This is a genomic window from Promicromonospora sp. NPDC023987 (genome assembly GCF_040639055.1).
GTDB lineage: Bacteria > Actinomycetota > Actinomycetes > Actinomycetales > Cellulomonadaceae > Promicromonospora.
Window position 1 is genome coordinate 1 of sequence record NZ_JBEZZF010000029.1, and the last position, 55,227, is coordinate 55,227.

57 protein-coding genes (1 of these 57 only partly in view) are annotated in these 55,227 nt (G+C 72.1%); 29 read left to right on the forward strand and 28 right to left on the reverse strand.

Features of this window, described 5'->3' with window-relative positions; all coding sequences use genetic code 11:
• Nucleotides 1–76: 76 nt before the first annotated feature.
• The 8 genes from ndk to AB0F40_RS14430 form a co-directional block, all read right to left on the reverse strand.
• On the reverse strand, nt 77–550 hold the full coding sequence (gene ndk / locus AB0F40_RS14395; protein WP_357468385.1) for a nucleoside-diphosphate kinase: 474 nt from the start codon (nt 548–550) through the stop codon (nt 77–79).
• Nucleotides 551–605: 55 nt separating this feature from the next.
• Nucleotides 606–1,046 (reverse strand): DUF4233 domain-containing protein, encoded by a 441-nt coding sequence (locus AB0F40_RS14400; protein ID WP_357468388.1) that lies wholly within the window; start codon nt 1,044–1,046, stop codon nt 606–608.
• Nucleotides 1,043–2,644, reverse strand: coding sequence for an MDR family MFS transporter (locus tag AB0F40_RS14405; protein WP_357468391.1), 1,602 nt, complete (start codon nt 2,642–2,644; stop codon nt 1,043–1,045). Before AB0F40_RS14405 ends, AB0F40_RS14400 begins: the two co-directional genes overlap by 4 nt.
• Before the next feature lie 60 nt (nt 2,645–2,704).
• On the reverse strand, nt 2,705–3,403 hold the full coding sequence (locus AB0F40_RS14410) for a helix-turn-helix domain-containing protein (protein ID WP_357468394.1): 699 nt from the start codon (nt 3,401–3,403) through the stop codon (nt 2,705–2,707).
• Between the two features lie 58 nt (nt 3,404–3,461).
• Nucleotides 3,462–4,199, reverse strand: coding sequence for an HPr family phosphocarrier protein (locus tag AB0F40_RS14415; RefSeq protein ID WP_357468397.1), 738 nt, complete (start codon nt 4,197–4,199; stop codon nt 3,462–3,464).
• A gap of 8 nt (nt 4,200–4,207) precedes the next feature.
• Nucleotides 4,208–4,891, reverse strand: coding sequence for a dihydroxyacetone kinase subunit DhaL (gene dhaL, locus AB0F40_RS14420; RefSeq protein ID WP_357468399.1), 684 nt, complete (start codon nt 4,889–4,891; stop codon nt 4,208–4,210).
• 19 nt (nt 4,892–4,910) lie between these two features.
• Nucleotides 4,911–5,906: a dihydroxyacetone kinase subunit DhaK gene (gene dhaK, locus AB0F40_RS14425; RefSeq protein ID WP_357468402.1), complete on the reverse strand. Its 996-nt coding sequence runs from the start codon at nt 5,904–5,906 to the stop codon at nt 4,911–4,913.
• Nucleotides 5,907–6,031: 125 nt separating this feature from the next.
• Entirely contained in the window at nt 6,032–7,462 is a 1,431-nt protein-coding gene (locus tag AB0F40_RS14430; protein WP_357468405.1) for a folylpolyglutamate synthase/dihydrofolate synthase family protein, read from the reverse strand.
• 371 nt (nt 7,463–7,833) lie between these two features.
• On the opposite strand from AB0F40_RS14430, the gene AB0F40_RS14435 reads away from it, so the two are divergent.
• On the forward strand, nt 7,834–9,045 hold the full coding sequence (locus AB0F40_RS14435) for a hypothetical protein (RefSeq protein WP_357468408.1): 1,212 nt from the start codon (nt 7,834–7,836) through the stop codon (nt 9,043–9,045).
• Nucleotides 9,046–9,223: 178 nt separating this feature from the next.
• Here the strand turns inward: AB0F40_RS14435 and ileS are convergent, their stop codons facing one another.
• Nucleotides 9,224–12,562: an isoleucine--tRNA ligase gene (gene ileS / locus AB0F40_RS14440; protein ID WP_357468411.1), complete on the reverse strand. Its 3,339-nt coding sequence runs from the start codon at nt 12,560–12,562 to the stop codon at nt 9,224–9,226.
• 341 nt (nt 12,563–12,903) lie between these two features.
• Here ileS and AB0F40_RS14445 point away from each other — a divergent pair, with 341 nt between their 5' ends.
• The 5 genes from AB0F40_RS14445 to AB0F40_RS14465 all read left to right on the forward strand — a co-directional run bounded on the left by AB0F40_RS14445 (nt 12,904) and on the right by AB0F40_RS14465 (nt 16,777).
• Nucleotides 12,904–13,509, forward strand: a complete 606-nt coding sequence (locus AB0F40_RS14445) for a SigE family RNA polymerase sigma factor (RefSeq protein ID WP_357468414.1) — start codon at nt 12,904–12,906, stop codon at nt 13,507–13,509.
• Complete coding sequence (locus tag AB0F40_RS14450) at nt 13,506–14,315, forward strand: hypothetical protein (protein WP_357468417.1); 810 nt, start codon at nt 13,506–13,508, stop codon at nt 14,313–14,315. Before AB0F40_RS14445 ends, AB0F40_RS14450 begins: the two co-directional genes overlap by 4 nt.
• A 110-nt stretch (nt 14,316–14,425) precedes the next feature.
• Nucleotides 14,426–15,409 (forward strand): hypothetical protein, encoded by a 984-nt coding sequence (locus AB0F40_RS14455; RefSeq protein ID WP_357468420.1) that lies wholly within the window; start codon nt 14,426–14,428, stop codon nt 15,407–15,409.
• Between the two features lie 180 nt (nt 15,410–15,589).
• Complete coding sequence (locus tag AB0F40_RS14460) at nt 15,590–16,237, forward strand: NAD(P)H-dependent oxidoreductase (protein WP_357468423.1); 648 nt, start codon at nt 15,590–15,592, stop codon at nt 16,235–16,237.
• Between the two features lie 87 nt (nt 16,238–16,324).
• Entirely contained in the window at nt 16,325–16,777 is a 453-nt protein-coding gene (locus AB0F40_RS14465) for a MarR family winged helix-turn-helix transcriptional regulator (protein ID WP_357468426.1), read from the forward strand.
• Between the two features lie 115 nt (nt 16,778–16,892).
• Here AB0F40_RS14465 and AB0F40_RS14470 read toward each other — a convergent pair whose 3' ends face one another.
• The 3 genes from AB0F40_RS14470 to AB0F40_RS14480 form a co-directional block, all read right to left on the reverse strand.
• Nucleotides 16,893–18,470, reverse strand: a complete 1,578-nt coding sequence (locus tag AB0F40_RS14470) for a molybdopterin-dependent oxidoreductase (RefSeq protein ID WP_357468428.1) — start codon at nt 18,468–18,470, stop codon at nt 16,893–16,895.
• A gap of 251 nt (nt 18,471–18,721) precedes the next feature.
• The gene (locus tag AB0F40_RS14475) at nt 18,722–19,525 is read right to left on the reverse strand and encodes an SDR family oxidoreductase (RefSeq protein WP_357468431.1); all 804 of its coding nucleotides are present in this window, start codon (nt 19,523–19,525) and stop codon (nt 18,722–18,724) included.
• Nucleotides 19,526–19,549: 24 nt separating this feature from the next.
• On the reverse strand, nt 19,550–19,801 hold the full coding sequence (locus AB0F40_RS14480) for a DUF6480 family protein (protein ID WP_357468433.1): 252 nt from the start codon (nt 19,799–19,801) through the stop codon (nt 19,550–19,552).
• Nucleotides 19,802–20,102: 301 nt separating this feature from the next.
• Here AB0F40_RS14480 and AB0F40_RS14485 point away from each other — a divergent pair, with 301 nt between their 5' ends.
• The 8 genes from AB0F40_RS14485 to AB0F40_RS14520 all read left to right on the forward strand — a co-directional run bounded on the left by AB0F40_RS14485 (nt 20,103) and on the right by AB0F40_RS14520 (nt 26,218).
• The gene (locus tag AB0F40_RS14485; protein ID WP_357468436.1) at nt 20,103–21,116 is read left to right on the forward strand and encodes a putative F420-0 ABC transporter substrate-binding protein; all 1,014 of its coding nucleotides are present in this window, start codon (nt 20,103–20,105) and stop codon (nt 21,114–21,116) included.
• Nucleotides 21,117–21,142: 26 nt separating this feature from the next.
• Nucleotides 21,143–22,156 (forward strand): putative F420-0 ABC transporter permease subunit, encoded by a 1,014-nt coding sequence (locus tag AB0F40_RS14490; protein ID WP_357468551.1) that lies wholly within the window; start codon nt 21,143–21,145, stop codon nt 22,154–22,156.
• 65 nt (nt 22,157–22,221) lie between these two features.
• The gene (locus AB0F40_RS14495; RefSeq protein WP_357468439.1) at nt 22,222–23,037 is read left to right on the forward strand and encodes an ATP-binding cassette domain-containing protein; all 816 of its coding nucleotides are present in this window, start codon (nt 22,222–22,224) and stop codon (nt 23,035–23,037) included.
• Between the two features lie 79 nt (nt 23,038–23,116).
• Nucleotides 23,117–23,512 carry a hypothetical protein gene (locus AB0F40_RS14500; RefSeq protein WP_357468442.1) on the forward strand — a complete coding sequence of 132 codons (396 nt, stop codon included), beginning with the start codon at nt 23,117–23,119 and terminating at the stop codon, nt 23,510–23,512.
• A gap of 101 nt (nt 23,513–23,613) precedes the next feature.
• Complete coding sequence (locus AB0F40_RS14505; RefSeq protein WP_357468445.1) at nt 23,614–24,096, forward strand: GNAT family N-acetyltransferase; 483 nt, start codon at nt 23,614–23,616, stop codon at nt 24,094–24,096.
• A 19-nt stretch (nt 24,097–24,115) separates the two neighbouring features.
• Nucleotides 24,116–24,604, forward strand: coding sequence for a GNAT family N-acetyltransferase (locus AB0F40_RS14510; RefSeq protein ID WP_357468448.1), 489 nt, complete (start codon nt 24,116–24,118; stop codon nt 24,602–24,604).
• A gap of 136 nt (nt 24,605–24,740) precedes the next feature.
• A complete protein-coding gene (locus tag AB0F40_RS14515; RefSeq protein ID WP_357468451.1) occupies nt 24,741–25,697 on the forward strand; it encodes a GNAT family N-acetyltransferase in 957 nt (318 codons plus the stop codon).
• On the forward strand, nt 25,697–26,218 hold the full coding sequence (locus AB0F40_RS14520; RefSeq protein ID WP_357468454.1) for an alpha/beta hydrolase: 522 nt from the start codon (nt 25,697–25,699) through the stop codon (nt 26,216–26,218). The genes AB0F40_RS14515 and AB0F40_RS14520 overlap by 1 nt, the downstream gene beginning before the upstream one ends.
• 19 nt (nt 26,219–26,237) lie before the next feature.
• On the opposite strand, the gene AB0F40_RS14525 is transcribed toward AB0F40_RS14520, so the two are convergent.
• Nucleotides 26,238–27,317 (reverse strand): class I SAM-dependent methyltransferase, encoded by a 1,080-nt coding sequence (locus tag AB0F40_RS14525; RefSeq protein WP_357468456.1) that lies wholly within the window; start codon nt 27,315–27,317, stop codon nt 26,238–26,240.
• A gap of 495 nt (nt 27,318–27,812) precedes the next feature.
• Between AB0F40_RS14525 and AB0F40_RS14530 the strand changes: the two genes are divergently transcribed.
• Entirely contained in the window at nt 27,813–28,406 is a 594-nt protein-coding gene (locus tag AB0F40_RS14530) for an HhH-GPD-type base excision DNA repair protein (RefSeq protein WP_357468459.1), read from the forward strand.
• An 88-nt stretch (nt 28,407–28,494) separates the two neighbouring features.
• On the opposite strand, the gene AB0F40_RS14535 is transcribed toward AB0F40_RS14530, so the two are convergent.
• Nucleotides 28,495–28,953, reverse strand: coding sequence for a hypothetical protein (locus AB0F40_RS14535; protein WP_357468462.1), 459 nt, complete (start codon nt 28,951–28,953; stop codon nt 28,495–28,497).
• A 104-nt stretch (nt 28,954–29,057) separates the two neighbouring features.
• Here AB0F40_RS14535 and AB0F40_RS14540 point away from each other — a divergent pair, with 104 nt between their 5' ends.
• The 4 genes from AB0F40_RS14540 (at nt 29,058) to AB0F40_RS14555 (ending at nt 32,249) form a co-directional block, all read left to right on the forward strand.
• On the forward strand, nt 29,058–29,636 hold the full coding sequence (locus AB0F40_RS14540) for an RNA polymerase sigma factor (protein ID WP_357468465.1): 579 nt from the start codon (nt 29,058–29,060) through the stop codon (nt 29,634–29,636).
• Between the two features lies 1 nt (nt 29,637).
• Nucleotides 29,638–30,192: a hypothetical protein gene (locus AB0F40_RS14545; protein ID WP_357468468.1), complete on the forward strand. Its 555-nt coding sequence runs from the start codon at nt 29,638–29,640 to the stop codon at nt 30,190–30,192.
• 101 nt (nt 30,193–30,293) lie between these two features.
• Nucleotides 30,294–30,944, forward strand: coding sequence for a helix-turn-helix domain-containing protein (locus tag AB0F40_RS14550; protein ID WP_357468471.1), 651 nt, complete (start codon nt 30,294–30,296; stop codon nt 30,942–30,944).
• Nucleotides 30,945–30,962: 18 nt separating this feature from the next.
• Entirely contained in the window at nt 30,963–32,249 is a 1,287-nt protein-coding gene (locus AB0F40_RS14555; protein ID WP_357468474.1) for a glycosyltransferase, read from the forward strand.
• Between the two features lie 21 nt (nt 32,250–32,270).
• Here the strand turns inward: AB0F40_RS14555 and AB0F40_RS14560 are convergent, their stop codons facing one another.
• The 3 genes from AB0F40_RS14560 to AB0F40_RS14570 are packed head-to-tail and all read right to left on the reverse strand — an operon-like array spanning nt 32,271 to nt 34,742.
• The gene (locus AB0F40_RS14560; RefSeq protein WP_357468477.1) at nt 32,271–33,152 is read right to left on the reverse strand and encodes a putative RNA methyltransferase; all 882 of its coding nucleotides are present in this window, start codon (nt 33,150–33,152) and stop codon (nt 32,271–32,273) included.
• A gap of 34 nt (nt 33,153–33,186) precedes the next feature.
• Nucleotides 33,187–34,245 carry a diaminopropionate ammonia-lyase gene (locus AB0F40_RS14565; RefSeq protein ID WP_357468479.1) on the reverse strand — a complete coding sequence of 353 codons (1,059 nt, stop codon included), beginning with the start codon at nt 34,243–34,245 and terminating at the stop codon, nt 33,187–33,189.
• 41 nt (nt 34,246–34,286) lie between these two features.
• Entirely contained in the window at nt 34,287–34,742 is a 456-nt protein-coding gene (locus tag AB0F40_RS14570; RefSeq protein WP_357468482.1) for an anthrone oxygenase family protein, read from the reverse strand.
• 201 nt (nt 34,743–34,943) lie between these two features.
• Here AB0F40_RS14570 and AB0F40_RS14575 point away from each other — a divergent pair, with 201 nt between their 5' ends.
• From AB0F40_RS14575 to AB0F40_RS14585, 3 genes are all read left to right on the forward strand, one after another.
• A complete protein-coding gene (locus AB0F40_RS14575; protein WP_357468485.1) occupies nt 34,944–35,573 on the forward strand; it encodes a DUF4126 domain-containing protein in 630 nt (209 codons plus the stop codon).
• Nucleotides 35,557–36,651 (forward strand): winged helix DNA-binding domain-containing protein, encoded by a 1,095-nt coding sequence (locus AB0F40_RS14580; protein ID WP_357468488.1) that lies wholly within the window; start codon nt 35,557–35,559, stop codon nt 36,649–36,651. Before AB0F40_RS14575 ends, AB0F40_RS14580 begins: the two co-directional genes overlap by 17 nt.
• A gap of 146 nt (nt 36,652–36,797) precedes the next feature.
• Nucleotides 36,798–37,481 carry an SIMPL domain-containing protein gene (locus tag AB0F40_RS14585; protein ID WP_357468491.1) on the forward strand — a complete coding sequence of 228 codons (684 nt, stop codon included), beginning with the start codon at nt 36,798–36,800 and terminating at the stop codon, nt 37,479–37,481.
• Here the strand turns inward: AB0F40_RS14585 and AB0F40_RS14590 are convergent.
• Genes AB0F40_RS14590 through AB0F40_RS14600 form a run of 3 tightly spaced genes read right to left on the reverse strand, consistent with a single transcriptional unit; the run spans nt 37,451 to nt 39,330 of the window.
• Complete coding sequence (locus tag AB0F40_RS14590; RefSeq protein ID WP_357468494.1) at nt 37,451–38,605, reverse strand: P1 family peptidase; 1,155 nt, start codon at nt 38,603–38,605, stop codon at nt 37,451–37,453. The two genes, AB0F40_RS14585 and AB0F40_RS14590, sit on opposite strands and share 31 nt — an antisense overlap.
• A 34-nt stretch (nt 38,606–38,639) precedes the next feature.
• Nucleotides 38,640–38,960 carry a helix-turn-helix transcriptional regulator gene (locus AB0F40_RS14595; protein ID WP_357468496.1) on the reverse strand — a complete coding sequence of 107 codons (321 nt, stop codon included), beginning with the start codon at nt 38,958–38,960 and terminating at the stop codon, nt 38,640–38,642.
• The gene (locus AB0F40_RS14600; protein WP_357468499.1) at nt 38,947–39,330 is read right to left on the reverse strand and encodes a type II toxin-antitoxin system RelE/ParE family toxin; all 384 of its coding nucleotides are present in this window, start codon (nt 39,328–39,330) and stop codon (nt 38,947–38,949) included. Before AB0F40_RS14600 ends, AB0F40_RS14595 begins: the two co-directional genes overlap by 14 nt.
• Nucleotides 39,331–39,487: 157 nt before the next feature.
• On the opposite strand from AB0F40_RS14600, the gene AB0F40_RS14605 reads away from it, so the two are divergent.
• The gene (locus AB0F40_RS14605; RefSeq protein ID WP_357468501.1) at nt 39,488–40,021 is read left to right on the forward strand and encodes a TIGR03668 family PPOX class F420-dependent oxidoreductase; all 534 of its coding nucleotides are present in this window, start codon (nt 39,488–39,490) and stop codon (nt 40,019–40,021) included.
• Between the two features lie 148 nt (nt 40,022–40,169).
• Here AB0F40_RS14605 and AB0F40_RS14610 read toward each other — a convergent pair whose 3' ends face one another.
• Nucleotides 40,170–40,547 (reverse strand): VOC family protein, encoded by a 378-nt coding sequence (locus tag AB0F40_RS14610; protein ID WP_357468504.1) that lies wholly within the window; start codon nt 40,545–40,547, stop codon nt 40,170–40,172.
• 95 nt (nt 40,548–40,642) lie between these two features.
• On the opposite strand from AB0F40_RS14610, the gene AB0F40_RS14615 reads away from it, so the two are divergent.
• Both AB0F40_RS14615 and AB0F40_RS14620 read left to right on the forward strand, forming a co-directional pair.
• Nucleotides 40,643–41,428, forward strand: coding sequence for a TetR/AcrR family transcriptional regulator C-terminal domain-containing protein (locus tag AB0F40_RS14615; RefSeq protein ID WP_357468505.1), 786 nt, complete (start codon nt 40,643–40,645; stop codon nt 41,426–41,428).
• Between the two features lie 37 nt (nt 41,429–41,465).
• Nucleotides 41,466–42,053: a redoxin domain-containing protein gene (locus tag AB0F40_RS14620; protein ID WP_357468508.1), complete on the forward strand. Its 588-nt coding sequence runs from the start codon at nt 41,466–41,468 to the stop codon at nt 42,051–42,053.
• Nucleotides 42,054–42,114: 61 nt separating this feature from the next.
• Here the strand turns inward: AB0F40_RS14620 and AB0F40_RS14625 are convergent, their stop codons facing one another.
• From AB0F40_RS14625 to AB0F40_RS14645, 5 genes are all read right to left on the reverse strand, one after another.
• Nucleotides 42,115–42,702 (reverse strand): 1-acyl-sn-glycerol-3-phosphate acyltransferase, encoded by a 588-nt coding sequence (locus AB0F40_RS14625; protein WP_357468511.1) that lies wholly within the window; start codon nt 42,700–42,702, stop codon nt 42,115–42,117.
• Nucleotides 42,703–42,784: 82 nt separating this feature from the next.
• Nucleotides 42,785–44,077: an NAD(P)/FAD-dependent oxidoreductase gene (locus tag AB0F40_RS14630; protein WP_357468514.1), complete on the reverse strand. Its 1,293-nt coding sequence runs from the start codon at nt 44,075–44,077 to the stop codon at nt 42,785–42,787.
• Between the two features lie 51 nt (nt 44,078–44,128).
• Nucleotides 44,129–44,533 (reverse strand): YkvA family protein, encoded by a 405-nt coding sequence (locus tag AB0F40_RS14635; RefSeq protein WP_357468517.1) that lies wholly within the window; start codon nt 44,531–44,533, stop codon nt 44,129–44,131.
• A 124-nt stretch (nt 44,534–44,657) separates the two neighbouring features.
• Nucleotides 44,658–45,341, reverse strand: coding sequence for a YdcF family protein (locus tag AB0F40_RS14640; RefSeq protein ID WP_357468520.1), 684 nt, complete (start codon nt 45,339–45,341; stop codon nt 44,658–44,660).
• Nucleotides 45,342–45,531: 190 nt separating this feature from the next.
• Nucleotides 45,532–45,843 carry a helix-turn-helix transcriptional regulator gene (locus AB0F40_RS14645; RefSeq protein WP_357468523.1) on the reverse strand — a complete coding sequence of 104 codons (312 nt, stop codon included), beginning with the start codon at nt 45,841–45,843 and terminating at the stop codon, nt 45,532–45,534.
• Nucleotides 45,844–46,021: 178 nt separating this feature from the next.
• On the opposite strand from AB0F40_RS14645, the gene AB0F40_RS14650 reads away from it, so the two are divergent.
• The 3 genes from AB0F40_RS14650 to AB0F40_RS14660 are packed head-to-tail and all read left to right on the forward strand — an operon-like array spanning nt 46,022 to nt 52,292.
• The gene (locus tag AB0F40_RS14650) at nt 46,022–47,542 is read left to right on the forward strand and encodes a DUF3375 domain-containing protein (protein WP_357468526.1); all 1,521 of its coding nucleotides are present in this window, start codon (nt 46,022–46,024) and stop codon (nt 47,540–47,542) included.
• On the forward strand, nt 47,539–48,258 hold the full coding sequence (locus AB0F40_RS14655; RefSeq protein ID WP_357468528.1) for a DUF4194 domain-containing protein: 720 nt from the start codon (nt 47,539–47,541) through the stop codon (nt 48,256–48,258). The genes AB0F40_RS14650 and AB0F40_RS14655 overlap by 4 nt, the downstream gene beginning before the upstream one ends.
• Nucleotides 48,255–52,292: an ATP-binding protein gene (locus tag AB0F40_RS14660; RefSeq protein WP_357468531.1), complete on the forward strand. Its 4,038-nt coding sequence runs from the start codon at nt 48,255–48,257 to the stop codon at nt 52,290–52,292. Before AB0F40_RS14655 ends, AB0F40_RS14660 begins: the two co-directional genes overlap by 4 nt.
• A 103-nt stretch (nt 52,293–52,395) precedes the next feature.
• On the opposite strand, the gene cofE is transcribed toward AB0F40_RS14660, so the two are convergent.
• Nucleotides 52,396–53,187, reverse strand: coding sequence for a coenzyme F420-0:L-glutamate ligase (gene cofE / locus AB0F40_RS14665; protein WP_357468534.1), 792 nt, complete (start codon nt 53,185–53,187; stop codon nt 52,396–52,398).
• A gap of 107 nt (nt 53,188–53,294) precedes the next feature.
• On the opposite strand from cofE, the gene AB0F40_RS14670 reads away from it, so the two are divergent.
• Nucleotides 53,295–54,806: a serine/threonine-protein kinase gene (locus tag AB0F40_RS14670; RefSeq protein ID WP_357468537.1), complete on the forward strand. Its 1,512-nt coding sequence runs from the start codon at nt 53,295–53,297 to the stop codon at nt 54,804–54,806.
• 19 nt (nt 54,807–54,825) lie between these two features.
• On the opposite strand, the gene AB0F40_RS14675 is transcribed toward AB0F40_RS14670, so the two are convergent.
• Nucleotides 54,826–55,227, reverse strand: the end of a protein-coding gene (locus AB0F40_RS14675; RefSeq protein WP_357468539.1) for a TIGR03557 family F420-dependent LLM class oxidoreductase. 591 nt of this gene lie beyond the right edge of the window; the window shows 402 of its 993 coding nt (coding positions 592–993); its start codon lies off the right edge, out of view; the stop codon is at nt 54,826–54,828.

Genomic DNA, 55,227 nt, shown 5'->3' on the forward strand with positions numbered 1-55,227 from the left:
CCGCGGTCCCCCCTTCGACGCAGTCGGGAACCCCGGTCGACGCCGTCGCCGTGCCGTTCGGCGCCGGGTCGGTCCGTCAGCCCAACTCGGGGAACCAGAGCGCGATCTCGCGCGCCGCCGACTCCGGCGAGTCCGAGCCGTGCACCAGGTTCTGCTGCACCTTGGTGCCCCAGTCGCGACCCAGGTCGCCCCGGATGGTGCCGGGGGCGGCGTCGGTCGGGTTGGTGGCGCCTGCCAGCGAACGGAAGCCGGGGATGACGCCCTCGCCCTCCGCCACGACGGCCAGGACCGGGCCCGACATCATGAATTCGACGAGGGGCCCGTAGAACGGCTTGCCCTCGTGCTCGGCGTAGTGGGCGGCGAGCTGCTCGGTGGTGGCGTTCTTCAGCTCCACGGCCCGCAGCGTGTAGCCCTTGGCCTCGATGCGGCGCAGGATCTCGCCGGACAGGCCGCGGCGGACGCCGTCCGGCTTGACGAGGACAAGGGTGCGCTCGGCCACGGGCTGCGTCGAGGCCTCCGTGGGCAGGGTCTTCTCTGCGACGTCGGTCATGGAGCAACCCTATCCGTGCCGGCGCACAGACATGACCGGGCGCCTCGGTGGCTGATCAGCCCATGTTCGGGGCGGTCTCCGGATGGGCGGCGTCGTACTCCGCACGTTCCCGGTCCACGCGCGCACCGAGCCGCAGCGCGTAGATCCACAGCACCACGAAGATGCCGCCGACCAGGTACATCATGGGCACCAGCAGGCCCATCGCGAGCACCGGGATCTGCGCCACGGTGCCCGCCGCCCGGCCGGCGGCCGAGCCCTGGGCCCGCGAGAGGATCACGAGCACCAGGGCGAGGACGCCGCCCAGCACCCAGATCACCGCGCTCGACTCGATCTGGAGCGGCCCGCGCCCGAACTCGGAGCCGCGCAGTGCCCACACCACCATCGTCGCGAACAGCACGAGAAACACCTCGAGCAGCAGCGTGGTGGACGTGAACTGCACCAGCGCGGACTTCTTGGGCTTGATGCGGTCGCCGGGGGTGGGTTGGTCCTTGCTCACCGGTCCAGGATATCCGTCTCCTTGTCCTCCACGACCGCCTCGCCGCGCGCCACCATCCCGGCCTCGCCCGAGAGCTTGATCTCCTTGAGGAAGAGCGCGAGCACGAGGCCCACCGCGACCAGGGGCACGAGGTACCAGAACGCCGGCGCGAGGGAGTCCGCGAACGCGTCGACCACGCCGCTGCGCAGCGGCTCCGGGAGCTGTTCCACGATCGCCGGCGTCAGGCCGGAGCTGCCACCAGCGGGCGCCGCACCCTCCGGGAGGCCGCCGAAGACGCCCTCCAGGTTGTCCGAGAGGCGCGAGGTGAACACCGTGGTGAACGCCGCGGTGCCGACGGCGGCGCCGATCTCACGGAAGAAGTTGTTCGACGACGTCGCCGTGCCCAGCTCGTGCGGGTCCACCGAGTTCTGCACCGCGAGCACGATCGTCTGCATGATGAGGCCCATCCCGGCGCCGAGCACGAAGATCATCGCGCCGAACAGCCACAGGGACATGCCGCCCTCGAGTCGGGTCAGCCAGATCATGCCCGCGATCGTGATGACCAGACCCGCGACGGGGTACATCTTGTAGCGGCCGGTCTTCGATATCGCGAAGCCCGAGACGATCGAGGTCAGCATCACGCCGGCCATCATCGGGAGCATCAGCAGGCCGGACTCGGTGACCCCCGCGCCGGCCGACATCTGCAGGAACGTCGGCAGCATCGCCATCGCGGAGAACATGCCCATGCCGAGCACCAGGCCGATGAGCGTGGTGATGGTGAACGTGCGGTTCTTGAACAGCCGCAGCGGGATGAGCGGTTCGGACACCCGGTTCTCGATGAACACGAACAGACCGACCACGACGGCGGTGCCGAGCACCAGGCCGAGGAGCATCGGGTCGGACCAGTCGTAGCCATCGTTGCCGAGCGACTCCCAGCTCGTCAGCAGCACGATGCCGGTGGTGCCCAGCGCCATGGTCAGGATGCCGCCCCAGTCGGTGGGCCTGGTGGTGCGGTGCGAGGGCAGCTTGAGCGCGAAGTAGGCGATGAACCACGCGGCGATGCCGATCGGCACGTTGATCCAGAACGTCCAGCGCCAGCCCGGGCCGTCGGTGAGCCAGCCGCCGAGCAGCGGGCCCGCGACGGCGGAGATGCCGAACAGGGCGCCCATGGGACCCATGTACTTACCGCGGTCGGACGCGGGGATGATATCGGCGATGATCGCCTGCGACAGGATCATCAGGCCGCCGCCGCCGAGGCCCTGCACGGCGCGCCAGGCCACGAGCGACTCGAACGTCTGGGCCATGCCGCCGCCGACGGACGCGACGACGAACAGACCGACCGCCACGAGGAACGGCCAGCGGCGGCCGTACAGGTCACCGAACTTGCCGTACAGCGGCATCGCGATGGCGATCGCCAGGATGTAGGCGGTGATGACCCAGCCCTGGTGCTCCACGCCGTTCAGCTCGCCCACGATGGTGGGCATGGCGGTGCCGACGATGGTCTGGTCCAGGGAGGACAGGAACATCGAGGCCATCAGGGCCCCGAAGATCAGCCAGATCGTGCGCTGGTTGAGGACCACCAGCGGCTTGTCCGGCGCCTCGGTGACGGCGTGACTCATGAGGGGTGTGTGCCTTTCTGGGGAGCAGATCGAGCTGGGCCTGGGGAGGCGGAGCGAGGGTCAGGAGTCGAGGTCGTGCGCGACGACGTCGACGAGCTGCGCGACGGCAGCGGGCAGGTGGTCGGCGGGGCCGCCGGTGTACCCGGTGTGCTCCCAGGCGACGAGCGTGGTGCGGATCAGGAGCAGGACGAGCATCGTGAGCAGCTCGTTGTCGGTGCTGAACGGCTTGACCGCCCGGCGGGCCTCGAAGAGCTCGACGAGCTGGGTCTTGTGCCGGTCCATCCAGACCACGTGGCGCTGCAGCAGACGCGGCTCACGCTGCAGGAGATCCATCGCCCGCACCGTCCGGCCGTGGGTCTCCGCGTGCGGCGTGAGCAGGGAGGAGACCAGGGACTGCAGGTCGGACAGCAGCCGGCCCGTCGGACCGCCGTCGACGAACGTCCGGATGTCGTCCTCCGACAGGCCGACGTCCTCCGCGCCGAGCACCGCGTCGTCCTTGGTCTCGAAGTAGTTGAAGAAGGTGCGGGCCGAGACCCCGGCCTCTGCGCTGATCATCTCGACCGTCACGGCATCGAGGCCGTGCTCCGCGACCAGCGCCTGCGCGGCGTCGATCAGCGCCGCACGCCGGGCGCGCTTCTTGCGCTCGCGCAGCCCCTGCTCGGCCGGTGTCCCCTCGAGCGCCGCGGCGAGCTCACGCAGGTCAGGGCGCGGCTCGGCGTCAGCGGGCGCGGCTGGCTCGCGGGAGGCGGTGGGGACCATGCGCTAATTCTTGCACTGCACGCAAAAATTCATCAACTGCAAAAAGCTGAGACGGCGGTCACACCTCGCCGAAGCCACCGTCGATCATCTCGACGACGGTCGCCACCGCCTCAGCGGCCCGCTCCCCCGTCGCCTCGACGCGCAGCTCGCGCCCCTGCGTGGCCCCGAGGGCCATCAGCTGCAGCACGCTCGAGGCGTCCACGCCGTCGATCGTCACGGTGGCGCCCAGCTCGGCCACCTTGCGCGACACCAGCGCCGCCGGCCGCGCGTGCAGGCCGAGCGGGTTACGGACGGTCACGGTGCGCGAGCTCTCCGACTCCCCGCCCGAGGTCGCCCCGCTCGCCTCGGGCGGCTGCGTCGCCTCGCTCGCGGCGAACATCCGGATCGACGCGGTCGCCGACTCCAGCACCGCACCGAGGTCCGCGCCGCCGTGCGCCGTCACCGCCGCGGCGACGGCCCCCTCGACGAACGGCGCGCGCGCCAGCACCACACGCTCGGTCAGGGACTCGTCCAGCTCCAGCACCGCCTCGACGGTGAGCACCGAGGACCCGAGGTCCCCGAGCACCACGACGCCGCCGCCGTCCGCACCGCCGCCAGCGTCGTCGCCGGCGGTGTCGTCGGCCAGGGCCGTCAGCACCTCCGCGAGGGCCTTCTGGACCGCGTCGAGCGAGGTGCCCAGACCGCCGTCGGGCCCGCCGCCCACGCCGCGGATCAGGACGTCGGGCGCCATCTGCTCCGCGAGCTCCGCCACCCCTCGCGCCAGCTCGACGGAGTGGGAGACGAGGACAAGAGCCACGCGCGCCGTCATGCGGCGCCGCGGGGGTCGGCCGGCGTCGGACCCGACAGGGCCGCGGCGAGCGCCGCGCCCAGGACGAGCGCGGTGGACCGCGCGCCGGGGTCCTCGTGCCCCGCGCTGCGTTCGCCGAGATACGAGGCGCGGCCCTTGGTCGCGATCAGCGGGATGGTGCCCGTCGCCGCCGTGTCGGCGGCCTCCGCGGCCGCCCGCAGGACGTCCACCTCGGAGCCTCCGTCGCCCGCGGCGGCCTCACCGGCCTCGACGGCCGCGTGCCAAGCGTCGACCATCGTCTTCTCCCCCACCGTCGCCTTGCCGCGCGAGGCCACGCCTTCGAGGGCTGCCTCCAGCACCGCGACGACGGCGGGCGGGTCGATCTGCGGGCGACCGGACACCTTGGCCGCCCGGAGGTAGGCCGTGCCGTAGAGCGGCCCGGACGCACCGCCGACCGTCGACATCAGCGTGGTCGCCACGAGCTTCAGGACGTCGCCGACGGTCCGCTCGTCGGCGGGCACCGGCTCGGCCGCCACGTCGTCGAGCCGCGCCACCACCGCCTTGAAGCCCCGGTCCAGGTTCTCGCCGTGGTCGCCGTCGCCGATCTGCCGGTCGAGCTCGGTCAGCTCGCCCTTCGCGTCCGCGATCGCGTTCGCCGTCCGACGCACCCATCGCTCCGCCCAGTCCGCGTCCAACGCCATGTCCGGAACCCTTCCTGTCTCACCACCGGAGTGCTGCAGTGTTCACCGGCGCGTCCCAGAGGGCCTCCAGCTCGTCGTCCAGCCGGAGGACGGTGACCGATGCCCCTTGCATCTCGAGGGACGTCACGTAGTTGCCCACCAGCGAACGGGCAACCGTCAGGCCACGCTCCTCGAGAAGGCGCCGCGCTCGACCATAGACCACGTAGAGCTCGGACAGCGGCGTGCCGCCCATACCGTTGACGAACAGCAACACTCGCTCGCCGCTGCCCAGGTCCAGGTCGTCCGCGACCGGTGCCACCAGCATCTCGGTGACCGCGTCGGCACCGGCAGCGGGCACCCGACGGCGGCCCGGCTCGCCATGGATCCCGATGCCCACCTCGATCTCGTCGTCCCCGAGGTCGAAGCTGGGCCCGCCGACGTGCGGCACGACCGGTGCGGCCAGCGCGACGCCCATGGACCGTACGTTCGCGATGACGCGCTCCGCGACGGCGGCGACCCCGGCGAGGTCGGTGCCCCGGTACGCGGCCGCGCCCGCGATCTTCTCGACGGCGACCGTCCCGGCCACGCCACGGCGGCCGGCGGTGTAGAGCGAGTCCTCGACGGCGACGTCGTCGTTCACGAGCACCGACGCGACGGCGATGTCCTCCTCCACGGCGAGCTCGACGGCGGTCTCGAAGTTCAGCACGTCGCCCGTGTAGTTCTTGACGATCGTGAGTACGCCGGCGCCGCCGTCGGCCGCCTGGATCGCGGGCAGGATCTGGTCCGGCGTCGGGGAGGTGAACACGGCGCCCGGGACGGCGGCGTCGAGCATGCCGTCGCCAACGAAGCCGGCGTGCAACGGCTCGTGCCCCGAACCGCCGCCGCTGACGAGGCCCACCTTGCCCGTCACGGCACCCCCGGCGCGGCAGACGAACACCGGCGTCGAGCTGAGCCGGACCAGGTCGGGGTGGGCGAGCGCGAAGCCGGCCAGGGAATCGGCCACGGCATCGGCGGGATCGTTCAGCAGCTTCTTCACTTCCGGCCTCCTCGCGGGGCTGTTCGACCCGGCGGCGGAGCCAGGCCCGCACACGAGTCCCCTGAGTTCATGTAACACCAGAATGTCGCCGGACGTACAGCACCCAGCCCCTCGGTTGTGGGCGGTCAGCCGCGGCCGACCAGGATGCGGGTGTCCGCGACCGTGACGACAGAACCGGTGACGAGCACGCCGGTGCCGACGCCGCCGCCGTGCTTGTCGTTGGCCTCCACGAGGTCGGCCGCGAGCTGCAGCGCCTCGTCGAGACGTCCGGCTACGTGCACGCGCTCCTCACCGAAGACCTCGCGGGCTACTTCGGCGAGCGTCTCCGGGTCCGCCGACCGCTCCGAGGAGTTCCGGGTCACCACGACCTCCGCGACGGTCGGCTCGAGCACGGACAGGAGCCCCTCGGCGTCCTTGTCCGCCATGACGGCCACGACAGCGACGATGTGCTCCAGGTTGAACGACTCCTCCAGCGCCTCCACCACGGCTTCCGCGCCGGCAGGGTTGTGTGCGACGTCGACCACCACCGTCGGGCTGGTCCGCACCACCTCGAGGCGCCCGGGCGCGTCGACGTCGCCGAACGCCGCCTCCACGATCTCGGCGCCGAGCGCGCGCCCGCCGCTGATCAGGGCCTCGGTGGCCGCGAGCGCCAGCAGCGCGTTGTGCGCCTGGTGAGCCCCGTGCAGGGGCAGGAAGATCTCGGTGTAGACGCCGGCCGGCGTGCGCAGGTCGATGAGCTGACCGCCGACGGCGACCCGGCGGTCCACGACCTCGAGGTCCACGCCCTCGCGGATCAGGTGGGCGCCCGCGCTCTGGGACCGCGCGAGGATGGGTTCGAAGGCGGCGTCCGGCTGCTCCGCGATCACGGCGACGGCGCCGTCCTTGATGATCCCCGACTTCTCCGTCGCGATCTCGTCGAGGGTGGACCCGAGCCAGCGCTCGTGGTCCATGGCGACGGGGGTGATGACGGCGACCTCGCCGTCGACCACGTTGGTGGAGTCCCACGTGCCGCCCATGCCGACCTCGATGACCGCGACGTCGACGGGCGCGTCCGCGAAGGCGGCGAAGGCCATGACGGTGAGCACCTCGAAGAAGCTCAGGGGCGGGCCGCCCCGCTCCTGGGACTCACGGTCCGCGACGCCGATGTAGGGCGCGACGTCCTCGAACACCTCGACGAAGCGTTCCTGGCTGAGCGGCTCGCCGTCGACGGCGATGCGCTCGGTGACGCTCGTCAGGTGCGGCGACGTGAATCGGCCGGTGCGCAGGCCGTGCTCGCGCACGAGTCGCTCGACCATGCGCGCGGTGGAGGACTTGCCGTTGGTCCCGGTGACGTGGACCGTCCGGTAGGCCTTTTGCGGGTCGCCGAGGAGTTCGAGGACGCGCTCGACGCGGGCCATGGTGGGGTCGATGTCGTGCTCGGGTTGCCGGGACAGGATCTCCCGGTAGACGGCGTTGAGCGCCTCCTGGGTCGCGGGATCTGCGTTCTCGGCACCGCGGCTGGTGCCACGGCGGTTCTTGGATCCGTCGCGGAGTGTCTTCTTCAGAGGTTCGGCCACGTACTGAGGATAGGTTTCCTCAGGCCACTGGAGCGAAACGGGTGGATCACACCTGCTGCCCACATCCAAGGACGCGCAGCAGGTTGACCATGTATCTGCTGCCAGAAACCGGCGGATCCTGGCAGCAGATACATGGTCGTCCGCGGGGCGCTCGGCAGGTGGCAGGCAGTCCCATCCCAGAAGCTGTGCTGACGACGCGACACTGGTGACACTTCGGGGCGTCACCGCACATCACACACCGTGTTGCGGGATTTCACCCCCTGAAGAACGATGACTCCGCGGCGTCAGCAGGCGGTGCTTCGGGTTCGTCATGGGGAAGCGGCAGCATGAGGCGAAACAGCAGGGTACAGCGTGCGATTCTCGTCGGGACCATGGCGTTGACCGCGGCACTCACTGTTCCGGCGGCGGCCGGCACCACCGCCGTCGGGCAGCCGGAGACGAACAATGCCGAGCAGAAGTCCGCAGAGATCCGCACAGCCAGGCAGGCTGCCGTCGACCGTGCCGCCGGCGTCGCCACAGCACTCGCAGAGGTCCCTGGCTATGCGGGGGTGGCCGTCGACTACGAGGCCTCGAAGGTGACCGTCTCCTGGAAGGACACGCCGCCGCCCGCGCTCAATGCACTGGCGGAACGGGTTCCCGACGGCGTGGAGGTCGAGGTCAGGCGGACGGCGCTCAGCGGAGCCGACCTGCATGCCGCCAGCGCCCGCCTCCTGGACGCCCAGCGCACGGCACCTGCCCCCGTCACCGTGCTCACTGTCCTGCCGGCGAAGAACTACGCGGGTCTGGTGGTCGAGGTCAGCAGTGGCCCGACCGCCCCGGGCGCGGACGCCCTGGACCGGAAGCTGGAGCGAGTGGCGGGGGTGCCGGTGCGGCTCCAGACGATCCACCACGCCGTCGAGTCCACCGCGGGCGGCCGCCGTAACGACCAGGCACCGTGGAACGCCGGCGGGGCGATCGCGGCCAAGGACGGTACCGACTACTGCACGACGGGGTTCTCGATAGTCACCGGAGCGGACGACCACCGGATCGTCACGGCCGCGCACTGCAACAAGAAGGTGGGCGACCTGGTCCGCGACGGTGCGGGGCAGCGGCTGGGCACGGTCACCCACCGCGCCCCCGAGGTCGACGCCCAGCTCATCGACCCCGTCGGCGAACCCGAGACGGCGGGCGCCGTCCTGGGCGGCCCGTGGAACGCGACCCGCGCCCATGACCGCTACCGGTTTCCGGTCGCCGCCGTGCAACGGCCGGCCGTCGGGCAGCACATCTGCAGCTCCGGTGCTGTCACCGGAGAGCACTGCTCGACGATCCGCGCCACGGACATCGCGTGGACCTGCGGCAAGCAGACCTGCCACGGCTTCCGCGCCAGCCGCGACGACGACGGCGTCGTGGTGGGCGGAGGCGACAGCGGCGGGCCGATGTACACGGTCATCGACGGCAAGGCGTATGCCCGCGGCATGATCGACGGCGGCTCGAATCGCCGCAGCTGCGGCCGGACGTCCGTGTCGACCCAGTGCTTCTCCTACGTCTACGGCATCCCGATGGTCGACATCCTGGACCACTGGGACGCCCGCATCGACAGCTGAGCTCGTCCGGTCCGCCTGGAGCCACCGAGGCCAGTCTGGGTCACCGAGGTCCGGCTCGAGAACGACTTCGGGTACCGATTCCGGTGCGAATCGGTACCCGAACTCATTCTCGAGGCGGACCGGGCCGGACCCGGCCGGACCGGACCGGACCGGACCGGGGCCACAGTCCGGCCCCCGGTCAGGCCTTCGTCACCGACACCTTGCGCTCGGCTCCGGCGGCACCGGCCGTCACCGTGAACGACGCCGCGAGAGTCTCGCGCGTCACCAGCTCGCGATGCTGCTCGACGGCGGCGACCCACTCGGCCGGCACCGTCAGGTCGAGCGTGATCCGGTCGGCGACCTGCAGACCGGCGGCCTTGCGCGCATCCTGCACGTCGCGGACGACGTCGCGGGCGTAGCCCTCGGCGCGCAGCGCTTCGTCGAGCCCGAGGTCGAGCACCACGAAGCCGCCGCCCGACAGCACGGCGGCCGCGACCTCGGCCGACTCCGCCGACTCCGCCGACTCGCCACCCACCACGGTCGTCAGCTCGTACTCCGTCTCCAGCAGCTCCACGTCGCCGGTCTCCGTGGCGACCACCACGGCGCCGGACCCGGAGACCGACCACGCACCGGACTTCGCCGCCTTGATCACAGCCTGCACGCCGCGGCCCAGGCGCGGCCCGGCGGCCCGGGCGTTCACCGCGAGCCGCTCGGTCACACCGAACTCGGCGGCGACCTCGGGCGAGAACTCGACCAGGCGCACCTCCTTGACGTTCAGCTCGGTCTCCATCAGCCCGGTGAACGGCGCGACGCCGTCCGGGTCCGCCACGGCCACGACGAGCGACCGCAGCGGCTGCCGCACGCGCAGCTTGTTCGCCTTGCGCAGCGCCAGCGTCTGCGACACCACCGCCCGCGCGGACTCGACGGCGGCGACGAGGGCGTCGTCGGCCACGAGCGTGTCGCCGACGTAGCCGGGGGTCCCGGCAGACCCGGCCAGCGACGGCCAGTCCGCCAGGTGGACCGAGCGCCCACCGGTCAGCCCGCGCCAGACCTCCTCCGTGAGCAGCGGCGCCAGCGGCGCCATGACCCGGCACAGCACCTCGAGTGCCGCTGACAGCGTGTCGAAGGCGTCGGCGTCCTCCGCCCAGAACCGGTCCCGCTGGGTGCGCACGTACCAGTTGGTCAGGGCGTCGAGGTACTGGCGGACGGACTCGCAGGCACCGGCGATGTCGTACCCGTCGAGCCGCTCGGTCACGTCCGCGACCAGCCCGCGCGTGCGCGCCAGCAGGTAGCGGTCCATGACCGGCAGCCCGGCCACCCGCTCGGCGGTCAGGGGCTGCGCGGAGTAGCCGGCGCCGTCGTCGGCGGCATTGGCATACAGCGTGTAGAAGTAGTACGTGCTCCACAGCGGCAGCAGCACCTGGCGGACGGCGTCGCGGATGCCCTCCTCGGTGACCACGAGGTTGCCGCCCCGCAGGATGGGCGACGCCATGAGGAACCAGCGCATCGCGTCGGAACCGTCGCGGTCGAAGACCTCGTTGACGTCCGGGTAGTTCTTCAGCGACTTCGACATCTTGCGGCCGTCGGAGCCCAGCACGATGCCGTGCGAGAGCGCCGTCTGGAACGACGGCCGGTCGAACAGGGCGGTGGCCAGGACGTGCAGCGTGTAGAACCAGCCGCGCGTCTGCCCGATGTACTCGACGATGAAGTCGCCCGGGTAGTGGTGCTCGAACCAGTCGGCGTTCTCGAACGGGTAGTGCACCTGCGCGTACGGCATCGAGCCCGAGTCGAACCAGACGTCCAGGACGTCCTCGACGCGGCGCATGGTGGACTGCCCCGACGGGTCGTCCGGGTTGGGCCGCGTCAGGTCGTCCACGAACGGGCGGTGCAGGTCCGGGTTGCCGTCCTTGTCCTGCGGCACCCGGCCGAAGTCACGCTCGATCTCCGCGAACGACCCGTACACGTCGATGCGCGGGTAGGCCGGGTTGTCCGACTTCCACACCGGCACGGGCGAGCCCCAGAACCGGTTGCGCGTGATGGACCAGTCGCGCGCGTTCTCCAGCCACTTGCCGAACTGCCCCTGCTTGATGTGGTCGGGCACCCAGGTGATCTGCTCGTTCAGCTCGACCATGCGGTCCTTGAACTTCGACACCTCGACGAACCACGAGGACACGCCCATGTAGATCAGCGGCTGGCGGCAGCGCCAGCAGTGCGGGTAGGAGTGCGCGTACTGCTCGCGGCGCAGCAGCACGGTGCCCGACGACGTCCGCCCCGCCTCGTCGTCCGCCATACCGCGCGTCCGGGCCTTGAGGTGGTCGATGATCGGCGCGTTCGCGTCGAAGACCTGCAGCCCGGCGTACTCCTCGACGGGGAAGGTGAAGCGTCCGTCCGCCCCGACGGGGATGACGGGCTCCACGCCCTCACGGTCGCTGACCTGCTTGTCCTCCTCACCGAAGGCACCGGCGTTGTGGACCAGGCCCGTACCGTCGGTGGTCGTGACGAAGTCGGCCTCGACCACCCGGTGCGCGCCCTCGTGGCCCGCGAAGTAGGAGAACGGCGGGGCGTAGGCGGCGCCAAGGAGGTCGCTGCCCTTGAGTCGCCCGACGACGTTCGGCGCCTCGGCACCCTCGTCCGTCAGCTCGCGTGCGTAGGCGTCCACGCGCGCCTCTGCGAGCACGTACCGCTGCGGGGTACCGGTGAAGGAGGACTCGACGATCGCGTAGTCGACGTCCGGGCCCACCATGACGAGCAGGTTGGAGGGCAACGTCCACGGGGTCGTGGTCCAGATCAGCAGGTGGTCACCGACGCGGAGCGCGTCGTCCCCACTGGTCGAGCTTGTCGAGACCTCGGTCACCGCGAACCCGACGGTCACCGACGGATCCTGCCGCTGCTGGTAGACGTCGTCGTCCATGCGCAGCTCGTGGTTGCTCAGCGGGGTCTGGTCGTTCCAGCAGTAGGGCAGCACGCGGAAGCCCTCGTAGATGAGGCCCTTGTCGAACAGCGACTTGAAGGCCCAGAGCACCGACTCCATGAACGTGGGGTCGAGGGTCTTGTAGTCACCCTCGAAGTCCACCCACCGGGCCTGGCGCGTCACGTACGTGCGCCACTCGTCGGTGTACTTGAGCACGCTGGACCGGCAGGCCTCGTTGAACTTGTCGATGCCGAGCTCGACGATCTCGTCCTTGGTCTTGATCCCGAGCTGGCTCATGGCCTCCAGCTCGGCGGGCAGGCCGTGCGTGTCCCAGCCGAAGCGGCGCTCGACGCGCTGGCCGCGCATCGTCCGGTAGCGCGGCACGACGTCCTTCGCGTACCCGGTCAGCAGGTGACCGTAGTGCGGCAGGCCGTTCGCGAACGGCGGACCGTCGTAGAAGACGAACTCGTTGCTCCCGTTCTCACCGGCCGGTCGGGCCTCGACGGACGCGCGGAACGTGTCGTCCTGCTCCCAGTACGCGAGGATGTCGCGCTCGAGATCGGGCAGGCTGGGCGACGCGGGCACGGTGCCCTCGGCGTCGCTGGGACGGTGCAGCGGATAGGCCATGATTCGGTGGCTCCTGGCGGTTCAGCGTTCGGCAGCAGGTGAACTTCGGTCTTGCTCTGCTGCGAGGACGCCACACCTTCGGTGCGCCGCGGTACCACCCCGCTTGCCGCTCGCTCCCGCGTGCGGCCGCTCGTTGACGGCTGTGACGGGCCTACCCGTCCGGTTCTACTGGGGTTCCCGCTGCCCGACCCTTCGACAGCTCAGGGACGGCGGGCTACCTGTTCTTCCGGAGGCTCACCGGTGATGGCCGGGTCGATGCCTGTCAGGCAATCGTACCGGGCGGCGGCAACCGGAAAAGCCTGGCGTGCAACCTGTTCCCGCCCCGCGTGCGTCCTGTTGTCATGAACGCAATCAGCCAAGCGACCGGTCCGCCGGCCGGCGCAGCGGTCAGTGGGCCCTGGCGGGCCGAGCCCGAGTTCTCGGTGGTCCGCACCGGGACGTCCGCGGAGGAGCAGTTCCGGCTCTTCGCCGTCGACAGCACGGCCGCCCTGCACCGCATCGCCTACCTGCTGTGCGGCGACGACCACCGCGCCCATGACCTCACCCAGATCGCGCTGGAGCGCACCTATCGGCACTGGTCCCGGCTCAAGGACAGCAACCCGTTCGCGTACGCCCGCCGGGTGCTGGCGACCGCACGGATCGACGGCTGGCGGCGCACGCGCCGTGAGGTCCTGCAACCACCGGAGGACGTCGCGGTCACCCAGGAGGCGAGACGCTCCCCCGCCGTCGACAGCGGGGCGCAGGTCGCCGAGCGGGAGCGCCTCGTGCGCGCGCTGCGGCAGCTCGGCCCCGGCCAGCGCCGCGTGGTGGTGCTGCGCCACCTGCTCGACCGGTCGGAGGCCGATGTCGCCGAGGAGCTCGGCGTGAGCATCGGCACCGTGAAGTCACAAGGCGCACGCGGACTCACCCGCCTGCGCGACCTGCTGTCGGAAGGACAGGACGCATGACCACGAACAGCCGCTCAACCCTCGAGCCGGTCGACGAGAGCTGGGTGGCGCACCTGCGCGACCTGAGCGCCGACGTCGTGCCGCCCACCAGCACCAACCCGCACGCCATGTCGAGCGTGGCGATCCGACGCACGCGCACGCGCCGGGCGGTCTTCGCGACCGGCGGCGGCATGCTGACGGTGGCCGCCGTCGCCGGTGCCGCACTTGCCCTCAACGGCCCGACGGCGCCGGGCGAGCTCCTTCCAGGCGGGTCGACGTCGGTGTCGTCAGACGCCTCGATGTCGGTGGAGGAGCGGCGTGCAGAGGACGTGCAGGCGGCGGCACGGGAGGCGCTGGGGTCGGCGGGCACACCCGACGGCTGGAGCGTGCACGAGCTGGAGGGGCTCACCTACGCCTTGCCGCCCGAGATCGTGACCAGCGGCCCGGCCCACGACGAGCCCGGCGAGACGTCCGACATGTGGCACAGCAGCGAGGACCCGGACTCGCCGCCGTTCCTCCGGGTCGCCTACGTCACCCCGGACTACGAGTTCTACGACTCGAAGGCCGGCGGCCTGACCCAGACGCCGGGACCCGAGGCCACGTCGTTCGACCTGCCCGGGTCGAGCCTGGCCTCCGTCGAAGAGGGAACGGCAGACCTCTTCGCGGCGGCGGGCGGGAACCCGGACGCCGATTCGTCGGCCACTCCGGTCCGGATCCTGATCCACCGCGCCGGCGACCCCGGCAGGTACATCGTCACGATGAACCTGCCGGAGAAAAGCTCGGCCCTGGTGGACACCTTCATCGACACCCTGAGCCTGGAAAGTTGACCATGTACCTGCTGCCAAGATCGGCGAATTCTTGGCAGCAGGTACATGGTCAGCTCTGAGGCTGTGGATAACAACAGCCAACAAAGAGCATTATCAGGTGTAATGACGGCATGCCGAGAAGAAAGCGCCTCCCGCAGCCGCTCCTGAATCGCGCGCGGAGGCAGGCCGGCCTCGTGTCGTCCTGGCAGTGCGATGCCGTCGACGTCGGGCCATCGCAGCGCCGCAACCTGGTGGCCGGAGGCTCCTGGCAGCGCGTGACACGCGGAGTCTTCGACACGGGCATCGTCCCGAGCGGCCTGCACCCCCTCGACGTGGACCGGCTCCGGGCAGCCTGGTCCGCACTGCTGACCAACCGGCACACGATCTCGGTCGGGATGTGCGCGCTGGCGCTGCACGGGGTCAAAGGGCTCCCCCGACGGATCACTCCTGAGGTGACCTTTCCGCACGGTGTGGCGCGCAAGTCGCGGCAGGGCATCGCGTTCCGGCAGTACGCGACAGGCCTGGAGACGGTCGAGATCGCCGGCCGCGACGTGGCCACGGTGCGGTGCGCGCTGGTCCAGGCCCTGCCGACACTCTCCCGCGACCAGGCGGTCGCATGCCTGGACAACGCCCTGAACCAGGGCCTGATCCGAACGGACGACATCGCGGTGATCCGGCGCCGGCTCGCCCGCCGCAAGGGCTCGCTGAAAGTGATCCCCTACCTGCCAATGACGGACGGCCGGGCCGAGTCACCGCCGGAGAGCCACGCACGCCTGCGACTGCACGACGCCGGCATCGCGCCCGATGACCTGCAGCGTGACTTCTTCGACGCTCGGGGCCGGTTTCTTGGCCGGGCCGACCTGGTCTGGTATCTGGGCGACGGCCGATGGCTGATCGTCGAGATCGACTCGCAGGAGTACCACGGCGCCGAGCGCCAGGTCCGGCGCGACGCGACCAGGCAGAACGGACTGGTCGGAGAAGGGCAGAACATCATCATGCGGTTCTTCCCGTCGCACGTGACCGGCGACCACCTGGTCGGCGAAGTCGCTCAGGTCCTGACGCGCGAGGCCTGGCGTCCGGGTAGGGAGCTGCCACCGGCACAGCGCAGACGATGACCATGTATCTGCTGCCAGGATCGGCCAATTCTTGGCAGCAGATACATGGTCACCCTGCGGCCGCTCCCCCCGGCCGTGACTCAGATCACATGGCGGTCCGGAAATAGTATGTCGTCCACTAATGATTGACACTGGAGGCCTCATCCGGCCGGCCGGAGATATCACCAGGAGGAAACGACCATGGCATCACTGCTGCACCTCGACGCGAGCATCCAGGGCGAGAGCTCCGTCAGCAGGCAGCTGACCGCGCGTGCCGCCGACGCCTGGCGCGCCGCGCACCCCGACGGGACGGTGACGTACCGCGACCTCGCCGCAGCGCCCGTGCCCCACTTCGACAGCACGGCCAACCTCAGCCGCCAGCTTCCCCAGGACCAGCACACCCCCGCCCAGGCCGAGTCGTGGGCGCGGATCTCGCAGCTCGTCGGCGAGGTCACCGCCGCCGACACGGTGCTGCTGGGGCTGCCGATCTACAACTACGGCGCCCCGAGCAGCGTGAAGGCCTGGGTCGACCATCTGATGGCGCCAGGTCTCTCCATCGACCCCGACTCCGGGAGGGGCCTGCTGGGCGGCCGGGACTTCGTCGTCCTCGTCTCGCGCGGTGGCGGCTACGCCGAGGGTGCCCCGCGCCACGGCTGGGACCACGCGACAGCCTGGCTCCCCCACGGCGTGGCGCTGCTCGGGCTCGAGCCGCGGTTCATCACCGCCGAGCTGACGCTCGCCCACGTCAATCCGGCGATGGCCGAGCTGGTACCCCAGGCAGAGGAGAGCCTGCGTCAGGCCGAGGCTGCCGTCGACGACCTCTGGGCGTCCGCCGCCGCACTCGCCTGAGCACTGCTCGCGGCGTGATCCCGCACGTCACGGCCTCGCGCTCCCGTAGGCTGGGAGCGCGAGGCCGTGCCGACGAAAGGAGCTGCCGTGGACGAGCTGCCGGTCCTGGAGCAGTCGGTGCGTCGTTCGGGCGCGCTCGTCGACTATCTCGCGCGCCACCTCCGCCGACGGTCCGAGTCGGCGCTGGCCCCGCTCGGTCTGCGCACCAGGCATCTCGTCGCCCTCACCGTGCTCCGCGAGCGCCGCGACATCACCCAGCGCGACCTCGCCTCCGCCCTCGTCCTGGACGGCACCAACGTCGTCGGCCTGCTCAACGAGCTGGAGGGCAGGGGCCTGGTCGAGCGGCGCCGGTCGACGGAGGACCGGCGTCGGCACGTCGTCTCCCTGACCGACGACGGCGTCAGCCTGCTCTGCAAGGCGGAGACCGCGTTGACCGCTGTCGAGGACGACGTCTTCGAGGCGCTCACGCCGCAGCAGCGCGCCCAGCTCCACGACCTGCTGGCCGCAGCCACCTCGTCCGCGCCGGAGTCGTACTGCTGACCGTTCTCGGTCGCGGGACGGCACTTCGGGGCGCCGAGGGCGCCCGCGCGGGCTCCTCGGCGACGACGTCACCGAGGAGGGCGCCGGAGGTGGGTGCCGAGGTGGGCGCCGAGGGTCAGCCCACGCTGACGTTCACGGTGTGCCAGCCGGTGGCACCGTTCGGGGCGGGCGGTGCCTCGGCGTCGGTCTGGACCAGCCCGTCGGCGTCCGTGGCGCGGACCGTGAGCGTGTGGTCGCCCGCATCGAGGTCGAGGGACGCCCGCCACTGGCGCCACGTGTCCGAGCCGACGGTCTCGGCGAGCTCGGCGGGGACCCAGTCGCCGTCGTCGGCCCGGACCTCCACCGCGCCGATACCGGTGTGGGGCGCCCACGCGACGCCGGCCACCGTCACCGCGCCGGGTGTCACCGACGCGAACCCGCGCGGCACGTCGATACGCGACTGCACCTTGACCGGGCCGAGGGCCGACCAGCCGCGGGGCGTCCAGTAGCCCTGGTCGGCGTCGAAGGTGGTGACCTCGAGCGAGGTGACCCACTTGGTGGCCGACACGTACCCGTACAGGCCGGGCACCACGAGCCGGGCGGGGAAGCCGTGGTCCACGGGGAGCGGCTCCCCGTTCATGCCGATCGCGAGCAGGTTGGCCCGGTCCGGGTCCTGCAGGACGTCCAGCGGCGTCCCGGCGGTGAAGCCGTCGTCGCTGCGGGACAGCACCATGTCCGCACCCGCCTGCGGCTTGGCCCGCTCCAGCAGGGCCCGGACGGGATAGCCGAGCCACAGGGCGTTGCCGACGAGGTCACCGCCCACGGCGTTGCTCACGCACGAGAGGGTCACGTGGTGCTCCTCGAGCGGCAGCGCGAGCAGCTCGTCCCAGGTGATCGTGAACGGCTCGTCCACCATGCCGTGCACCTCGAGGGACCACTCCGCCGGGTCGAGCTGCGGCACCCGCAGGGCCGTGTCGATGCGGTAGAACTCCTGGTTCGGGGTGATGTAGGGGACCAGGCCGTCGACCTCCAGGTCCGCGCCGGCCGGCACCGCCGGCGCGGCCTTGCGCGGGGCGGGCAGGCGGATCTTCTCGCGCACGACGTTCACAGCCGCCGCACCCGCCGACACGACGCGCGAGCCCACCAGGGCCAGCACGGTCACGCCTGCGGCGATCCCGGTGACGACCAGGAACCCGCGCCGGTCGACTGTGCTTCCCGAGTCGGCGCGCAGGTCGGCGACCGGCCGCAGCCGTGCCATCGCCTGCCGCAGCAGGATCATCGCGCCACCGATCCCGACGATGCTGGGCAGTGCCCACAACGGCGTCGCGCCCGGGCGCAGCATCGCGACGATCGCTCCGACGACACCGACGGCTGCGATCAGCAGCGCGCCCGACGGCGGACGGCGCAGCTCCAGCCGGCCGGCGAGCGCCGCGCCCAGGGCCAGGACGACACCCATCGACCCGAGCAGCACCGCCTTGTCGTTGGTGCCGAACGCCTGCACGGCGAAGTCCTTGAGCCAGGGGGGCACGACGTCGATGACGGCGGCACCGCCGGCGAACAGGGTGCTCGCGCCCGGCGCGATGAGGGCGGCGACGAGCTCCGCGACGGCCAGCCCCGCGGCGCCCGCGAGGACACCGGCCAGCGCGGCCCACCAGGTGTCGTGCGGGGAGCGGTCGGCCCGCGGGTTCGCGGGACTCTCGGTTGCCTGAGTCATACGCCTACCCTGGCACGCGAACGCGAGCTCGGCGGGGTGCGCGAGCGAACCGTCATGAGCCTGTAAGGACCTGTCAGCGCAGGTCCTGGGAGTGACTTCGGTCGGTTGGTCCGGGCCCCGGGTGTGACTTCGGTCGGTTGGGATGAGATCGGTCAGTCAACCGGCCGATCTCATCCCAACCGACCGAAGTCACGACCGCAGCCCACCAACCAAGCGGCCCACCAACGACCGCAGCCCGCCTGCGCGCCGGGTCAGATGCCCGTGCCCCGCACGATCTTCGAGTTGTGCGCCTGCGCACGCGGCCGGATCGTCACCAGGTCGATGTTGACGTGGTCCGGCCGGGACAGGGTCCAGGCGATGGTGTCGGCGACGTCGACGGCGGCCAGGGGCGTGTAGCCCTCGTAGACGGCGGCGGCCTTCTCCGCGTCGCCGCCGAAGCGGACCAGCGCGAACTCCTCGGTGGCCACGGCACCCGGGGCGACCTCGATGACCCGCACGGGCTCGCCGGCGATCTCCCAGCGCAGCGTCTGGGACAGCATGTGCTCGGCGTGCTTGGCGCCCGTGTACCCGGCACCACCCTCGTAGGCTCCCTGGGCGGCGGTCGAGGTCACGTTCACGACGTCGGCGACGCCCTTGCCGGCACCGGCCTCGCGCAGGAGGGGCAGCACGGCCTTGGTGACCCGCAGCGTGCCGAGGACGTTGATCTCGTACATGCGGCGCCAGTCGTCGAGGTCGGCGTCCTCCACACGGTCCAGCCCGAACGCGCCGCCCGCATTGTTCACGACGGCGTCGAGCCCGCCGGTGGCGGTGAGGTGGGCCGCGAGGGCGGCCACGGCGTCGTCGTCGGTGAGGTCGACGACGTAGACCTCACATCCCGTCTCCGCGGCGAGCGCGTCCAGCCGCTCGGCGCGGCGGGCCGCGGCCACGACGTCCCAGCCGTCAGCGCGCAGCCGGCGCACCGTGGCGGCTCCGATGCCCGACGACGCCCCGGTCACCAGGGCGCGGCGGTTCGGCGTGGTCTCGGGACGGGTCTCGGGGGCGGTGCTGTCGCTCATGGCCGCACTGTAGTGCTTCGCCCCTCAGCTCAGCAGGCCGGCCGCGTAGCCGCCGAAGAGTGTGGCGACGAGCCCTGCCACGACCAGGATCGCCACGATCCACACCCACGGCACCCAGCGCGGCGGACCGTGCTCCTCGTGGCCCTGCGGCGCGCTCACCTGGTCGGACTCGGGCGGGGTCTCGCCCGGCTGGAGGTTGCCGCTCAGCGGCATCGTGCGGCCGTCCGGCTCCGGGTCAGGGTTGTGCGCTGCAGGATTCTCCGGGTCGTTCGTCATGGCAGACCTCCCGTGCCGTCGCGGGTCGTCTCCACCGTAGGCACGCCCGATTCCAGTCGCGCGCTGGGTGGGCCCGGCAGGCCCCGACGGGCGGTCCCGCGCCCGACGCCGAGAGCGAAATCGGCAGGGGCCGCCCGAGGGCGCCGGTGTATCGTGACGAACGGGTCGCGGGCCCTGCTTTGGCCCGCTGATGCGGCTCTCACTGTGAGCCGCTTCCCGCCTGGACGCGAGATGGCGCGTCGCTGCTCACCCCATGGCCGTTCCTGGCTGTGGGCTGTTCGTCGACCCCTGGAGCCATCGCGTGCACCCCCACCGCGTCCGTCCCGCTCGCGCGTACGTACTGCCCGCCCTTGCCGCCGTCGCGGCACTCGCCCTCGCCGCCTGCTCGGCCACCGCCTCCGGCGAGGCGAGCGCCGCGGGCACGACGACGCCGTCGGGCGACTTTCCGGTCACCCTGGACAACTGCGGGTTCGAGACGGAGGTCGCGGCGCCGCCGGAGCGCGTGGTGACCATCAAGTCGTCCACCACGGAGATGCTGCTGGCGCTCGGTCTGGGCGAGCGGATCGTCGGCTCGGCCTTCCTCGACGGGCCCGTGCCGGACTCGCTGGAGACCGTGCCCGCCGTCGAGGAACCGTTCGCCGACGAAGCGCCCGGCTCCGAGGCGACGCTCGCGCTCGAGCCCGACCTGGTCTACGCGGGCTGGGAGTCGAACCTGACCGCGGAGACCGCAGGTGACCGCGAGACGCTCGCCCGGCTCGGCGTCGCCACGTACGTCTCCCCGGCGGCCTGCAAGGAGGACGGGTACATGCCGGACCCGCTCACCTTCGAGACCGTGTTCGACGAGATCGAGGAGGTCGGCGCCCTGTTCGACGCCGAGGACGCCGCGGCACGGCTCGTGGCCGAGCAGCGGGCGGGGCTCGACGCCATCGAGCCCGACGACCGTGGCCTGACGGCTCTGTGGTGGTCCTCCGGTGACGACACCCCGTACGTCGGCGCCGGTATCGGCGCGCCGCAGATGATCATGGAGGCGGCCGGGCTGACCAACGTCTCGGCCGACGTCCACGACACCTGGACCTCGCTCGGCTGGGAGAACGTCATCGAGGCCGACCCGGACGTCCTCGTGCTGGTCGACGCCGCGTGGAACCCGGCGGACGCGAAGATCGAGACGCTGGAGTCGAACCCCGCCACCCGTGAGCTGACGGCGGTCAAGGAGGAGCGCTACGTCGTGGTGCCGTTCCCGGCCACCGAGGCCGGCGTGCGGAACGTCGACGCCGTCGCCTCGGTCGTGGACCAGCTGGCGGACCTGGCCCTGTGAGCCCGGCCAGCACCCGCGGGTCGAGCCTGTCGAGACCCTGGCTCGCCCTCCCCACGGCGGCCGTCGTGCTGGTCCTGAGCATCGGCGTCGCCGTGACGATCGGCCCGGCCGACCTGGCGCTGTCCGAGGTCGGCAGGTCGGTGGCAACACACCTCGGGCTCGGCGGAGCGCTGGGGCTGGAGCCGCTGCCGACCCTGCGTGACGGCATGGTCTGGCAGCTGCGGATGCCCCGCATCCTCACCGCCGCCGCCGTCGGCGCGGGCCTGGCGCTGTGCGGCGCGGTCATGCAGTCGCTGACGCGCAACCCGCTCGCCGACCCGTACCTGTTGGGGCTGTCGTCGGGCGCGTCGCTCGGAGCGGTGCTCGTGCTGCTAGCGGGCGTCCCGCTGCTGCTGCCGGTCGCGGCGTTCGTCGGCGCGGTCGGGGCGCTCGCCCTCGCACTCTCGCTCGCCGGTGCGCTCGGCACGATCACGCCCACCCGCACGGTGCTGGCGGGCCTCGCGATCAGCCAGCTCTGCGCGGCCGCCGTGTCGTTCGTGATCTTCTGGTCGGCCAAGGGCGACGCGTTCCGCGAGGTCCTGTCGTGGCTCATGGGTTCGGTGGCGTCGGCGACGTGGACGTCGGTCGCGATCGCCGGGGGCGCCGTCCTGGTGCTGGGGACAATGCTGGCGCTCACCGGGTCCGTGCTGGACGCGTTCACGTTCGGGGACACCGCGGCAGCGGCACTCGGGGTACCCGTGAACCGGGCACGATGGATCCTGCTGATCGGCGTCGCGCTGCTGACGGGAGCGCTCGTGTCGCAGAGCGGGTCCATCGGTTTCGTCGGCCTGATCCTGCCGCACGCCGTGCGGCTGTTCACCGGCGCACGGCACCGCCTGCTTCTGCCCCTGTCGGCACTGGCCGGGGCCTCGTTCCTGGTCTGGGCCGACACCCTGGCCCGCACCGTGTTCGAGCCACGAGAGCTACCGGTCGGCATCGTGACGGCCGCGATCGGCGCCCCGGTCTTCGCCGTCCTCCTCTGGAGAGGAAACCACCGTTGAGTGCTGGATATTTGTCCACCCAGACCCCCTCGACAGCGCGAATACCCAGCACTCAACGAGGGTTGGTGGGTGGACGGATCTCCTGGGAGATCGGTGGGCGGCTCGTGCTGGACGACGTCGGGGTGGTCGCCCCCAGCGGCGCCGTCACCGGGCTGCTGGGGCCGAACGGCTCGGGCAAGTCCACGCTGCTGCGGGTCCTCGCCGGGGTGCAGCAGGCAGGGCGCGCCACGTCGCCGTCCGACGGCAGGGCACCCGCGCCGTCGTCCGCTCCGCACGCGGCGACGACGTTCGACGGCGCCGACCTGGGGTCGCTGCCCCGCCGCGAGCGCGCCCGGGTGCTCGCGCTCGTGGAGCAGGACGCGGGCACGGACCTTCCGCTGTCGGCGCTCGACGCGGTGCTGCTGGGCCGGATACCGCACCGTTCCCTGCTCGCGGGCGACTCGGACGCCGACCGGGCCGCCGCATACTCGGCCCTCACCGCCGCCGGGGCGAGGGAGCTCGCGGACCGTGAGGTCGGCACGCTGTCGGGCGGCGAGCGCCAGCGCGTGCACATGGCCCGTGCGCTGGCCCAGCAGCCTCGCCTGATCCTGCTCGACGAGCCCACCAACCACCTGGACATCGCGGCCCAGCTGCATGCCATGCGGGTGCTGCGCGAGCTCGCGGCGGACGGCGTGACCGTCGTCACCGCCCTGCACGACCTGAACCTCGCGGCGTCGACCTGCGACCACCTGGTCCTCCTGGACGGCGGCCGGGTCGTCGCGGCCGGGCCGGTCGGCGAGGTGCTCGTCCCGGCGGTGCTGGAGCCGGTGTACGGGGTGCGGGTCGATGTGCTGACGCACCCGCGCACGGGACGTCCGGTGCTCTCCTTCGAGCGCGGCTGAGATGGGGGCCGACGGTCGGCCAGCGCTCGTGCCGCCTCCCGGGCTGACGGATCGGCCGACCTGAACCATGATGGGAGCCATGGCCGCTCCAGATCTCGTCGTCAAGGCAGGCAAGGTTCTCAACCCGTGGGTCCTCCGCGTCGCCGGACGCGTCCCGCCATGGGTCGTGCTGCACCACGTGGGACGCAGGTCCGGCAGGACGCACACCACTCCCGTGTTCGCGTTCGCGGCCCGGCCCGAGCAGGAGATCCTGGCCGTGCTGCCGCTGCCGTGGGGTTCGGGTACCGACTGGGCCCGCAACACGATGAGCTCGGGGACGGTCCGGCTGACGCGGGCGGGTTCGGAGTTCGTCGTGAAGGACGTGCGTCTCGTGCCCGCCTACGAGGCCGTCGGGTGGCTGGCGTCGGTGCCGTCGAAGCTCCTGTCGGCGGCCGGCGTCGAGGAGTGCCTGGTCGGGACCCTGCACGCGGCTTGACCCAGCAGGTCGGGCCGGTCGGTCGAGTCGGTCCGTCGAGTCGGTCCGTCGAGTCGGCAGGGTGTCATCGGGAGCTCCCGCGCGGGAGTATGTTTCGCGTCGTGAACCTGCGCAGAGCCACGCTGTCTGATGCCGCCGCGGTCGCCCGAGTGCACCACACGACCTGGGTGACGACGTACGGGGAGGTCCTCCCGCCCGAGTTCTGGGCGACGGCCACGCTCGAGCGCCGCACGTCGACGTGGGAGAGATGGCTCGCGAACGGCGCCGCGCCCCTGGTCGCCGAGGTCGACGGCGAGGTGGTCGGCATAGCGATGTCCGGTGACGCCGTGGAGCAGGAGCACGTGCTGCCGATCCGCGGCCGGCAGCTGTACCTCCTGTACGTCCTGGCGGCGCACCACGGGACCGGCGTCGGGCAGGCACTGCTGGACGCCGTCGTGCCGCCCGGTACCGGCGCACAGCTGTGGGTGGCCGAGGACAACCCGCGCGCCCGCCGCTTCTACGAGCGCAACGGGTTCGTCACGGAGGGCACGCGGATCGTCGACGCGAGCACCGCGGACCTCGCCGAGGTACGCATGGTCAGGTAGTCGGGTTACCGTTCCACCCATGTCTGACTTCCACATCCGCGCCTCGACGCCGGACGACGCCGTGGGTGTCGCCGCAGTGCACTGGACCACCCGGCGCGCGGTCTTCGGCGAGCTCCTGCCGCCCGAGCATTGGGAAACCGAGACGCTCGGCACCCGCACCGAGGGCTGGATGCGCATCCTCGCCGCGGGCAACAAGGCGCTCGTCGCCGAAGTGGGCGACAAGATCGTCGGCTTCGCGATGAAGAACCCGTCCGGCCCGCACCTCGGCCACGGCCCCGTCCGGGCGGTCGAGCTGCACGAGCTGTACGTCGACCCGAACTTCCACGGCACGAACGTGGGCCACGCCCTGCTGGAGAACGCCCTCCCGCCCGGGACGCCGGCTCAGCTCTGGACGTTCGCGTCCAACCCGCGCGCGCGCAAGTTCTTCCAGCGCGCCGGCTTTCTGCCCGACGGCGTCACGGCGACCGACCCGGACACGAACGTGCTGGAGGTCCGGCTGGTCCGCTGACACTGTGGCTGGGTGGGTGGCTGGGTCGGGGGGCGTGGTCGGTAGAACGTCAGATGATCGGCAGCCCGAGGTGCCGATCTTGCGACGTTCTGCCGACCACTCGCTCGGCTCACGAACCGCGTGCCAGGATTTCCGCATGACCAGCGCACACAGCGTCGAGCTCTTCGATGATCCCGCGGCCGTGCTCGCCGTGGCTGGCGATCTGCTGGCCGCGGAACCGGTGGTCTGGAGCGTCGTCGCGTCGGTGACGCATCACGCGGTGCGGTCGTTCCCGCCCGGTGCGCCCCGGCCGGAGCACCCGATGTGGTGGGCCGTGGTGCGCGACCCGGCCGGCGCCGTCGTCGGCGTGTCGATGCGCACGATGCCGCACCGGCCGCACACGGTCTGGGTGCCCGCCCTGCCCGACGACGCCGCGCGACTGCTGGCCCGGACCGCCCTCGACCGGACCACTCGCGCCGGCGACGCACCGCTGACCTCGGCGAACGGCCCCGTCCCCGCCGTAAGAGCGTTCATCGACGAGGTGCTGCGGACGACGGACGGGACCACCCGTGAGGGCATACCGGACAGGTTGTGGGAGGCGACGCGCATCACGCCGCCCGACCCCGCGCCGTCGGGCCGCGCACGCCGTGCCACGCCCGACGACCTGGACCTGGTCACCGCCTGGTTCGAGGTGTTCCACGCGGAGGCCGACGCCCAGGCGGGACGGACACCCGACGCCGAGCCCTTGCGGATCGAGGGAGCCCGGCGCTGGATCGACGAGGGCGGCGTCTGGCTGTGGGACGTCGACGGCGAGGTGGTGCACCTGACCGGGATGCGGCCGCCGTCGTTCGGCGTGGTCCGGATCGGTCCCGTCTACACGCCGGCCGAGCACCGCGGGCACGGGTACGCCCGCGCCCTCGTGGCCGAGGTGGCCCAGCAGGCGCTCGACGTCGGCCACCGGGTCTGCCTGTACACCGACCAGGACAACCCGGTCTCGAACCGGGTGTACGAGTCGATCGGGTTCGAGCCGCTGCTCGACCAGGTCAACCTGGTCGTGGAGCCGGCGGCACCGCTGGCGAGCTCCGGCCCGGGTCCAGCGACGAGGAGAGGCTGATGGGACGCCGGGCGATCATCTTCCACGGGACCCACGCCGAACCCGCCTGGATCTGGTACCCGTGGCTAGCGGACCGCCTGCGCGAGCGCGGGTACGACGTCGAGACTCCGCACCATCCCGGGACCAACGCCGAGCCGATCGCGACGTTTCTGCCGAAGGTGCTCGCCGCGCACACCTTCGACGCGGACACCGTGCTGGTGGGGCACTCCGGCGGGGCGGCGCTGCTGCTGGCGCTTTTGGAGCACCTCGACGTCATCGTGGCTCAGGCCGTGCTCGTGGCCGGGTACTCGACGCAGCCGAACGACGCTGACGAGCCCGTGCTGCAGGACCGCTACGACTGGCCTGCCATCCGGTCCCACGCTCGCGAGCTGGTGTTCGTGAACTCGGTGACCGACGAGTTCGGCTGCGACGCGGAGCAGGGCCGGGCAATGTTCGACCGCCTCGGCGGGACGCTGGTGGTGCGCGACGACGGGCACTTCGTCTCGGAGACGCTGGAGGTCGTGGACCGGCTGATTCCCTGAGGGCGCGCTGAAGACGCTCTCAGCTGAGGCGGTAGAAGCGGAAGAACGAGAAGTCCGCGATCGGCAGGACCTCGAACTCGCCGAAACCGGCGGCCTCGGCGTACTCCCGCAGGCGGGGCGGGCGCATCACCGTCCCAGTGGCTACGCTCGGCCGGCTGGAGAGGCCGTCGGGCAGACAGATGAAGAGGCTGTAGCCATACATCAGGCGCTCGACCTCGTCACCGTCCGGCGCGAACGAATCAGCCACCGCTTCGTCCATCACGATCAACGGAGCGCCGGGCGTCAGCGACTTCCGGACGGCTGTGAGCACGTCGACCGGCCGGGGCATGTCGTGGACGCACTCGAAGGCGAAGGCCACGTCATAGCGATCGGCCGGAAGATCGGCGGCGTCACCGGCGGAGAACTGGAGCCGGTCTGCGACGCCGGCGGCCTGGGCATTGTCCGTAGCCATCGACACCGACGGTGCATCGATGTCGATCCCGTGGACCGTAGCGGTGGGGTACGCCAGGCCCAGCGCGATGCTCGACCAGCCGCCACCGCAGCCAACGTCGAGGATGCGGACGCCGGGGCGCGCAAGCAGCCGATGCAAGTCCTCGACACCGGCGAGCGCGTCGGCCAGCTGGTGCTCGAACCATGGCCGGTTCGCGTCCGACTGGCCCTCGCGTGCGTCATCGCCGAACTCGTCCCAGCTCACCCCGTCACCGGTGCGGTACGCCTCGAGCAACCGCGGGAGCGCGGGACCGACCGCGCCGAACATCCGGCCGATGGGAGCCAGAAAGTTGAGGCTGTGCTGGTTCGTCAGTACCTCCGCGGTGGCCGGTGGGATGCTGAAGACACGTTCGTCGGCAGCCCCGTCCGAGTCAAGGTGCAGCAGACCGGTGACGGCTTGTTGTTCCAGCCATTCGCGGGCGTAGCGGGCGTCCGTGTCGGTGCGTGCGGCCAGCTGGGGTGGCGTCGCGGGACCTTCCTCGGCCAGTGAGCGGTACCAGCCCAGGCGGTCTCCCAAGAACGTCGACATCAGGTCGACGGTGCCGAGGACAGCGCCGAAGAGACGTTGCGCGACTGCATCGGCTGAGGCCGCGTCCGTGCTGGGGTCCATCCCTCCACGGTCCACCTGACGGGTCCTCCGCACCACCCCATGTGTGGGGGATCTTTCGGGAAGAAAGGGCCGAGGTGTCTGCGGATCCGTCGCTGCCGGCCAGGTTGCGAACGTCCAGGTAGGCGCGATCATCTGGGGTGTCGCGGGTTGGCCTGTTCACAGGAGAACCTCCAGTGCCTGCCGGATCCGCGGCTCCGAACGCGGGAACGCCGCTGCCACGCGTAGCAGGGCGGACGGAGTGCTCCCTCGTCGTTGCACCCAGCGACGCAGCGCGGTATGTGCGACATCTTGACCTTCGAGGTGGGCGAGGCGGAAGCAGTCCACGATCGTGCGCTCAGCGGAGTACACCCACATCTGCAATGCCCCCTCCGCCCCGAGTGGCGTCCGCTCAGCGACCTCACCAACAGGAAGCAACGACAAGACAAGTAATTTCGCCTATGCGCAGCTACCTGTCAATCGAGTGTCGATGGATCCGACACGAGGCAAGATAGATCCATGGCTACCGACCTGTGGATCACCGGCGACCCCGACACGGACAAGCTGCTGAGCGACGACCCGTTCGCGCTCCTCGTCGGCATGCTCCTCGACCAGCAGTACCCGATGGAGCACGCGTTCGCGGGCCCGCGCAAGATCCGCGACCGCATGGGCTCGTTCGACGTGCACGCCATCGCCGACACGGACCCGGACGAGTTCGTGACGATGGCGACCACTCCCCCGGCGATCCATCGCTACGGGCGGTCCATGGCGGGCCGCGTCCAGGACCTCGCCCGCATCGTCGTCGACGAGTACGACGGCGACGCCGCCAAGGTCTGGACCGCGCCCGGCTCGGACGGCAGCGCCCCGACCGGCCGTGAGGTGCTGAGGCGGCTCAACGCGTTGCCCGGCTACGGGGAGCGCAAGGCCAAGATCTTCCTCGCGCTGCTCGGCAAGCAGCGCGAGATCCAGCCGGAGGGCTGGCGCGAGGCCGCCGGCGAGTTCGGCGAGGAGGGCTCGCACCGCTCGATCGCCGACGTGACGAGCGCCGAGGCGCTGCTCGAGGTCCGCGCGTTCAAGAAGGCCCAGAAGGCAGCGGCCAAGAACGCCGGCTGACCTCGGGAAACCCCGGCCTCCACGAGCCCCGGCCGCCCCACCGACCCGGTCATGCCCGGCAGGCCAGTGGGGCGGCCGCGATTGGCTACTAGCCGGTGGTGTACAGCTCGTCCGACGGGGCAGAGGACGGTGCCGAGGACGGCTCCTGGGCATCCATCGGCTCCTGCGCCGACTCACCGGCACCAGCAGGCTCCGGAGCGGACTCAGAGGGAACGCTGGGGACCGGCGACGGCTCGGCGGGGGCGGCCGACGGCTCGACCGGCGTGGACTCCTCGGCAGGAGCGGCCGACGGCTCGCCCTTGCCGGGCGCCGCGGCCTGCTCGGCGGGAACGCTGGGCACCGGCGTCGCCTCGGAGACTGCCGACGGCGCGACCGCCGGCTCCCCTGGCTCCGCGGCACTGGCCGTTGTGCAAGCGGTGGCCAGCAGCGCGACGGCGAGAGCGCTGCCCGCAGCGGCGGCACCTCGTACGGTGGCGCCCCAGGGGCTGCGACGGCGGACCGTGCTGCGGGTCGTGGACGGGAGAGAATTCGATCTGTAGTGAGTCACACATCGGTCAGTGTGCGTCGGGACGCATCCCATGACAGCGCGAGGATGTGACGAGGCCGACGCACCCGAGGTGTCATGCGGGGCCCGCTGCCGGACACAGACCGTTGAGCAGGCCCACGCCCATCCCCCGCCATCTGGAGACCGCCCTGTCCGCCCACACCGAGCCACGTGACCTCGAGGCAGGCCCGCTCACACCGGCGCAGACCGAGTCGCTGTTCGCCGAGCACGCCCGTGCGGTGCATCGATACGCGCGAACCCGGCTCGGCACGGCCGAGGCGGAGGACGTCGTGGCGGAGGTGTTCGCCATCGCCTGGCGCAAGGGCGAGGTACCCGACGACCCACGGGCCTGGCTCTTCGCCATCGCCCGCCGGGTGCTGGCCAACCAGGTCCGGGCAGAGCGGCGGCGCACCGCGCTGGCAGAACGGACGCTGCGGCACCCGGCGGCCCCGGGACCGGACGACGCGCGCCTCGTTGACGAGCTCGACGTGCTGCGCCGGGCGCTGGCGCTCCTGCGCCCCGCTGACCGCGAGGTCGTCGAGCTGCTGGCCGCGGCCGAGCTGAGCACCGCGGAGGTAGCCGGTGTGCTCGGCTGCACCACGCCGTCGGCGGCCACCCGCGTCTACCGCGCGCGACGTCGGCTGCGCGCCGCCTACCGCACCGTGACCGAAGGTCAGGAGACCTGACATGAGACGGAAGAACGACGTCCTGACCCGCGCCCGGCAGGCCCTGAGCCAGGTCGATGCCGAGCTGGACCTCGGCCGCGCCCGGTCCGAAGCGCTGGCGCGTGCCCGCTCGGGTCCGGACGCGCATCTGGACACGGACGACGCGGCGGGGTCCGGCGTGGAGATCCTCCGGCACGGACAGCGGCCGGCGCTCCCGCGCCGCCGTACCGCGGTGTGGGCGCTGGTCGCCACGGTGGCGTTGCTCGGGGGCGCTGGGCTAGGGACCGCCCTGCTGTGGCCCGGGCCCAGCGAGACCGTCCCGGGCGCGCCGTCGCCCGTTTCTCCCTCCCCCGGACCGGACCTGTCGACCACCGCCCCCGACACCAGGCCGACCGACGGCCCGCGGGAGTGCGCGTCGACACCACCGTCGCCGGGCTCCGTGCCGACGCCGAGAGGCCAAGGCCAGCCGAGCGGCGCACCGCTGTCGCAGCAGAGCTGCGAAGCCGACCCGTCGCCCGCGCCCTCGGACGACCCGGCCGCCGGCACGGACGCCAGGGCGAACGGCGGCGAGCCGTAGCGATCAGTCTTGACCTTCCACGTCGCTGCCCCTTGACGGCCCGGCACCGGAGCGGAACACTGTGACACATATCGTCACAGTGTCACACGGGGGAGAAGCCAATGGTCGACGGCGAGAGGCGCCGGGACGCCCTGCTCGACGCCGCCGTCGGGCTGCTCATGAGCCGCGGCTACGACAAGCTCACCATGGTCGACGTCGCCGAGGAGGCCGACCTGAGCCGGACGATCGTCTACCGCCACTTCGCCTCGAAGCGCGAGCTCGTCGACGCCGTCGCGGCACGAGCCCTGGGCGTCTACACGGTCCGCTGGCGCAAGGAGCTGGGTGCCGCCCCGTCACCCGGGACGGCGGCGAGCATCTTCAGGGCGGCTTTCCGGGTGGTGTCCGAGGATCCGCTGCTCGCCGCGATCGCCACCCGGGACCGGGACGTGTTCGGGAGGTACCTGCGAGACCCGGACGCGGCCATGCCCGGCCCGGCCGGACTCGGTCTTCTCGGCCAGTTCCTCGGCGCCATGCAGCAGGCGGGAGCCGTTCGGCCGGGTATCGACCTCGCGTCCGTCGCCGTCGTGCTGGACGCGCTGACCGCCGCGGTGCTGCACGCCATCCAGGAACACCATGGCCGGCTGGACGGCCCGTCACCCGAAACCCTGATCGACACCGTCACCGAGATGATCGACCGGATGCTGACGCCGAAGGCCCCGGACACCGACGCCGTCCTGGCCCTCATCGACGAGCGGCTCGGCCGGACGCCGTAGTTCCGAGGAAGGACACCCATGCAGATCACGATCCTCACAGCGGGCTCGCGCGGCGACGTCGAGCCGCTGCTCGGTCTGGCCGGCGCGCTGCGCGAGCTGGGCCACCACCCGACGGTCGTCGGGTCGCCGGACTTCGCCGAGCTCGCCGCGTCGTACGGCACGGAGTTCGAGCCGTTCGGCCCGTCCCTGCCGTCGTACGCGGACAATCCCGAGCTGGTCGACCTGGTCGAGTCGGGGAACATGCTCCGGTTCATGGCCTACGCCGCCAAGTCGCGCAAGCGGATCCTGCCGCAGATCATCGACGACATCTGGCGTGCGACCAAACACAGCGAGGCCGTCCTCTACAAGGGGCCGACGGCGCTGTACGGCTACAACGTGGCCGAGAAGCTCGGTGTGCCGTGCGCGGACCTCCAGTTCTTCCCCGTCACGCCCACCCAGGAGTTCCCGACGTTCCTCCTCGGTGACGGGAGCAGCCGCGGCGCACTGCTGGATCGTGCGGGCTGGTGGAGCACCGACCAGATGATCTGGCGCACGATGCAGCGTCCCGGCGTGAACCGGCAGCGGCGGGAGATCCTCGACCTCCCGCCGCTGCGGACGAACGCGCGGGTGCTCCAGGACCGGCAGGGCATGCCGCTGTACTACGCGTACAGCCCGCTCGTCCTGCCGCGCCCTGCCGACTGGCACCCCCGCATCCAGGTCACCGGCTATCTGCCCACGCGCGCCCCGGTCGGCTGGGAGCCACCGGCGGACCTCGCCCGGTTCCTCGACTCGGGCGAGCCGCCCGTGTCGTTCGGCCTGGGCAGCATCCCGGTAGCGAACCCGGGCCGGCTGGTCGACGCGTACCTGGAGGCGCTCGAACGCACCGGGCGGCGCGGCCTCCTGATCGGCGGCTGGGCCAACCTGGGTCAGGACCGTGACTTCCCGGACCACGTGCTGCAGATCGACTCGGTCCCGTACGACTGGCTGTTCCCCCGGCTCGCGGCGGCGGTCCACCACGGGGGCGCCGGCACGACGGCGGCGAGCCTGCGCGCCGGGATCCCCACGGTCATCACCCCCGTAGCGGCGGACCAGCACGCCTGGGGACGCCGGGTGGCCGACCTCGGCGTCGGACCGGAACCCATCAGGATCAAGAAGGTGGACGCCGACCGGCTCACGGCGGCGATCGCGCAGGCGACCACCGACGAGGCGCTGCGCGAGCGAGCCGCCGACCTGGGTGCCCGGCTGCGGCAGGAGGACGGCATCGGGCGGACGGCCGAGCTGTTCACGAACTACCTGCGCACGGCCGGCGCTCGGACGGCGCGCTGACCGCGCCGAGCACGGCAACGATCACCGCCTCCGGTAGGCCGTCGCCAGCACCGACACCGTCACCTCTGCGGGCAGCGCTCCGTCGTCGGACAGCTCCGCCGCGGTGACGTGGCGCGCGCTCGGCGTCATCAGCACCAGGTCCACGGCCTCCTGCCGGGTCAGCGGCGTCGTGTACTCGACCCGCTCCGTGCGCGCGGTCTCGAAGTACGGGTCCAGGGCCTGGTGCAGGCGTTGCTCCTTGTCCGGGTCGACCGTCACCATCTGCGTCACCTGGCGGCGCAGCTCGGCCAGGTGCCCGCCGAAGGGCCGCACCACGACCAGCACCCCGCCCGGGCGCAGCACCCGGTGGAACTCCGCCGGGTTGCGCGGGGCGAACACGTCGAGCACGACGTCCACCTGCTCGGACTCGATGGGGAAGGGCCGGAACACGTCCCACGTCGCGGCAGCGGCCCGCACGTGCGACTTGGCCGCCGCACGCAGCGCGTGCCCAGAGGTGTCCAGGCCCAGGCCGACGGCGCCGGGCAGCGCGTCGAGCACGCCGGCCAGGTAGTAGCCGGTGCCGCAGCCGACGTCGACCACCGTGGCGGGGCGTCCCGAGCGACCGGGGCGCCCGGGTCCGCCGGGGAGCTCGGCCTCACCGGCGAGATCCGCGACCGCCGCGCGGACGGGTCCGTACCGCCCGGCGGCCAGGAAGTCGCGCCGGGCGCGGGCCATCGGCCCGTCGTCGCCGCTGGTCGCCCGTGCCCCGGTCAGCAGACCGACGTACCCATGGCGGGCGACGTCGAAACTGTGCCGGCGTGGGCAGCGCAGCACACCGTCACCGGGCGACAGCTCCGCGCCGCACGACGGGCAGCGCAGCAGCGGCAGGATCGGGTCGAGGGCGGCGGGAAGAGAGACGGGCACGAGCACACTCCAGGCGACGATGGTTGGGCGGAGGTCAGACCCGGTCCTCCGGGACCGGGTTCGCGGCCCGGCCCTCGGTCGACAGGAGCAGGACGACGGCGTCGGGCCGCAGACCGATCGCCTCCCGCCAGCCGGCCTGTCCCAGCACCAGGCGGGCCGCCGCGAGGGTCGCCGCGCCACAGGGTCCGGAGTCGACGTCGAGCCGCGCCAGGTCCTCGACGGCGCCGGCGGCCTGGTCGTCGGAGACGGTCACCGCGCCGTCCAGCCCGTCCCGCAGCACCGGCCACGCGAGCGCGGAGACCGTGCCGCAGTTGAGCCCCGTCATGATCGTGTCGCCCGTCGGCGCCGTGACCGGCTCGCCCGCGCGCAACGACGCGACGAGGCCGGCGGCACGGTCGGGCTCGACGGCGAGCAGCGTGCCGCCGTCCGCCGCCGCGGCACCGCGGTAGTGGCTCACCACGGCCTGCGCCAACGAGCCCACGCCGACCGGCACGACCACCAGGTCCGGCCCGTCGAGGCCAAGGGCGAACAGCTGCGCGTCGGTCTCGAGGCACAGCGTCGAGTAGCCGTCGACGATCCACTGCGGGATGTCCGTGTACCCGGTCCAGGAGGTGTCCTGCACCAGGATCGACGCCGGGTCCGCGGACGCCTCGGCCGCCGCGCGGGCCACCACGTCGTCGTAGGCGCCTTCGACCTCCACCGCCTGGGCACCCTCGGTGGCTATCGCCTTCTTCGCAGCCTCGGTGATGCCCTGCGGGTAGTAGATCGTCGCGGTAGCACCGATCAGGGAGGCCATGTGGGCGACGGCGCGACCGTGGTTCCCGTCCGTGGCCGCGTACAGCCGGACGCCGCGGCCCCGGACCGCGTCGCGCACCGCGTCCAGGGTGACCTCGGCGAGCCCGAACCGCTCCCCGACCGCGCGCGCCGTCGCGTAGGACGCACCGAGCACCTTGAACGCGGGCAGCCCGAGGCGGCTCGATTCCTCCTTGACCAGCACGCGCCCGACACCGAGCTCCTTCGCGAGCCCGGGCAGGTCGCGCAACGGCGTCCGCTGGTATCCGGGCAGGGTGCGGTGAAAGTCGATGGCGGGCATGTGGTCGATTGTCCCCGACCACGCCGCCGAAGGCCGACCGGTCAGAGCAGGCCGACCGCCGCGAGCACCGTCGCCACGACGCCCGCGAGCGTGCGGACGTGGTTCCACGCGGTCCAGGGCCGCCAGTAGGCACGCCATCCGGCGGCCTTGTCGTGGGCAGCGAGGAGCCGGTTGTTGAGCGGTACGTTCAGGGCAGCGGTCACGCCGAACGTACCGATCAGGTAGACCGCGGCAGCCGCGAGGACCCACGCGCCGCCGTCCCGCCCGTCGACGAGACCCCAGATGCCCGTGACCGCCGGGACGAGGAGCGCGCCGAAGAAGACGGACATGAAGGCGGGCAGGGGCGCGGTCTCGTTGATGCCGCTCATCGCGGCCCCCGCGGCTTCGTCGGAGGCGCGGCCGAGGCCGCTCATGACGAACGACGAGAAGGCGAAGAACACGCCGGCCGACAGCCCCAGCAGCACCACTGAGGCCACGGCGAAGATCGTCCAGACCATCAGAGCCTCCCGGGCAGCGCAGCAGCGGCGGACAGCAGCAACTCTTGCACGCGGGCCACGCATGTTCCAGGTGATACGGGCAGGCCCGGGGCGCCGCTCGGGTCGGCTCGTGAGACGGTTCGCCACGCTCCGATAACAGATCGGGCACACCGGACACTTTTGGCCCCCGGAGTGTCGGTGTGCCGTGGAACACTTCGAGTCATGCTCGAACTTGCCACCGGAACCGGACTCGCCTTGTCAGCGGGCCTCAACGCATGGATCCCGCTCATCTTCCTCGGCGTGCTCTCGCGCTTCACGGACCTCGTGTCGCTGCCGGGCGCCTGGGACTGGCTGGAGAACGGCTGGGTCCTGGCGATCCTGACCGTCCTGCTGGTGCTCGAGTTCGCCGCGGACAAGATCCCGGTGCTCGACTCCATCAACGACGTGGTGCAGACCGTCATCCGGCCGACCGCGGGCGGTATCGCGTTCGGTGCCGGGTCCATGTCGGAGACGACGACGGTCACCGACCCCAGCACGTTCGTGCAGTCCGGCCAGTGGATCCCCATCGTCTCGGGCATCGTCCTCGCCCTCGGCACCCACGCAGCGAAGGCCGGCGGCCGCGTCGTGGCCAACACCGTCTCGGGCGGCACGGCGGCCCCGGTGGTGAGCGCGGCGGAGGACGTCACGAGCGTCGGCCTCGGGTTCCTCTCCGTCCTCGCGCCGCTCGCGATCATCCCGGTGATGATCCTGTTCGTGATCGGTGTGATCCTGCTGATCCGAAGCCTGCTGAAGCATCGGCGTGCCCGAGCGGCGGGGCACGCCGGCGGAGAGGGAGATGCCTACTATGTCTGACGTGCGCTCGATCCAGCGCGCCCGGCTCGCCTCGGCGGGCCTGGGCGCCCTGCGGTCGGCTGACGGTGCCGGCGTGCCCGGCGTCGTCGCCCGGCTGGGTGCCGTCCAGTCGCAGGAGCTGCACTCGTCCGCGTGGGGCGTGGCGCAGCGTCTGACGCGGCCGGCCACGCTGGCCGAGGTACAGGCCGCTCTGGCTGACGGCACGATTCTGCGCACGCACGTCCTGCGTCCCACGTGGCACTACGTGGTGCCCGAGGACCTGGCGCCGCTCATGGCCGCCACCGCGCCGCGGGTCCGCCGGGCGATGCTCTCGGCGGAGAAGCCGCGCGGCTTCGACCACTCGCTGCTGGCGCGCCGGCACGCGGTGGTGGCGGGGGCGCTGGCACAGGGCCCGCTGACCCGCAAGGAGCTCGGCGCCGTGCTCGCCGAGTCCGAGGGCGCACCGCTGGACACCTGGCACCTGGGCCAGGTGATGATGCACGCCGAGCTCGACCTGCTGGTCGCGAGCGGTCCGATGCGGGGCAAGCAGGCCACCTATCGGCTGCTGCCGGAGCAGCGGGCCTGGGACGAGGAGGAGGCGGTCGCCCACCTGGCACGCGCTTACGTGCGCGGACACGGCCCGTGCCGCGCGGAGGACGTCGCCTGGTGGGGCACCCTGACCAAGACGGTGGCACGGCGGGCAGTGGTCGATGCGGGGCTCACCCGCCACGAGCTGGCCGGCCTGACGCTCTGGACCGACGGCGACCTGCCCGAGCCGGCCCCGGAGGGCACGGTCCGGCTGCTGTCGGTGTTCGACGAGCTCTTCTGCCACGACTTCAAGGGGTGGCCCGCACTGAGACGTGACGGTGTGCCCAGTCGCTGGCTGTACGCCGGCATCGTGACGGTGGACGGGATGATCGAGGGGGCGTGGTCGCGGGCCCTCAAGGCACAGACCGTGGAGATCACCGTCGAGCTCAACGAGGAGCCGAGCCGCCCGGTGTGGGCGGCGATCGAGGCGGAGGCCGCGCGCTACGGGGAGTTCTGCGGGCTCGACCCGGTCCTGACGCGCGGTCCGGTGGGCAAGGGCACGATCGGCTGACGCGGCGCCGAAGCACGCGGGAGCTCGCTCCTACCCAGCGATCGGGCCCATAGCTCCGCACATTTCTGGACCCGATCGCTGGGTAGCGGGGTCCCCGAGCCGTGTGGGGGTGGCGCAGGTCGACGCGCGGTCGGCAGACTCGGCGCATGACTCGCATCGCCGTCGAAGGCCAGGCCAAGCGCACGCACCCCGCGGAGCGCGGCACCGTCTACCTGCACGTCGCGTTCTCGGGCACGCTCCGCAACGACGTCGTCGACCAGGTGGCCCGCACCCACAGGATCCTCGTGGAGCAGGCCAGGGCGCACGTCGCGGCGGGCGCCGCGGAGAAGTGGGACTCGGCGTCCGTGCACTCGTACGTCTACGACGACCGGGTCAAGAGCTCCGAGACGGGCGGCAAGCAGCGCGTCCGGCGGTTCCGGGCGTCGGCGCGCCTGTCGGTGACGTTCCGCGACTTCGAGGCGCTCTCGACGTGGCTGGCCGACATCATGGACGTCGACGGCGTCGAGATCGACCGGATCGCCTGGGCCTTGACCGACGAGACGCGCAGGATGCTGCAGGCCGAGGCCCGGATCGAGGCCGCCGAGGAGACGGTGGTGCGCGCGCAGTCGTACGCGGACGCGCTGGGCCTCGGCCCGGTCGCGCCCGTGGCGATCTACGAGGCGGGCCTGCGTGGCGGTGGTAACGGTGGCGGCAACGCCCCGATGCACGCGATGCGCGCGGGTGCCATGGCCGACGCCGGCGGCGCGCACGTCGAGCTCCAGCCCCGGGACATCGACGTCGACATCACGCTCTCCGCGGACTACGAGGCGGGTGTCCCCGCCGAGGGCTGAGGCAGCACACCGGCGGCACGCAGCCGGCGAAGCACCACGTCGTGGGGCACGGCGAGCGCCGTGCCCCGGTGCCCCACGGTGGTGGTGGCCGCCAGCAGCGAGTTCAGCAGGGCCTCCTCCACCGCGTCCATGGTCGCGGCGAAGAGCGGGTCCAGGTCGCGTTCGTCCAACCGGCTCCCGGCCGCGCCCGGTGTGCTGCCCGACGGCGGTGCGCCCGGCGTGCTGAACGCCAGAGCGTAGTCGCCGCTGCCGCCCGCGAAGTCCGAGCCCACGCGCGCCATCGCGAACACCGCCCGACGCGCGACCCGGCCCAGCTGCCGAGCGTCCAGGGGCGCGTCGGTGGCGACCACGATCATGCAGGAGTTGCCATCGGGCTCGTGCGCAACCGCCGACGACCCGTCAGAATGACCATGCGCCTGCTGCCAGGCTGGGCTCAGGGCGGTAGCAGATGCATGGTCATGCTCCGCGGCGTCGGCCGGGATCGGGACGCCGCGCACGATCAGCGTGCCCGAGAAGTTGGACTGCACCAGGGTGCCCACGGTCCAGCCGCCGACCACGCGCGACGAGGTGCCGATCCCGCCCTTGAACCCGAGGGCCATGGTCCCGGTCCCGGCACCGACGCAGCCCTCCTCGGGGAGGTCAGCGGTCGCGCCGTCGAGCGCGGCGAGCACGTGCGACTCCGCGATCGGACGGGCGCGGATGTCGCTCAGCCGGCCGTCGTTCGTCTCTCCGACGACCGGGTTGAGGGTGCGGGTCTCCTCGTGACCCGGGCTCGCGAGCACGTGCGTGACCAGGGCGTCCGCCGCTCGGAACGCGCTGAGGGTCGCGGTCAGGAGGATCGGCGTCTCGATCGCCCCGAGCTCGGCGATCTGCGTCGCCCCGACCAGCTTGCCGAACCCGTTGCCGACGAACAGCCCGCACGGCAGGCTGCGTCGGTCCGGGCCGAGGGCGTCGGGGACGATCGCCGTCACGCCGGTGTGGAGGCGGGGTGCGTCCACGATGGTGGTGTGCCCCACCCGTACTCCGGGCACGTCGGTGAGGGCGTTGTGCCGCCCGGTGGGCAGCGCGCCGACGACGATCCCGAGATCGCGCGCCCTGCGGGAGTGCTGTTCGTTGTCGCTCATGCCTCCAGCATCGGCGATCGGACAGGCTCTCGGCTCAACTCACCTTCAGTTGTTCGTCGCCGAAGTCAGCGACGAGATGCAGCGTTCCGCCAAGTGCTGCGATGTAGCGCCGCAGCACATCCTGCGTCGACACGTCGCCCGCCTCTATCTGCGACACACGTGCGACCGAAATGCCCATCTGCGATGCCACGTCGGCCTGCGTCATGCTTCGCTTCAGACGCATCTCAGCGAGCCGCCACCCACGCGACTCGTCGAGAAGTTTGCGCACACCCTCACTGAAGGCTGGTTCGCCCCCAGCAGCTTCGACCGCCAGAGCGCGATGCCGGGTGTCCCGCCAGCGCTTAACGCCGTCCATGTGCAGCCTCCTCTTCACGCTCACTCAGGTATTCGGCATAGAGCCGCTCAGCCCTCGGAACTGCTTCCTGGTACCAGCGGTTCCATCGCCCCGCCTTGTCACCTGCGACGAGCAGGATCGCCGACCGCCAGGGATCGAAGCAGAACAGGATCCGGATCTCGGTGCGGCCCACGGACGGGGGCCGGAGTTCCTTCAGGTTGGAGATCGTCGATCCGACAATGCTGTCCACGAGCGGGCGCCCCTCCATCGGACCGTTGTCTTCAAGGACCTGGATCGCACTGTTCACCAATCGATGCGTCTCGCGATCAGACTCTCGTAACTCGTCAAGAAACCCCTCGACGGCGTCCGTGATCAGGATCTCCCATGCCAAGCCGGCTCCCCCTTAAGAATATCCTTGATTAGCTCGGAAGCAAGCCTCCCAGACATCATTCGGATTCGCAGCACTTGCAGTCGTTTGTTGCGGATACGCAACGACCTATTCGCGCACTGAGTCAGCCGTTCGACATGACCGCTCGCAGAATGTCAGGGTGCGCCTCGATGCCGACGACTGCCGCTCCCGCTTCGCCGCGGCCCGGCACGCCTACCTCGCCACCGCCGACGCCGACGGCGTGCCACACCTCGTGCCGGTGACGTTCGTGCTGCTCAGATCCACGGGCGTTCCCACGGACGGCACAGCGACCGACGCCGAAGCCGGCGCGCCATCGGTCGACGAGGTCGTGGTCGCCGTCGACCACAAGCCAAAGACCACGCGGGACCTGAGGCGCCTGCGCAACCTCACGGAGAACCCGCGGGTCGCGTTCCTCGCCGACCGGTACGACGACGACTGGACGCATCTCTGGTGGGTGCGCGCCGACGGCGTAGCGACCGTCGAGCACGTGGAGCACGACGCGACCGTCGAGCACCCTGTGACCGTCGAGCACGGGGACGAGCAGGAGGGCGAGCCCCGCGCGGCGGCGCTGGACGCGCTCGCCGCGCGGTACCCGCAGTATCGCGAGCGCCGGCCGGACGGTCCCCTGATCAGGGTGCGGGTGACCGGGTGGTCCGGCTGGGCGCACGGTTAACGGTCACGCGGCCGTCCGGGTCGCTGGCACTTCCCTTCGAGGCCGAAGTTACTTCGCTTTGAGGCCGCTCAAAGCGAAGTAACTTTGACCTCGAAGGAGAGTAGTCCCAGAGGAGAGTGGCCCCGAGGGAGAGTGAGCAGCCGAACCGTCATACCCACTGGACGAGCTGCCAGACGATCCCGTTGGGGTCGGCGAACTGGCAGTAGCGCTCGCCCCACGGCTCGGTCTCGGGCGGCGTGACCACCTCCGCGCCGGCGGCGGAGATGCGGGCGAACTCGGCGTCGAGGTCGTCGACGACGAACGCGATGAGCAGCCCCTGGCCGGCCGGGCCCGCGATGCGCTCGGGCTTGAACGTCCCCAGGCCCACCCGGAGGAACACGACGTTGACGCCGGCCGTGGGGTGGTTGAGCGACACGAACCCGTCGTCGGACATGGACTCGGTGAACCCGAGGTGCTTCTGCGCGAACTCGGCCGACGCGGCGACATCGGACACGTTGAGGGACAGGGCGGTACCGGTGATGTTCAAGCGGGCTCCTCGCGTCGGGATCATAACCTTGTACGGCGTACAACGTAGGATGATTGCAGAATGTTCCCGGCCTGTCACCCCGATCCTGGAGACCCATGCCCCGTGAGCTGATCGACCTGCTCTGGCGTGACCACCCGGCCGCGCCCCGGGGCGGCACGCGCGGTCCCCGGTCCCGCGTCACGACGGGCGCCGTCGTCGACGCCGCGTGCACGCTGGCCGACGCCGAGGGTCTCGCCGCCGTCACCGTCCGGCGCCTCGGTGAGGCCCTTCGCATCTCGACGATGTCGGTGTACACGCACGTGAACGGCCGCGACGACCTGCTCGTGCTGATGGCCGACGCCATCTACGCGGGCATGTCGCTGCCCGCCCACGGGAACGCGGGCTGGCGCACGCGCGTGCGGCGCGTCGCCGAGGCGAACCTGGCCCTGCACGTCGAGCATCCCTGGCTGCTGGAGGTCGACGACGAGCGCACGGCGTTCGGTCCCGGCACCATCGCCAAGTACGACCACGAGCTGCAGGCGCTGGACCAGCTGCCCCTCGACGACGTCGCCCGCGACGCCGCGCTCACGTTCGTGCTCGACTTCGTGCGGGCCGCGGCCCGCGCCCGGCGCCGCGATCCGCGGGCCGACGAGATCGCGCAGAGCTGGGCCCGATGGGCGGGGCGTCTCGCGAAGTACCTCGGCGACGGCTACCCGCTCGCCCAGCGCGTGGGCGGCGCAGCCGGCCAGGCGATGAACGCCCCCTTGAGCCCTGCCCATGCCTGGGAGTTCGGCCTGGCGCGCGTGCTGGACTCCCTGGACCTCGCGGCCGACCGGCCGACCGGCCGACCCGCAGACCGATCCGCCGACCGGGCGCGTAAGAAGCCGGTAAGCAGGCTGTAAGGGTTGTTCGCCGCGGCCCGGACCTAGCGTCGACCGCATGAGAACACTGCGCCGCGGCGCTACCGCCGCGATAGTTCTGACCTGCACCTTCGCCCTCGCGGCCTGCGGCTCCGCCGCGGAACCGGGCGGCGGCGAGATGTCCGAGGACACGATGTCGGAGTCCCCGATGGACGAGGAGATGTCGGAGTCCCCGATGGACGAGATGTCAGAGTCCCCGATGGACGACATGGCGGAGGACGAGATGATGTCCGACGCGCTCGACTTCACGGCGACCACCGTCAGCGGAGACCCCTACGAGGGTGCTGAGCTCGCGGGCAGCCCTGCCGTCGTCCTCTTCTGGTCCGAGACGTGCGATACCTGCGCCGACACGGCCGCCGCCCTCGGCGACGTCGAGGGTGTCGAGCTGCTCTCGGTCGCCGGCGAGGACAGCGACCCCATGGCCGACCCGCTGGCCGACGTCGACGGCGTCACTCAGCTCGAGGACGGCATGGGCGACCTCGCCTCGCACTTCGGCGTCATGGCCGACGGCGACGTCGTGCTGATCGACGACCAGGGCGAGGTCACCCACCACGGCCCGCTGGACCCGATGGAGCTCCCGGACGAGGTCGCGTCCCTCACCATGTGACCCCCGCTGAGTGCTGGATATTTGTGGGTTTCTCGGCTCAGACCCAACAGATATCCAGCACTCAGCTGTCCTGGTCCTCCGAGCGGAGACGCGGCTCCACCCGGTTGGCCGGGTTGACCCCCGACTTGTCCGCGTAGAAGGCCCTGATCACGTCCATGTCGGCGCGCACGTCCCCGGTGAGCTGGATGCTCGGCCCGAGGCCCGCGACCTTGGCCACGCCGTCGACGTATCCGAGCGTCAGGGGAAAGCCGCTCTTCAGCGCGATGCGGTAGAAGCCCGACTTCCAGTAGCCCGAGCCGGCGCCGCGGGTGCCCTCCGGCGTCACGACGAGGTGGAACTCCTCGCCCCGTTCGACGGCCCCGAGGATCTCCTCGACGATGCTGGCCGGATCCTTCCGGTCCACGGGGATCCCGCCGAGAGCGCGCATGAGACCGGCCAGGGGGCCCTTGAACCAGGAGTCCTTGATCAGGAAGCGGATCTTCAGGTCCATGTCGAACGCGATGGCCAGCATCAGGAAGAAGTCCGTGTTGGACGTGTGCGGCGCACCGATGAACACCGTTGGCCGGGTCGGGGCGGGCTCCGAGCGCATCCGGTAGCCGGTACCGGCCCAGATCAGTCGTGCAACGGCCCGGCGGATGGTGCGTGACATCGTCGTCCTCGAGTCAGGGCGGACAGGGTGAGCCTCGGGCGAAAAATCGCCGAGGCGCAATTCTGACAGATCCTGCGGAGGCTCAACGCCCCGTCCGGGCGGCCCACGGCGGGCGCAGCAGCGGCCGCACGGTCCGGCTCGCCAGGCGCAGCAGCCCGCGCGACCCGGCGGACTGCTCGTCGAACAGCATGAGCGCCACGTGCGCCATCGCCGTGTCGGACGCCGCTACGGCACGCGTGGCGATGCCCGCCCAGAGCTTGGAGCGCATCAGCTGCTGCGCCAGGTAGCACTCCCGGTAGTGCCGCCCGAACCGGAGCCTGTGCGCCTGCTCGAACCCGGTCAGCGCCCCGGCAAGCTCCGCGCCCCGCACGGACCCGCCGGCCCGCACCAGCGCCCCGAGATGTTCCGCGAGCTGCACCCCGGCGGCCATCCCGTAGAAGATTCCCTCTCCGCTGAGCGGGTTGATCGTCGCCGCGGCATCACCGAGCAGCACGGCGGACCGCCGGGGGGCCGTCATCGGAGTGCGCGCCGCGGCGTGCGGGAGCTGGTGCGCGGCGACCCGCTCCACCCCGGACACGACGAACCCGCGCCGCTCCAGGTCCGCGACGTACAGGTCGAAGAGGTCGCGCAGCGAGCGCCCGTACCGCGCGGTCTGCCGCTTCAGGTGGTCCACCGGGATGCCGACGCCGAGGTTCGCGCCGTCGTCGGGCAGCGGGAAGACCCAGCCGTAGACCGGCAGGAGCGTCTCGAGGAAGTCGAACCTGAGCGTGTCGCTCACCGGCTTGGCCGGGTGGGTCACCTTCCCGTACGCGCGCATCGCGATGTGGGTGTGCCGCATCGAGGGCCGGGCGACGCCCATCGCTCGCCGGACGCCGGAGTAGGCACCGTCCGCGCCGACGACCAGGTCGAACGTGGCCTCGCCGGTGGACAGCCTGACCCGTTCGGGAGCTGCGGACCCGCCGTCCACCGACGTCATCCCCTCGAACGAGACACCCTCACGGACCTCCGCGCCCGACTCCCGCGCCGCGTCCAGGAGCAGGTCGTCCAGAGCGAGCCGAGGTGCGACGTAGCCGGCGAGGTCGCGGCCCTCCATGATCGGGCCGCGTGCGACGGCCTCCACCCCGCCCGGACCGCTGATCGCCACCGACATCGGCATGTGGAACCGCTCGAGTCGCTCCGCCAGGCCGAGCCCGTCGAGCACCCGCCTGGCACCAGGGCCGAGGCCGTCACCGCACGTCTTGTCACGCGGGAAGGTGGCCTTGTCGACCAGCGTCACGCGCGCGTCCGGCACCTCGCGCCGCAGGGCGATCGCCGTCGCGGCTCCGGTGGGGCCGCCGCCCACGACCAGGATGCGGGGTGCGTTGTTGCCGACCACGCCGCCGACACTAAACCCGCTCCGACCGGCAGGCCAGAGCAGGGGACGACGTCAGCGCTTGTTCCTGCGGTCCGGCGTCACGTCCTCGGCGGTGCCGGGGATCGTCTTGCCCGTCGTGTACGAGCCCGGAGCGGCGGTCGACGAGGGGGCGCCCGGTGCCGTACCGCCCGGCGTCGAGGTACCAGCTCCCGAGCCACCCGTCCCGGTACTGTCCGACGCGGTGTCCCCGGTCGTCCCGGGCACCGGCCGGTGCTTCCGGAAGCGCTGCACTGCCTTGTACAGGGTGACGCCGGCGATGACGATCGCGATCGCGTCGTCCCCGAGGCCGAGCGGCCCCAGGAGGTCCGGCACGAGGTCGATCGGGCTGGCCACGTACCCGGCGCCCGCGATGAACGTGAAGATCTCCTGCCAGGTGAACTTCCTGGGATCCTTGCCCCGCTTGCTTTCCTCGCCCATGCCCGGAACGTAACGGAGAACCGGACGACTCGCCAGGCTCGCCAAGGTTGTACTGCTCGCCCGATTCGTGACGTCCGCCTCAGCCGGCCGGGCGGACGCGGGTCCCCCGCCGGCCCGACGCCGGTCAGACGTCGATCGGGCGGCGGTCCTCCACGAGCCTCGACGTGTAGCCGGCCGCGACGAGCCGGTCGAACGCGCGCATCACCTCGCCGGGCACGTCCTCCTCGTGGGCGATGAAGCCGAGCTCGGCGTACAGCGTGAGGCGCTGCGTCTCGCCGACGAGCATGTCGACCACGCGGTCGGCGTCGCCGATCGTCCGGAGGTACGCGTCGAGCTCCAGGGGCCGGGACACGCACAGCACGTCGACGTCGGGCCACACGACCCGGCAGGTCGCGAACGCACGTCGCTGCTGGTAGGGATGGGAGACGAGCAGCACGGAGGACGGCTCGACCTGGAGCTCGGCGAGCAGCTTGCGGCTGTACTCCAGGTTCTCGCTCGTGTTGGTCGCGGTCGGCTCGACGAGCACGGCCTCGGCGGGCACGCCGCGAGCGATCGCGTGGTCGCGGTAGCCGAAGGCCTCGCCCTCAGGGAAGGCGTCGACAGTGGTGGGCGCGTTGGCACCCGTGAAGACGATCTGCCGGAACAACCCTTCGAGGTAGAGGTCGGCCGTGTAGTCGGCGACACCCAGGTCGTGACCACCCAGGCCGATGCAGACGTCGACCGGTCGGGGCTCGTGCTGCAGGTCGTGGAACGCCCACAGTGTCTCTACGTCCTCCCGCACTTCGGCGGGGATCATGACGTTCGGCATATGACGACCATATTGCTCGGAGGAATGGCGGGCACAACCTGGGCGTGGAGCGACGCCCGAATTCGGTGGTAATTGCGCGCAATGTCACAACCTGCGAGAACGTGCGGACGGCGCCGTCCGCCGGTGTTCTCGCGCCCCCCGCGCAGACATCCCATACCGAGACAAGGTAGTGGACGGAGACGAACTGTCCCTAGCGGCCAGGATCGTCCTCAACCTCCCTCGTCCGCTCAGCGGCGCCGACCCCGACGATGTCGTCCTCGAGCTTGCCCGAGAACAGGTCGTAGTACTGCAGGTGCAGGTGATATCCGGCACCCAGCGCGATGCGGCGGATCATGCCGAGCGTCGGCTCGATCTGCCCGGACTCGATCCGGCTGATCGTCGACGTGGGTACGCCCGCCAGCACTGCCAGTGAACTCATGCTGAGCTCTCGCTCGGCTCGGATCCTGACAACGATCTGGGCTGCTGTGGTGAGCAAGGCGCCCTCCCGTCGACGCTCGGCCATCGAAACGTGCCATGACGCACGACAGGGCTCGCCGGAAAGTAAAGATCAGTTTTCCGGCAAGCCCTGTGAGACCTGACTCTATACGTCTATGCCCGTCGCGGCTCATCGACAGAGCATGTGTCGCATGTTTCCTCCGGGGGTGCCATACCGACACGTTGGCCTACTACCCTCAGCCCTCATGGGTACTGCGAGCACACCGGGTGATGACGCCTCCGTGCCCCGGCAGGCCGCCGGGCACGGGTCGGCTCGTCGCGGCCAGGCGGCGCGCGGCGTGCGCGCGCTCCTCCAGGAGCATCCCGCGTGGGTGCTGCTGCGGTCGAGGAACGCCGCGGCCGCCGTCGTGCTGCTGGACCGCAACCTCGGCGGGTCCCGCCGCAGGCTGCCCGTCGAGCAGCTCGCCGACCGCATCGACGACGACCTGCCAGAGCTCCGCCGCGCGGGCTTCGAGCTGCCCTACTCCGGCTACTTCTACGTCTCGGAATGGATCGACGAGGGCGTTCTCGTCCGGCGCCGCGCACCCCAGACCGCCGGAGAGCCCGGCACCGAGACCCTCGAGCTGTCCGACGGCGCGCTGCTCGCCATCCGCTTCGTCTCCCGCCTGAGCAAACCCCACCCGGCCGTGACGCCGTCGCGGCTCGGGGCGGTGCTCGACGGCCTGCACTCGCTGGCCTCCGATGCCGACCCCGACCCGGAGACCCGCCTCGCCTCCCTGCTGGAGCAGCGCGCCGCCCTCGACGCCAGGATCGAGCGCGCCCGCCGCGGCGACTCCGATGCCCTGCCGCCCGACGCCGCCGCCGAGCGCGCACGCGAGATCCTGGCCCTGGCCGGCGACATCCCCGCCGACCTGGCCAGGGTGCGCACCGAGCTGGAGCGCACCGACCGCGAGCTGCGCCGCCGGCTCCTGGAGTCCGACGGCTCGCGCGACACGTTCCTCGACGACATCTACCGCGGCGTCGACCACCTCGCCGAGTCCGAGGCAGGGCGCGGCCTGGTCGCGTTCCGCGAGCTGCTGCGGCAGGCGGAGCACGCGGCGCAGGACGACGTCGGCCGGGTGCTCGACACCGTCCACCTCGCCCCGGCGGAGGCCTCCGCGCTGCGCCGTCTGCTCCCGAGCCTGCAGGACGCGGCAGACGAGCTCACCGACACCATGAGCGTGCTGCGCCGGGCGCTGCAGCGCATGGTCAGGTCCGGGGAGCTCCCGGCCGAGCGCGCCCTGCGTCGTCTGCTCGGCCAGGCGCAGGACGCCGCCCTCGCCGCGGCCCCCGAGCTCACTCCCGCCACCGAGGTGCGGCTCACGCTGCCGCTCGGTGCCGTCACGCCCCGGTCGGTGGGCGGCTTCCGGCCGCACAACCCGGGCGGCGAGGACGCCGTGGCGCCAACCGCCGCACCTGCCCTGCCGCCCCGGACCGTCTCACTCACGGCGCTGCGCGCCCTGGCCCGCGACTCCGAGATCGACGTGGACGAGCTGCGCGGGCACGTGAACGAGCGGGTCGCGGCCGTCGGCCGGGCCACCATCGCGTCCGTGCTCGCCGCGCACCCAGCCACCCAGGGGGCCGCGAGCGTGGTCGGCCTCCTGACGCTCGCCGAGGGGCACGGAGTGGCCACCGGCAAGAGCGAAGACGTGAACTGGCGGTCCTCGCGCGGCGTCGCGCGGCGGGCCGTACTCCCCCAGAACCAGTTCGAGGAGCATGTCCCGTGACCGAACCCAACGCGACAGGAGCCGGCCCTGCCCGGCCCGGCCCGACGGACCTCCGCAGCGCGCGCCCCGGGCGCCCGGCCGGCAGCGGTACGACGTCGGCGCCGCCCGGCGCCGGGAGCGGCACGGACGGCGACGCCGGCGCGGGTGTCCACCTCTGGCCCGGCGACCACGGCACGCTGCCCGCGCCGGCCCGCCTCGCCCTGGCCCGGCTCGTACGCGGGCCCTACCTCGCCGCCGAGCCCGACCCGGACACCTGGCGCGCGCTCCTGACGAACGAGGACGTCGTCCGCGAGCGCCTCGCCGACCAGTACCTCGACCTGGTGATCGACGCCGACGCGCAGGTCGCGTTCGTGCGGGACGTGCCTGCCCCGGACGCGCCCCAGGTCGTGCGGGAGCTGACGCTCACGTTCCTGGACACGGCACTGCTGCTGCATCTGCGTGCCCTGCTGCTGGACTCGGCGGACGGGCGGGTGGCGATCAGCCGTGACGAGGCCGCCGACCATCTGGGCATGTACCGGCGCCGCGGTGGTGGTTCGCCGATGGACTTCACCCGGCAGCTGGACGCGACGTGGGCCCGGCTGATCGAGTCGGGCATGCTGGAACCCCTCGGCGGGGACCGGTGCGTGGTCTCGCCGGTGCTCCGGACCGTGTTCGGCGCGGACCAGGTAGCGGCGCTGAGCGCCGAGTACGCACGACTGGCGAAGGAGAGCGCATGAAAACGGCCCACCCCGGACAGTGGCGCCTCGCGCGCATCGAGCTGGTCAACTGGGGCACGTTCGCCGGGCACCACGTGGTGCCGGTACCCCGCGAGGGCTTCCTCCTCACCGGCCACTCGGGTTCGGGCAAGTCGTCGCTGGTCGACGCCGTCGCCGCGGTCCTGACCCCGCCGGAGCAGCTGCGGTTCAACGTGGCCGCCGCCGGCACGGGCGCCGAGCGCGAGGCGGGCGACCGGGACGTGGTCTCGTACGTGCGGGGCGCGTGGCGGCACCGCACGGACGAGAGCACGGGCGAGGTGGTGGCCGACCACCTGCGGCCGGGTGCTACCTGGTCGGGCGTCCTGCTGCGGTACTCGAACGGCACCGAGGCGCCCGACGACACGGTGACGCTGGTGCGCCTGTTCCATCTCACGCGGGGTTCGTCGGCCCCCGCGACGCTGCACGTGGTGGTGCCCGCCGAGGTGGGGCTGCTGGACTTCGAGCGGTACGTCCGCTCCGGTCCGGACGCCGCCGGGGTGACCGCCGCCTGGCCCGCTGCGACGGTGAGCGAGCGGCACGGGCCGTTCGCCGCCGCGTTCACGCAGTCGCTGGGGATCGGTTCGGAGCAGGCGCTGGTGCTGCTGCACCGCACACAGTCCGCGAAGAACCTGGGCAGCCTCGACGACCTGTTCCGCGGGCACATGCTGGACGAACCGAGCACGTTCGAGCTGGCGGCCCAGGCGGTGGACCAGTTCGCGGACGTGGCCCGCGCCTATGCCGACATCGAGACGTCACGGCGGCAGATCGAGCACCTGGGCCGTCTGGTGGCTCTGACCAAGGCGTACGACGAGGGTTCGGCGGCGGGGGTCCGTGCCGCGAGCCTGCGGGGATCCCTCGAGACGTTCAAGGACGCGTGGAAGCTCGATCTCGCGCACGGCGCGCTGGCGGAGTCGCGAGCGGCCGAGGAGCGCGCCCAGCACCACCGCCAGGCGGCCGACACCGAGGTCGACGTCGCGGCGAACACGCACCAGCAGGCGGTGAACGTGCTCGGCGCCCGGGGCGGGCAGGCGCTCGCCACGCAGGCCGACCGCCTCCAGCGGGCGGGTGAGATCGCCGCTCTGGTCCGCACCCGGCGTGGTGAGCTCGCCACCGACCTGGAGTCGGTGGGCATGTACATGCCCGAGACGTTCGGGGAGTTCGCGGCACTCAAGGAGAAGGCACGGTGGGAGCTGGGCGGCGCGAAGCCGCTGACCACCGGCGCCGTGCCGACCCTGACGGGCGCCCTGCCCGCCGTCGCGACGGGCCAGCTGTCGGCGGTCCCGACGGGTGCTGTCCCGTCGGTCGGCGCCGGGACGCCGACGGGGGCGGTGCCATCGGTCGCCACGGGGGCCGTGGCCACCGTCGGGCGGTCGCGCGCGCCCGAGGCGCTCGACGCGACGATCCGGGAGACGCTGGCCGCGCGCTCCGCCGTCGGACACCGGCACGAGGCTGTCGCCGCACGGATCCAGGCGGTACGGCAGACCCAGACGAACGTCCCCGCCGAGCTCGCCGCGGCCCGCCGGGCCGTGGCGGAGGCCGCCGGGCTGGACGTATCGGTGCTGCCGTTCGCGGCCGAGCTGCTGCGTGTCCGGGAGGAGGACGCCGACTGGCGTCCCGTGCTGGAGGGGGTCCTGCGGCCGCTGGCCACGCTCGTCCTCGTCGCCCCGGCGCACCGCGCGGCCGTCGCGGGGGCGGTCGCGGCGGGGCCGGGCCTGCGCTACCGCGTGGTCGGCGTGCGCAACGACGCGCCCCGGTCCACCGACGACGCCTCGCTGGTGCACAAGGTCGAGGTGCAGGACGGCCCCATGTCGGGCTGGCTGCACCGGCGCCTGTCGGAGCAGTACGACTACCTGTGCGTCGACGACCCGTCCGGGCTGGACCGGCACGAGCGGGCGGTGACCCGCGAGGGTCTGGTCAAGCACGGGCCGGAGGAGATCGAGCAACCGCTGCTGCCCGGCGTCGAGGACTGGACGCTCGGCTGGGACGCCGACGACCGCCTCGACCAGCTCCTGGAGCTCGCGCGCGAGACGCAGGCCCGACTCGCGGAGGCGGACGCCGCCGTGGCCGACGCCGTTGCCGAGCAGCGCGAGGCCGTGCGTCGCCAGCTCACGCTGCGGCACGTCGCCCGCCGGGAATGGCGTGAGGTGGACATCGAGACGGCCGAGGCGGACCTGACCGACGCGCAGGCTTCGTTCGACCGGCTGCTCGACGGCACGATGGACCTGCTGCAGGCGTCGCAGGACGTCGCGGCGGCCGAGAGCCGGCTGGACCAGGCCCGCGCGGCCGCTGCGGTGGCCGCCGACACCCTGGCCGAGGCGCGCGCCCACCGCCGCTCCCTGGAGCGCGTGGTCACAGAGCTCGGCGACGCCCCGACCAGCCCGATCCCTCTCGCGCACCGCGAGGAGCTGGAGAAGCGGTACGCCGCCGTCCGCAAGACGGTGACGCACGAGGTGATCGACGACGTCTCGCTCACCGTGTCGCGCACGCTGGACGCCGAACGCGAGGCCGGGCTGCGCACCTCGGGCGCTGCCGAACGAGAGATCGTCGGGCTGCTGGCCGAGTTCCGGCGGCGCTGGCCCGCCATCACCCGCGACCTGACGGCGCAGGTCGGCGACCGGTCCCGGTACCTGGAGGTGCTGGAGCGCATCCGCACGTCCCGCCTGCCGGAGCAGGAGGTGCGGTTCTCCGACCTCCTCACCGACCAGGCGCGGCGCGCGCTGCGCAAGCTCGCCGCCGAGATCCGGCAGGCACCGGCGGCAATCCGCGAACGGATAGTCGGGGTCAACACCTCCCTGCGCCGCTCCCCCTTCGACACCGACCGGTTCCTGGAGATCCGCGTCAAGGAACGGCGCCCCGCGGCCGTGGAGGAGTTCCTCGCGACCCTCGACGCCCTCACGGGCGACACCGAGCCGGAGTACGAGGTGCTGGAACGTCTGGTCCGCCGGCTCGGTTCGAGCGACCACGCCGACCGCGCGTGGCGGTCCCTGTGCCTGGACACCCGGCGGCACGTGCACTTCACCGGCGTCGAGGTCACAGCGGGCGGCATCGCGCTGGCCGTGCACGACTCGTCCGCCGGTCTCTCCGGCGGACAGCGCCAGAAGCTCGTCGTATTCTGCCTGGCCGCGGCCCTGCGGTACCAGCTGGCCGGGACGTCGGACTCGGGAACGCCCGCCTACGGCTCGATCCTCCTGGACGAGGCCTTCGACAAGGCGGACACCGCCTTCACCCGCACCGCCATGGACACGTTCGCGGCGTTCGGGTTCCACATGATCCTGGCCACGCCGCTCAAGCTGCTGCAGACCCTCGAGGACTACGTGGGCGGCATCGGTCTGGCGACCTGCCGCGAGCTGCGGGAGTCGCGCGTGGACGTGGTCCTGCTGGAGTCCCCGCTGCCCGACGTCGACCCGGTCGCCTCGGCGACCCGGCGCGGCGCGGGTGAGGGCTCGCCGGGTGGGGGCTCGCCGGGTGGGGGCTCGCCGGGCGGGCCGGTACCGGCTGCGCCTCCCGCGCCCACCGTGCAGGTGCCTGCCCCTGCGGCACCGGCACCACAGATACCTGCCGCTGCGGCACCGGCGCCACAGGTGCCCGGTCTGCCGACACCTGGCGCGCCGGCGACCGGACCGCTGACATCTACCGCCGCGGCGCCCGCGCCGCGGGCGCCTGCACCGGAGACACCCGCTGCGACCGGATCGACCGGGTCGACCGACCCGTCCGGAGCGATTCCGCTCCCGGTCCCGGCCGCGGTCGCTCCGGCTCCGGCTCCGGCCTCAGGCACTCCCGCTCCGGCCTCAGGCGCTGACACCCCGGCACGTGAGCCCGCCGTGCCCCCGCCCCCGCCGGCTCCGCCCTCAGAGCCGCCTCCGGAGCAGGCCGGGCCGTCGGCAGAGCCGCCTCCGCCGTCGGCCGCCGGGGAAGAGACCGAGCCAGAACCGGACTGGTCGGTGACCGTCACCGCCGAGGACGGCGACGCCCCGTCACCGGTCGCGCGGATGACCTCCCGCCGCCCGTCGCTGTAACGAGCAACAACCCGGTCTCCGGTACTGACTCGCCGTACCTGGTACCGCGAGTCAGTACCGCAGGCCCACTAGCTCGCTGCCTCGCCGTTCCGAGTACCGCCGGTCAGCTGGCAGGTCCGGCGTCCGCCCGGCCGTCGGTGAGGCCGCGGGCGTAGGCCTCTGCGGAACCCTCGCGGAACAGGTCGTCGGCACTGCTGCGCACCAGGACACGGGCGCCCGGGCCGTCGTCGGCGGTGACGTGGTGGCCCATGCCGCGCACGACGGCGACGGCGCGCCCGGTCGACTTGCCCCGGACCAGCTCGGAGGCGGCGGCGATCTCGTCGACGACAGCGGTGACCGTCACGTTCAGCGGGCGGCCGTGGGCGTCGACGCTGCCCCGCAGGTCGTCGGTGGGCGTGATCCCTGCGCAGCCGATCGCTATGTCGACAAGGGCGTCGCGCCAGGGCCGGCCGGCGGTGTCGGTGACGACCACTCCGATCCGACGCAGGCCCAGGCGCTGGGTGAGCGCCGCACGGATCGTCCGGGCCGAGACGTCCGGATCGACAGGCAGCAGCAGGACCGTGCCCTCCGGGGTGTTGCTCGCGTCCACGCCCGCCGCGGCCATGACCAGGCCGAGCTTGTTCTCGACGATCCGCAACGGTGGCAGGCCAGGACGTTCCCGCTGGGCGACCACGCGGACGGTCTCGTCGGTGATGGCCTGCTCCCGATCGGCAGCCGCTATCACCCGCCCCTCCGCCTTGGACACGATCTTCGAGGTCACGACGACGACGTCGCCGTCGCGCGGCCGGTCCTGCTCGTCCTGCCCGGTCAAGAGGTCGGCGACGAGCTCGCCGAGGTCGTCGCCGGGGCTGATCTCGGGCAGCCCGTCGGGGGCCCAGATGCTGAGTCTCTCCACGGGACCATCCTCACACCGCGGCGGTTCACCCGGGTGCGGTAATCTGCCAGGCGGCTACGCCACATATACCTGGTTCGTGCGGTGATCAACAGGGGGGGAAGCGTCCGGTGTTGCACGACCCACTCGCCCAGGGGACGGTGTCCGGACCGGAGCCTGCGGCCCTGCGCCCCGGCGAGCCCCGCACCATCGGGCCGTTCCGGGTCCGGAGCCGGCTCGGCAGCGGGGGTATGGGCGACGTCTACCTCGGCACCGCGCGCCGCGGACAGCAGGTGGCCATCAAGCTGATCCGGGGCGCCCAGCTCGACGACGACGAGTTCCGCGCACGCTTCCGCCGCGAGGTGCGTGCCGCCGCCAAGGTACGCAGCCGGTTCATCGCCAACCTGATCGACGCCGACCCCGACGCGGAGCTCCCGTGGCTCGCCACCGAGTACGTGCCAGGGCCGACCCTCGCGCAGGCGCTGGCCGCCCAGGGACCGCTGTCGGAGGCGGACGTGCTGCGCCTGGTCGCGGGCGTCGGGGAGGCGCTGCACGAGATGCATCGCGTCGGGCTGGTGCACCGCGACGTCAAGCCGGCCAACGTGATCCTCGGCCCGGACGGTCCGTGCCTGATCGACCTCGGCGTGGTCGCCACCATCGACGCGACGCGGCTGACCCTGACCGGGCAGCCGGTCGGCACCCCGGTGTACATGGCTCCTGAGCAGGCCTCTGGCAGCCGCGCGACGTCGGCCGCCGACATCTGGGCGCTGGGTGCGCTGGCCTATTACGCCGCCACCGGCAACCGGCTCTTCGACGGCGACCATCCCGCCGTGGTGCTGTACCGGGTCTCGGCCGAGGAACCCGCTTACGGCGACGCTCCCGCATACCTGCGCCCGCTCCTCGACGCCTGCCTCGTCAGGGATCCGGGCGGGCGCCCGTCCCTCGACGCGATCCTGCGTTCGCTCGGCGTGCCAGACCCTGCCGGTGCCACGCTCCTCACCGGACCGCCGAGCCCGGCGCGGGGCGGCGCACGCGCTGCCCGACGGCGGCGCCGGCGCAGCCCCCTGGTCGTCCTCGGTTCGGTAGCGGCCGCAACGGCGGTCCTGGCTGCCGTGGCGTTCGGCGCCTGGACCGGCCTCACCGGGGGTGACCAAGAGCGCGACCCCGCCGGGCAAACGCAGACCACCGCGCCGCCCTCGGCCCAGCCGAGCGAGCCGGCGCAGCCGAGCGCCGAGCCCGCGACGGACCAGCCGGACACGGCGGCGGACGGGAGCCAGGGCAGCCCGTGGGCCCAGGGGACCGAGCAACGCCTGGCCGACGGCTCGTGCTGGCTCGTCAGCGTCGACGGGGTGCGGGGGCGGCTGGCCACGCTGACGCTCTCGTGCGACCAGGTGGGGACGACCACGTACCAGTACCCGACGCCGAACCGGTGGCTCCGGATCTACGCGATCGGTCAGGACGGGACCGTCGCGCGCAGCGAGCCGGCGGACGCCGGCGCGCAGGACACGTTCTGGGCCCTCGGCAACCTCGACGACCGGGCGCCCGTCACCGCCACCGTGACCCTGCCGGACGTCGGACCGCTGGCCGCCGTGGCCGTGCAGAACACGGAGAGCGCGGGCTGGTACTGGGCGGCAGCTCCCTGACGCACCGGGCGGTCGGCAGTCACCGCACCAGCTTCGGCAGCACCTCGCGGCCGAACGTCTCGATCCACTCGCGCTGGTTGCGGCCCACGTTGTGCAGGTAGATGCGGTCGAAGCCGAGGTCCAGGTACCGCTGGATCGACGCCCGGTGCTCGTCCGGGTCGGCGGAGATGAGTACTCGCCCCTCGAAGTCCTCCGGACGCACCATGCGCGCCAGCTGCGCGAAGTCGTGCGGCGACCGGATGTCCGACCGCGGGAACCGCATGCCGCCCACCGGCCACTCGGTCAGGGCGTTGGCGACCGCCTCTTCGTGCGTGGGCGCCCAGGAGAGGTGCAGCTGCAGCGCCTTCGGCAGCTGCCCCGGGTCGCGGCCGGACTCGCGGGCGCCGTCCGCGAATCTCGTGAGCAGCGACGACATCCGCTC

Excerpts from the sequence above, each read along its gene's own strand:
- AB0F40_RS14520 (WP_357468454.1), top strand. The coding sequence starts at position 25,697 with ATGGGACGCCGGGCGATCATCTTCCACGGGACCCACGCCGAACCCGCC.
- AB0F40_RS14580 (WP_357468488.1), top strand. The coding sequence starts at position 35,557 with ATGCCTACTATGTCTGACGTGCGCTCGATCCAGCGCGCCCGGCTCGCC.
- AB0F40_RS14470 (WP_357468428.1), bottom strand. The coding sequence starts at position 18,470 with ATGACTCAGGCAACCGAGAGTCCCGCGAACCCGCGGGCCGACCGCTCC.
- AB0F40_RS14410 (WP_357468394.1), bottom strand. The coding sequence starts at position 3,403 with ATGGTCCCCACCGCCTCCCGCGAGCCAGCCGCGCCCGCTGACGCCGAG.
- AB0F40_RS14480 (WP_357468433.1), bottom strand. The coding sequence starts at position 19,801 with ATGACGAACGACCCGGAGAATCCTGCAGCGCACAACCCTGACCCGGAG.
- AB0F40_RS14615 (WP_357468505.1), top strand. The coding sequence starts at position 40,643 with ATGCCCCGTGAGCTGATCGACCTGCTCTGGCGTGACCACCCGGCCGCG.
- AB0F40_RS14445 (WP_357468414.1), top strand. The coding sequence starts at position 12,904 with ATGAACGCAATCAGCCAAGCGACCGGTCCGCCGGCCGGCGCAGCGGTC.
- AB0F40_RS14640 (WP_357468520.1), bottom strand. The coding sequence starts at position 45,341 with ATGCCGAACGTCATGATCCCCGCCGAAGTGCGGGAGGACGTAGAGACA.
- AB0F40_RS14435 (WP_357468408.1), top strand. The coding sequence starts at position 7,834 with ATGGCGTTGACCGCGGCACTCACTGTTCCGGCGGCGGCCGGCACCACC.
- AB0F40_RS14555 (WP_357468474.1), top strand. The coding sequence starts at position 30,963 with ATGCAGATCACGATCCTCACAGCGGGCTCGCGCGGCGACGTCGAGCCG.
- AB0F40_RS14475 (WP_357468431.1), bottom strand. The coding sequence starts at position 19,525 with ATGAGCGACAGCACCGCCCCCGAGACCCGTCCCGAGACCACGCCGAAC.
- AB0F40_RS14545 (WP_357468468.1), top strand. The coding sequence starts at position 29,638 with ATGAGACGGAAGAACGACGTCCTGACCCGCGCCCGGCAGGCCCTGAGC.
- AB0F40_RS14620 (WP_357468508.1), top strand. The coding sequence starts at position 41,466 with ATGAGAACACTGCGCCGCGGCGCTACCGCCGCGATAGTTCTGACCTGC.
- AB0F40_RS14510 (WP_357468448.1), top strand. The coding sequence starts at position 24,116 with ATGTCTGACTTCCACATCCGCGCCTCGACGCCGGACGACGCCGTGGGT.
- AB0F40_RS14450 (WP_357468417.1), top strand. The coding sequence starts at position 13,506 with ATGACCACGAACAGCCGCTCAACCCTCGAGCCGGTCGACGAGAGCTGG.
- ileS (WP_357468411.1), bottom strand. The coding sequence starts at position 12,562 with ATGGCCTATCCGCTGCACCGTCCCAGCGACGCCGAGGGCACCGTGCCC.
- AB0F40_RS14635 (WP_357468517.1), bottom strand. The coding sequence starts at position 44,533 with ATGGGCGAGGAAAGCAAGCGGGGCAAGGATCCCAGGAAGTTCACCTGG.
- AB0F40_RS14565 (WP_357468479.1), bottom strand. The coding sequence starts at position 34,245 with ATGCCCGCCATCGACTTTCACCGCACCCTGCCCGGATACCAGCGGACG.
- AB0F40_RS14660 (WP_357468531.1), top strand. The coding sequence starts at position 48,255 with ATGAAAACGGCCCACCCCGGACAGTGGCGCCTCGCGCGCATCGAGCTG.
- dhaL (WP_357468399.1), bottom strand. The coding sequence starts at position 4,891 with ATGGCGTTGGACGCGGACTGGGCGGAGCGATGGGTGCGTCGGACGGCG.
- AB0F40_RS14525 (WP_357468456.1), bottom strand. The coding sequence starts at position 27,317 with ATGGACCCCAGCACGGACGCGGCCTCAGCCGATGCAGTCGCGCAACGT.
- AB0F40_RS14460 (WP_357468423.1), top strand. The coding sequence starts at position 15,590 with ATGGCATCACTGCTGCACCTCGACGCGAGCATCCAGGGCGAGAGCTCC.
- AB0F40_RS14625 (WP_357468511.1), bottom strand. The coding sequence starts at position 42,702 with ATGTCACGCACCATCCGCCGGGCCGTTGCACGACTGATCTGGGCCGGT.
- AB0F40_RS14500 (WP_357468442.1), top strand. The coding sequence starts at position 23,117 with ATGGCCGCTCCAGATCTCGTCGTCAAGGCAGGCAAGGTTCTCAACCCG.
- AB0F40_RS14455 (WP_357468420.1), top strand. The coding sequence starts at position 14,426 with ATGCCGAGAAGAAAGCGCCTCCCGCAGCCGCTCCTGAATCGCGCGCGG.
- AB0F40_RS14405 (WP_357468391.1), bottom strand. The coding sequence starts at position 2,644 with ATGAGTCACGCCGTCACCGAGGCGCCGGACAAGCCGCTGGTGGTCCTC.
- AB0F40_RS14515 (WP_357468451.1), top strand. The coding sequence starts at position 24,741 with ATGACCAGCGCACACAGCGTCGAGCTCTTCGATGATCCCGCGGCCGTG.
- AB0F40_RS14595 (WP_357468496.1), bottom strand. The coding sequence starts at position 38,960 with ATGGACGGCGTTAAGCGCTGGCGGGACACCCGGCATCGCGCTCTGGCG.
- AB0F40_RS14530 (WP_357468459.1), top strand. The coding sequence starts at position 27,813 with ATGGCTACCGACCTGTGGATCACCGGCGACCCCGACACGGACAAGCTG.
- AB0F40_RS14550 (WP_357468471.1), top strand. The coding sequence starts at position 30,294 with ATGGTCGACGGCGAGAGGCGCCGGGACGCCCTGCTCGACGCCGCCGTC.
- AB0F40_RS14650 (WP_357468526.1), top strand. The coding sequence starts at position 46,022 with ATGGGTACTGCGAGCACACCGGGTGATGACGCCTCCGTGCCCCGGCAG.
- AB0F40_RS14575 (WP_357468485.1), top strand. The coding sequence starts at position 34,944 with ATGCTCGAACTTGCCACCGGAACCGGACTCGCCTTGTCAGCGGGCCTC.
- AB0F40_RS14590 (WP_357468494.1), bottom strand. The coding sequence starts at position 38,605 with ATGAGCGACAACGAACAGCACTCCCGCAGGGCGCGCGATCTCGGGATC.
- ndk (WP_357468385.1), bottom strand. The coding sequence starts at position 550 with ATGACCGACGTCGCAGAGAAGACCCTGCCCACGGAGGCCTCGACGCAG.
- AB0F40_RS14645 (WP_357468523.1), bottom strand. The coding sequence starts at position 45,843 with ATGGCCGAGCGTCGACGGGAGGGCGCCTTGCTCACCACAGCAGCCCAG.
- AB0F40_RS14570 (WP_357468482.1), bottom strand. The coding sequence starts at position 34,742 with ATGGTCTGGACGATCTTCGCCGTGGCCTCAGTGGTGCTGCTGGGGCTG.
- AB0F40_RS14585 (WP_357468491.1), top strand. The coding sequence starts at position 36,798 with ATGACTCGCATCGCCGTCGAAGGCCAGGCCAAGCGCACGCACCCCGCG.